Origin of the sequence: Paracoccus aminovorans, assembly GCF_001546115.1 — a bacterium.
Taxonomy (GTDB): Bacteria; Pseudomonadota; Alphaproteobacteria; order Rhodobacterales; family Rhodobacteraceae; genus Paracoccus; species Paracoccus aminovorans_B.
Map to the genome: position 1 here is coordinate 118976 of NZ_KQ955210.1, position 55655 is coordinate 174630.

The 55655-nt window shown below is 66.8% G+C and carries 57 protein-coding genes, 1 tRNA gene and 1 pseudogene (2 of these 59 running past the window's edge); 45 read left to right on the plus strand and 14 right to left on the minus strand.

Annotated features, from left to right (window positions below; translation table 11 throughout):
* From ASV56_RS18370 to thrS, 3 genes are all read right to left on the minus strand, one after another.
* Positions 1-1408, minus strand: the 5' portion of a protein-coding gene (locus tag ASV56_RS18370) for a class I adenylate-forming enzyme family protein (RefSeq protein WP_062563459.1). 53 nt of this gene lie to the left of the window's left edge; only the first 1408 of its 1461 coding nucleotides appear in the window; it begins with the start codon at positions 1406-1408; its stop codon lies beyond the left edge, outside the window.
* A 208-nt stretch (positions 1409-1616) separates the two neighbouring features.
* Positions 1617-1823 (minus strand): cold-shock protein, encoded by a 207-nt coding sequence (locus ASV56_RS18375; RefSeq protein WP_017998352.1) that lies wholly within the window; start codon positions 1821-1823, stop codon positions 1617-1619.
* 234 nt (positions 1824-2057) lie between these two features.
* Entirely contained in the window at positions 2058-4004 is a 1947-nt protein-coding gene (gene thrS / locus ASV56_RS18380; protein WP_062563776.1) for a threonine--tRNA ligase, read from the minus strand.
* A 167-nt stretch (positions 4005-4171) separates the two neighbouring features.
* Here thrS and ASV56_RS18385 point away from each other — a divergent pair, with 167 nt between their 5' ends.
* Complete coding sequence (locus tag ASV56_RS18385) at positions 4172-4912, plus strand: alpha/beta hydrolase (RefSeq protein WP_062563460.1); 741 nt, start codon at positions 4172-4174, stop codon at positions 4910-4912.
* 45 nt (positions 4913-4957) lie between these two features.
* Here ASV56_RS18385 and phaZ read toward each other — a convergent pair whose 3' ends face one another.
* The gene (gene phaZ / locus ASV56_RS18390) at positions 4958-6301 is read right to left on the minus strand and encodes a polyhydroxyalkanoate depolymerase (protein WP_062563777.1); all 1344 of its coding nucleotides are present in this window, start codon (positions 6299-6301) and stop codon (positions 4958-4960) included.
* A 115-nt stretch (positions 6302-6416) separates the two neighbouring features.
* Between phaZ and phaC the strand changes: the two genes are divergently transcribed.
* From phaC to ASV56_RS18410, 4 genes are all read left to right on the plus strand, one after another.
* Positions 6417-8777 (plus strand): class I poly(R)-hydroxyalkanoic acid synthase, encoded by a 2361-nt coding sequence (phaC, locus tag ASV56_RS18395; RefSeq protein ID WP_082724927.1) that lies wholly within the window; start codon positions 6417-6419, stop codon positions 8775-8777.
* A gap of 115 nt (positions 8778-8892) precedes the next feature.
* A complete protein-coding gene (locus tag ASV56_RS18400) occupies positions 8893-9369 on the plus strand; it encodes a phasin family protein (protein WP_017998347.1) in 477 nt (158 codons plus the stop codon).
* A 147-nt stretch (positions 9370-9516) separates the two neighbouring features.
* Positions 9517-10101: a polyhydroxyalkanoate synthesis repressor PhaR gene (gene phaR / locus ASV56_RS18405; protein WP_062563461.1), complete on the plus strand. Its 585-nt coding sequence runs from the start codon at positions 9517-9519 to the stop codon at positions 10099-10101.
* 42 nt (positions 10102-10143) lie between these two features.
* Positions 10144-10233, plus strand: a tRNA-Ser gene (locus ASV56_RS18410).
* A 293-nt stretch (positions 10234-10526) separates the two neighbouring features.
* Here ASV56_RS18410 and ASV56_RS18415 read toward each other — a convergent pair.
* The 7 genes from ASV56_RS18415 to ASV56_RS18445 form a co-directional block, all read right to left on the minus strand.
* Positions 10527-11240, minus strand: a complete 714-nt coding sequence (locus tag ASV56_RS18415; protein WP_062563462.1) for a M48 family metallopeptidase — start codon at positions 11238-11240, stop codon at positions 10527-10529.
* Positions 11240-14335 (minus strand): type I restriction endonuclease subunit R, encoded by a 3096-nt coding sequence (locus ASV56_RS18420; RefSeq protein WP_062563463.1) that lies wholly within the window; start codon positions 14333-14335, stop codon positions 11240-11242. The genes ASV56_RS18415 and ASV56_RS18420 overlap by 1 nt, the downstream gene beginning before the upstream one ends.
* Positions 14328-15638 (minus strand): restriction endonuclease subunit S, encoded by a 1311-nt coding sequence (locus ASV56_RS18425; RefSeq protein WP_062563464.1) that lies wholly within the window; start codon positions 15636-15638, stop codon positions 14328-14330. The genes ASV56_RS18420 and ASV56_RS18425 overlap by 8 nt, the downstream gene beginning before the upstream one ends.
* Positions 15629-18121 (minus strand): type I restriction-modification system subunit M, encoded by a 2493-nt coding sequence (locus ASV56_RS18430; protein WP_062563465.1) that lies wholly within the window; start codon positions 18119-18121, stop codon positions 15629-15631. The genes ASV56_RS18425 and ASV56_RS18430 overlap by 10 nt, the downstream gene beginning before the upstream one ends.
* Positions 18122-18275: 154 nt before the next feature.
* On the minus strand, positions 18276-18590 hold the full coding sequence (locus ASV56_RS18435; protein ID WP_437435928.1) for a hypothetical protein: 315 nt from the start codon (positions 18588-18590) through the stop codon (positions 18276-18278).
* An 83-nt stretch (positions 18591-18673) separates the two neighbouring features.
* Entirely contained in the window at positions 18674-19999 is a 1326-nt protein-coding gene (locus ASV56_RS18440; protein ID WP_062563467.1) for a recombinase family protein, read from the minus strand.
* Positions 19996-20451 carry a DUF2924 domain-containing protein gene (locus ASV56_RS18445; RefSeq protein ID WP_062563468.1) on the minus strand — a complete coding sequence of 152 codons (456 nt, stop codon included), beginning with the start codon at positions 20449-20451 and terminating at the stop codon, positions 19996-19998. The genes ASV56_RS18440 and ASV56_RS18445 overlap by 4 nt, the downstream gene beginning before the upstream one ends.
* 391 nt (positions 20452-20842) lie before the next feature.
* On the opposite strand from ASV56_RS18445, the gene ASV56_RS18450 reads away from it, so the two are divergent.
* The 20 genes and pseudogenes from ASV56_RS18450 to ASV56_RS18540 all read left to right on the plus strand — a co-directional run bounded on the left by ASV56_RS18450 (position 20843) and on the right by ASV56_RS18540 (position 36807).
* On the plus strand, positions 20843-23038 hold the full coding sequence (locus ASV56_RS18450) for a hypothetical protein (protein WP_062563469.1): 2196 nt from the start codon (positions 20843-20845) through the stop codon (positions 23036-23038).
* Positions 23039-23122: 84 nt separating this feature from the next.
* Positions 23123-23368: a hypothetical protein gene (locus tag ASV56_RS18455; RefSeq protein ID WP_062563470.1), complete on the plus strand. Its 246-nt coding sequence runs from the start codon at positions 23123-23125 to the stop codon at positions 23366-23368.
* 99 nt (positions 23369-23467) lie between these two features.
* Positions 23468-24190: an RNA polymerase sigma factor gene (locus ASV56_RS18460; protein WP_062563471.1), complete on the plus strand. Its 723-nt coding sequence runs from the start codon at positions 23468-23470 to the stop codon at positions 24188-24190.
* A gap of 84 nt (positions 24191-24274) precedes the next feature.
* On the plus strand, positions 24275-24469 hold the full coding sequence (locus ASV56_RS18465) for a hypothetical protein (protein ID WP_018303655.1): 195 nt from the start codon (positions 24275-24277) through the stop codon (positions 24467-24469).
* A gap of 38 nt (positions 24470-24507) precedes the next feature.
* Positions 24508-24804: a hypothetical protein gene (locus tag ASV56_RS18470; RefSeq protein ID WP_156429244.1), complete on the plus strand. Its 297-nt coding sequence runs from the start codon at positions 24508-24510 to the stop codon at positions 24802-24804.
* On the plus strand, positions 24804-25685 hold the full coding sequence (locus ASV56_RS18475) for an ATP-binding protein (protein WP_062563473.1): 882 nt from the start codon (positions 24804-24806) through the stop codon (positions 25683-25685). Before ASV56_RS18470 ends, ASV56_RS18475 begins: the two co-directional genes overlap by 1 nt.
* A gap of 101 nt (positions 25686-25786) precedes the next feature.
* Positions 25787-26410 carry a hypothetical protein gene (locus ASV56_RS18480; RefSeq protein ID WP_062563474.1) on the plus strand — a complete coding sequence of 208 codons (624 nt, stop codon included), beginning with the start codon at positions 25787-25789 and terminating at the stop codon, positions 26408-26410.
* Between the two features lie 14 nt (positions 26411-26424).
* Positions 26425-28113, plus strand: a complete 1689-nt coding sequence (locus ASV56_RS18485; protein ID WP_062563475.1) for a DEAD/DEAH box helicase — start codon at positions 26425-26427, stop codon at positions 28111-28113.
* A gap of 207 nt (positions 28114-28320) precedes the next feature.
* Positions 28321-28527 (plus strand): DUF6511 domain-containing protein, encoded by a 207-nt coding sequence (locus ASV56_RS18490; protein WP_062563779.1) that lies wholly within the window; start codon positions 28321-28323, stop codon positions 28525-28527.
* Positions 28524-28925 (plus strand): hypothetical protein, encoded by a 402-nt coding sequence (locus ASV56_RS23770; protein ID WP_156429245.1) that lies wholly within the window; start codon positions 28524-28526, stop codon positions 28923-28925. The genes ASV56_RS18490 and ASV56_RS23770 overlap by 4 nt, the downstream gene beginning before the upstream one ends.
* Positions 28912-29679 carry a hypothetical protein gene (locus ASV56_RS18495; protein ID WP_062563476.1) on the plus strand — a complete coding sequence of 256 codons (768 nt, stop codon included), beginning with the start codon at positions 28912-28914 and terminating at the stop codon, positions 29677-29679. Before ASV56_RS23770 ends, ASV56_RS18495 begins: the two co-directional genes overlap by 14 nt.
* Positions 29631-31997: an AAA family ATPase gene (locus tag ASV56_RS18500; RefSeq protein WP_062563477.1), complete on the plus strand. Its 2367-nt coding sequence runs from the start codon at positions 29631-29633 to the stop codon at positions 31995-31997. Before ASV56_RS18495 ends, ASV56_RS18500 begins: the two co-directional genes overlap by 49 nt.
* 340 nt (positions 31998-32337) lie before the next feature.
* Complete coding sequence (locus tag ASV56_RS18505; RefSeq protein ID WP_062563478.1) at positions 32338-32877, plus strand: hypothetical protein; 540 nt, start codon at positions 32338-32340, stop codon at positions 32875-32877.
* On the plus strand, positions 32874-33074 hold the full coding sequence (locus ASV56_RS18510) for a hypothetical protein (protein WP_062563479.1): 201 nt from the start codon (positions 32874-32876) through the stop codon (positions 33072-33074). Before ASV56_RS18505 ends, ASV56_RS18510 begins: the two co-directional genes overlap by 4 nt.
* Positions 33067-33447, plus strand: a complete 381-nt coding sequence (locus ASV56_RS18515; RefSeq protein WP_062563480.1) for a DUF6362 family protein — start codon at positions 33067-33069, stop codon at positions 33445-33447. The genes ASV56_RS18510 and ASV56_RS18515 overlap by 8 nt, the downstream gene beginning before the upstream one ends.
* Before the next feature lie 417 nt (positions 33448-33864).
* On the plus strand, positions 33865-35241 hold the full coding sequence (locus ASV56_RS18520) for a site-specific DNA-methyltransferase (RefSeq protein ID WP_062563481.1): 1377 nt from the start codon (positions 33865-33867) through the stop codon (positions 35239-35241).
* Position 35242: 1 nt separating this feature from the next.
* Positions 35243-35749: pseudogene (locus ASV56_RS24625) on the plus strand (DNA cytosine methyltransferase); the annotation flags it as partial.
* Positions 35750-35954: 205 nt separating this feature from the next.
* A complete protein-coding gene (locus ASV56_RS24630) occupies positions 35955-36353 on the plus strand; it encodes a hypothetical protein (RefSeq protein ID WP_062563483.1) in 399 nt (132 codons plus the stop codon).
* Entirely contained in the window at positions 36350-36565 is a 216-nt protein-coding gene (locus ASV56_RS18535; protein WP_062563484.1) for a DUF7220 family protein, read from the plus strand. The genes ASV56_RS24630 and ASV56_RS18535 overlap by 4 nt, the downstream gene beginning before the upstream one ends.
* A 44-nt stretch (positions 36566-36609) precedes the next feature.
* On the plus strand, positions 36610-36807 hold the full coding sequence (locus tag ASV56_RS18540; protein WP_062563485.1) for a hypothetical protein: 198 nt from the start codon (positions 36610-36612) through the stop codon (positions 36805-36807).
* A 49-nt stretch (positions 36808-36856) separates the two neighbouring features.
* On the opposite strand, the gene ASV56_RS18545 is transcribed toward ASV56_RS18540, so the two are convergent.
* A complete protein-coding gene (locus tag ASV56_RS18545; protein ID WP_062563486.1) occupies positions 36857-37429 on the minus strand; it encodes a DUF3489 domain-containing protein in 573 nt (190 codons plus the stop codon).
* 90 nt (positions 37430-37519) lie between these two features.
* Positions 37520-37744 carry a hypothetical protein gene (locus ASV56_RS18550; protein WP_062563487.1) on the minus strand — a complete coding sequence of 75 codons (225 nt, stop codon included), beginning with the start codon at positions 37742-37744 and terminating at the stop codon, positions 37520-37522.
* A 113-nt stretch (positions 37745-37857) separates the two neighbouring features.
* Between ASV56_RS18550 and ASV56_RS18555 the strand changes: the two genes are divergently transcribed.
* The 8 genes from ASV56_RS18555 (at position 37858) to ASV56_RS18590 (ending at position 45531) form a co-directional block, all read left to right on the plus strand.
* Positions 37858-38418 carry a hypothetical protein gene (locus tag ASV56_RS18555; RefSeq protein ID WP_062563488.1) on the plus strand — a complete coding sequence of 187 codons (561 nt, stop codon included), beginning with the start codon at positions 37858-37860 and terminating at the stop codon, positions 38416-38418.
* Positions 38366-40372: a phage terminase large subunit family protein gene (locus ASV56_RS18560; protein ID WP_062563489.1), complete on the plus strand. Its 2007-nt coding sequence runs from the start codon at positions 38366-38368 to the stop codon at positions 40370-40372. The genes ASV56_RS18555 and ASV56_RS18560 overlap by 53 nt, the downstream gene beginning before the upstream one ends.
* 2 nt (positions 40373-40374) lie before the next feature.
* Positions 40375-40584: a phage head-tail joining protein gene (locus ASV56_RS18565; protein WP_062563490.1), complete on the plus strand. Its 210-nt coding sequence runs from the start codon at positions 40375-40377 to the stop codon at positions 40582-40584.
* On the plus strand, positions 40584-42095 hold the full coding sequence (locus ASV56_RS18570; RefSeq protein WP_062563491.1) for a phage portal protein: 1512 nt from the start codon (positions 40584-40586) through the stop codon (positions 42093-42095). Before ASV56_RS18565 ends, ASV56_RS18570 begins: the two co-directional genes overlap by 1 nt.
* A gap of 4 nt (positions 42096-42099) precedes the next feature.
* Positions 42100-44133 carry a prohead protease/major capsid protein fusion protein gene (locus tag ASV56_RS18575; protein ID WP_229825683.1) on the plus strand — a complete coding sequence of 678 codons (2034 nt, stop codon included), beginning with the start codon at positions 42100-42102 and terminating at the stop codon, positions 44131-44133.
* A 77-nt stretch (positions 44134-44210) separates the two neighbouring features.
* Positions 44211-44546, plus strand: a complete 336-nt coding sequence (locus ASV56_RS18580; RefSeq protein WP_062563492.1) for a DUF2190 family protein — start codon at positions 44211-44213, stop codon at positions 44544-44546.
* On the plus strand, positions 44546-44857 hold the full coding sequence (locus tag ASV56_RS18585) for a head-tail joining protein (RefSeq protein WP_062563493.1): 312 nt from the start codon (positions 44546-44548) through the stop codon (positions 44855-44857). The genes ASV56_RS18580 and ASV56_RS18585 overlap by 1 nt, the downstream gene beginning before the upstream one ends.
* A 5-nt stretch (positions 44858-44862) precedes the next feature.
* Positions 44863-45531: a DUF6441 family protein gene (locus tag ASV56_RS18590; protein ID WP_062563494.1), complete on the plus strand. Its 669-nt coding sequence runs from the start codon at positions 44863-44865 to the stop codon at positions 45529-45531.
* Here ASV56_RS18590 and ASV56_RS18595 read toward each other — a convergent pair.
* Positions 45523-46377 carry a sulfite exporter TauE/SafE family protein gene (locus tag ASV56_RS18595; protein WP_253880163.1) on the minus strand — a complete coding sequence of 285 codons (855 nt, stop codon included), beginning with the start codon at positions 46375-46377 and terminating at the stop codon, positions 45523-45525. The genes ASV56_RS18590 and ASV56_RS18595 overlap by 9 nt on opposite strands.
* Here ASV56_RS18595 and ASV56_RS18600 point away from each other — a divergent pair.
* The 12 genes from ASV56_RS18600 to ASV56_RS18650 form a co-directional block, all read left to right on the plus strand.
* The gene (locus ASV56_RS18600; protein ID WP_062563495.1) at positions 46377-46796 is read left to right on the plus strand and encodes a hypothetical protein; all 420 of its coding nucleotides are present in this window, start codon (positions 46377-46379) and stop codon (positions 46794-46796) included. The two genes, ASV56_RS18595 and ASV56_RS18600, sit on opposite strands and share 1 nt — an antisense overlap.
* Positions 46797-46821: 25 nt before the next feature.
* A complete protein-coding gene (locus ASV56_RS18605) occupies positions 46822-47760 on the plus strand; it encodes a phage tail tube protein (RefSeq protein WP_062563496.1) in 939 nt (312 codons plus the stop codon).
* A gap of 11 nt (positions 47761-47771) precedes the next feature.
* Entirely contained in the window at positions 47772-48209 is a 438-nt protein-coding gene (locus ASV56_RS18610; protein WP_062563497.1) for a hypothetical protein, read from the plus strand.
* Positions 48210-48271: 62 nt separating this feature from the next.
* Positions 48272-48436, plus strand: a complete 165-nt coding sequence (locus ASV56_RS24045; protein WP_170848957.1) for a DUF7697 family protein — start codon at positions 48272-48274, stop codon at positions 48434-48436.
* 27 nt (positions 48437-48463) lie between these two features.
* Complete coding sequence (locus tag ASV56_RS18615) at positions 48464-50926, plus strand: phage tail tape measure C-terminal domain-containing protein (protein WP_062563498.1); 2463 nt, start codon at positions 48464-48466, stop codon at positions 50924-50926.
* A complete protein-coding gene (locus ASV56_RS18620; protein ID WP_062563499.1) occupies positions 50926-51552 on the plus strand; it encodes a DUF2460 domain-containing protein in 627 nt (208 codons plus the stop codon). Before ASV56_RS18615 ends, ASV56_RS18620 begins: the two co-directional genes overlap by 1 nt.
* Before the next feature lie 12 nt (positions 51553-51564).
* Positions 51565-51855, plus strand: a complete 291-nt coding sequence (locus ASV56_RS18625) for a hypothetical protein (protein ID WP_062563500.1) — start codon at positions 51565-51567, stop codon at positions 51853-51855.
* 21 nt (positions 51856-51876) lie between these two features.
* Positions 51877-52527, plus strand: a complete 651-nt coding sequence (locus ASV56_RS18630; RefSeq protein ID WP_062563501.1) for a lysozyme — start codon at positions 51877-51879, stop codon at positions 52525-52527.
* On the plus strand, positions 52524-52733 hold the full coding sequence (locus ASV56_RS18635; protein WP_062563502.1) for a hypothetical protein: 210 nt from the start codon (positions 52524-52526) through the stop codon (positions 52731-52733). Before ASV56_RS18630 ends, ASV56_RS18635 begins: the two co-directional genes overlap by 4 nt.
* Complete coding sequence (locus ASV56_RS18640) at positions 52730-53614, plus strand: DUF2163 domain-containing protein (protein WP_062563503.1); 885 nt, start codon at positions 52730-52732, stop codon at positions 53612-53614. The genes ASV56_RS18635 and ASV56_RS18640 overlap by 4 nt, the downstream gene beginning before the upstream one ends.
* Positions 53611-54045, plus strand: a complete 435-nt coding sequence (locus ASV56_RS18645; RefSeq protein WP_062563504.1) for an NlpC/P60 family protein — start codon at positions 53611-53613, stop codon at positions 54043-54045. The genes ASV56_RS18640 and ASV56_RS18645 overlap by 4 nt, the downstream gene beginning before the upstream one ends.
* 9 nt (positions 54046-54054) lie before the next feature.
* Positions 54055-55655, plus strand: the start of a protein-coding gene (locus tag ASV56_RS18650) for a baseplate multidomain protein megatron (protein ID WP_062563505.1). It continues 2398 nt past the right edge of the window; only the first 1601 of its 3999 coding nucleotides appear in the window; it begins with the start codon at positions 54055-54057; its stop codon lies beyond the right edge, outside the window.

Consider the following 55655-nt stretch of genomic DNA (forward strand, 5'->3'; position numbering starts at 1 on the left):
CGGTCGGCGTGCGGGGCAGGGCGGAAAGCTGAATATATTCGCGGGGTTGCTTGTAGCGCGCCAGCCGGGCCTCGGCATGCTCGCGCAGGGTTTCGGCCGGGGCCGGGCCGGTCCAGAAGGCGGCGATGACGCTGCTGCCAGGGCCAACGGGCAGGTCGGTTGCCGCCACCTCTCCGGCCTCGGGATGGGCGGCCAGCGCATCCTCGACCTCGCCCGGCGCCACGCGGAAGCCGCCGGCGTTCATCATGTCGTCGGCGCGGCCCAGGGTGCGGATGGCGCCCTCGGCCGTGGTCTCGGCCAGGTCGCCGGTCAGGAACCAGTCGCCGAGGAATTTCCCTGCCGTTTCCTCGGCTTGGTCGAGATAGCCCAAGAACAGGCCGGGGTCGCTGCGATGCACGGCCAAGGTGCCGGGTCCGGCGGTTTCAGCCCCCGCTTCGTCGAGGATGGCCAGGCGGCGGCCGGGCTGCGCAAAGCCCGCCGTGCCCTCGGGCGCCGGCCGCGCCGGGCTGCCGGACAGGAAGGTCGAGCATTCCGACATGCCCATGGCCTCGTGCAGGTCGGTGCCGGTGCGGGCCTGCCAGGCGCGGCGCAGGCCGGGGTCCAGCCGCTCGCCCGCCGTCAGCCCGTGGCGCAGCCCCGGCCAGGGCTGCCAGTCGGCCCGCAGCATGCGCCGGAACACGCCCGGCGCGGCGGCGACCAGCGTGGCGCCGTGGCGGCTGGCCAGCAGCGGGATCTGCTCGGGCGCGACGCCCTCGGCCGGGATCAGCGCCGTCGCGCCCACGGTCCAGGGGTCCATCAGCCCGGTGCCCAGCGTGAAGGTCCAGTTGAAGGCGCCGGCATGCAGCAGCCGGTCCTGCGGCATGAGCCCATACCAGCCCTGGAACATCATCTGCCGGGCCAGGATGGCGCGATGTGCATGGCAGACCGCGCGCGGCTGGCCCGAACTGCCCGAGGTGAAGACGATATAGGCCAGCCGGTCCGGGTCGCCCATGGCGAAACCCGCAGCAGGCAGCGATTCGAATTCGGCCAGCCGGGCGGCGGGCAGCACCGGGGCCAGGTGGACGGGCAGGGCGATGCCCGCATCCGCGACGATCGCCTTCGGCTGCAGGGCGACGGCGAGGCGGGTGATCTCGGGCGCCGTCAGCATGGCCGAGGTCGGGACCGGCACGATGCCTGCCGCGATGGCGCCAAGATAGGTGATCGGGAAGGCCGGGGTATTGCCCAGCCGCATCAGCAGCCGGTCGCCCGGGGCAAGGCCCTGCTGCAACAGGCCGGTCGCCGTGCCCAGCACCGCCCGGCGCAGCCGGGCATGCGACCAGCGGTCGGCGCGGCCGAGGCCCAGGACCGACATGGCCAGCCGGTCCGGATGGGCAAGTCCCGCACGCAGCACATGTTCGGCCAGGTTCATCCCGCAGTCTTTCGCTTGTTTCCGCCTGTCCAGATAGGCGCTTGGCGCGCGGCGGGAAAGGGGGCTCTGCCCCCACGCGGGCGTGCCCCCTCGATGGGGGCGCTCCCGCGTTCCCCCGGGATATTTCGCCAAGAAAGAAGCCGGCCGGCGCAAAGGAAAACGGCCCGCGACGGGGCGGGCCGTTTCGGGAATTCCGGCCTCTGGCGGATCAGAGCAGCTTGAGGTCGCTGGCCGAGCTGCGGCCGTCGCGGCCGGCTTGCAGTTCGTAGGCGATCTTCTGGTTGTCGTTCAGGCCGGTCAGGCCAGCACGCTCAACGGCGGAAATGTGGACGAACACGTCCTTGCCGCCGTCATCGGGCGCGATGAAGCCATAGCCTTTGGTGGCGTTGAACCATTTCACGGTGCCGGTAGCCATTATACCGTCTCTCCTTCAAGTCCTCCCGGGGCGAGATTGCGCCCGGGCCGTGCAGCCCTTTCCCGTCAAGTCCGGCTGCCCCGTGAAGGGAGGCGGTAGAAAGTCGTGCTCACGCGGACGCGAGGATGAACGATTCCTTAAAAAACGCAAGCAGGAAAGCGCCGCACCCCCCGGGATCGCTGGGGTTTGTGCGGCGTTCTGGGCGAATTGTCGCTGGTCTTCCGGTCGAATCATTCAGCGCAGGTCGGGCGGGGCCGCTTCGTCGCGAAGCGTTTTGACCGCCTGGTCAAGATCCAGCACCTCGCTGCCCAGCTTGTCAAGACGGCGGATCGAGACGCTGCGGTTCTCGACCTCCTTCATGCCGATGGCCATGATGACCGGGACCTTGCCGACCGAATGCTCGCGGACCTTGTAGTTGATCTTTTCGTTGCGGGTGTCGGCTTCGGCGCGGATGCCGGCCTGGCGCAGCTGGGCCACGACTTCATGCACATAGTCGTCGGCGCCCGAGACGATCGAGGCGACCACGACCTGGCGCGGCGCCAGCCACAGCGGCAGCTTGCCCGAGTAGTTCTCGATCAGGATGCCGATGAAGCGCTCGAAACTGCCCAGCACGGCGCGGTGCAGCATATAGGGCCGGTGCTTGGCGCCATCCTCGCCGACATATTCCGCGCTGAGCCGCTCGGGCAGGTTGGGATCGACCTGGAAGGTGCCGCATTGCCATTCGCGGCCGATGGCGTCGGTCAGCTTGAAGTCCAGCTTGGGCCCGTAGAAGGCCCCGTCGCCGGGGTTGATCTCATAGGGCAGGCCCAGCTTTTCGATGGCGCCTTTCAGCGCGCCCTCGACCTTGTCCCATTGCGCGTCGGTGCCGATCCGCACCTCGGGCCGGGTCGAGAGCTTGATGTCGAAGCCGTCGAAGCCGAGGTCCTGATAGACCGAGGACAGGAGCGCGATGAAGCCGGCGCATTCGTCCTCGATCTGGTCTTCGGTGCAGAAGATATGCGCGTCGTCCTGGACGAAGCCGCGCACCCGCATCAGCCCGTGCATCGAGCCCGAGGATTCGTAGCGGTGGCACGAGCCGAATTCCGCCAGCCGCAGCGGCAGGTCGCGATAGGATTTCAGGCCCTGGTTGTAGACCTGGACGTGGCAGGGGCAGTTCATCGGCTTCAGCGCATTGACGCGCTTTTCCTTGGCGCCTTCCTCGTCCACCTCGACGATGAACATGTTTTCGCGATAGGCTTCCCAGTGGCCCGACTTTTCCCACAGGATGCGGTCGACGACCTGGGGCGTCTTGATTTCCTTGTAGCCGGCGCGGATCAGGCGGCGGCGCATATAGGCCTCGAGCTCGCGGTAGATCGTCCAGCCGTTCGGGTGCCAGAACACCATGCCGGGGGCTTCCTCCTGGAAGTGGAAGAGCTCCATTTCGCGGCCGAGCTTGCGGTGGTCGCGCTTGGCGGCCTCTTCCAGCATCGTCAGATGGGCCTTGAGGTCGTCGCGGTTCCTGAAGGCCACGCCATAGATGCGCTGCAGCATCGGGCGCGAGGCATCGCCCAGCCAATAGGCGCCGGCGACATGGGTCAGCTTGAAGGCGTCCGCCGGGACCTGGCCGGTCGATTGCAGGTGCGGGCCGCGGCACAGGTCCTGCCAGTCGCCGTGCCAGTACATGCGGATCGGCTCGTCGCCCGGGATGCGGTCGAGGAGTTCCACCTTGAACGGCTCGCCCCGCTCTTCGTAATAGGCGCGGGCACGGGCGCGGTCCCAGACTTCGGTGCGGACCGGGTCGCGGGCGGCGATGATCTGCTTCATGCGCGCCTCGATGGCGCCGAGGTCCTCGGGCGTGAAGGGCTCGGCGCGGTCGAAGTCGTAGAACCAGCCCTGGTCGCGGACCGGGCCGATGGTGACCTTGACGTCGGGCCAGAGCTCCTGCACCGCGCGCGCCATGATATGGGCGAGGTCGTGGCGGATCAGCTCCAGCGCCGGCTCGCTGTCCTTCATCGTGTTGATGGCGATCCTGCCCGATTTCTCGATCGGCCAGGCCAAGTCGATGTGCTGGCCGTCCAGGCTGGCCGAGATGGCGTTCTTTGCCAGGCTGGGGGCGATGGAGGTTGCGACCTCGGCCGCGGTCGTGCCGGCGGGATAGTCGCGCGCATTGCCATCAGGGAAGGTGAGGGAGATCTGGGACATCATGTCCTCCTCGTCGGTTTGGCGCCCACGGAACGCCCGGTTGCGGGTTATGTCGCGCGGGGTGTCGCGCGATTGTCGGGGCTTGTCAATGCGGCTAGGTTCGCCGGGGGGCTTTGCGCCCCCGTCGCGTGCCGCGACTCCCCCGCAGGATATTTGGACAAGAAAGAATGACGGAATTTCTGGACGGGCCGCAGGGGCGGCGGATCGCTTGCAACCGGCTGGAGGGGCAGGGGCCCTGCGTGGTGTTCCTGGGCGGGTTCCGCTCGGACATGCAGGGCACCAAGGCGGTCTGGCTGGAGGATTGGGCGCGGGCGCGCGGCCGCGCGTTCCTGCGGCTGGATTATTCCGGTCATGGCGAATCCTCGGGCGCCTTCGAGGACGGCTGCATCGGCGACTGGCTGGCCGATGCGCAGGCGGTGCTGGACCGGGTCGAGGGGCCGCTGGTGCTGGTCGGGTCGAGCATGGGCGGCTGGATCAGCCTGCTTCTGGCGCGGGCCATGCCCGGGCGGCTGGCGGGACTGGTCACCGTCGCGGCGGCGCCGGATTTCACCGAACGCGGTTTCTGGGCGGGCATGGACGCGCGGCAGCGCGCGGCGCTGCTGCGCGAGGGCCGGGTGCTGCGGCCCAGCGATTACGACGCGCCCTATGTCATCACCCGCCGGCTGATCGAGGACGGGCGGCGGCATCTGGTGCTGGACCGGCCGCTGGAACTGCCGTTTCCGGTGCGCTTCCTGCAGGGGACGGCGGATGCGGATGTGCCGGTGTCCTGGGCGCTGGACCTGCTGGGCCATGCCGAGGGCCCCGACATGCGGCTGGTGCTGGTCAAGGGCGCCGATCACCGCTTTTCGACGCCGGACTGCCTGGCGCTGATCGGCGCGGCGCTTCAGGAGGTGCTGGAGCGGGCGTGAGAAGGGCGCGGCCGGGGCCGCGCCTTTCGTCGTGGGATCGGCGGGTCAGACCGCCAGCTTGCCGTCGAGGTCGTTGCCCGAGGTCAGGCCGCAGTCGATCGGCGCCGTGCTGCGGCGGCGACGGATCGGGGTGGCCGGGGCGCTGAGCTGTTCGTCGATGAAGTCCAGCACCAGCGGGCGGATGTTCAGCCGCCAGCTCTTGCCGGCGAAGATGCCGTAATGGCCGGCGCCGGGTTCCAGATGCTGCTGCTTCTTCGCGTCCGGCACGCCCGAGCACAGTGCCAGCGCCGCGACGCATTGGCCGGGGGCCGAGATGTCGTCATTGGCGCCCTCGATGGTCATGACCGCGACATCGGTGATCCGGGACAGGTCGACCGCCTGGCCGTTCACGGTAAAGCGGTTCTGCGCGATTTCCAGCCCCTTGAAGATGCGCTCGACGGTCGAGAGGTAGAATTCCGCCGTCATGTCCATCACGGCCAGGTATTCGTCGTAGAACTTGTAGTGCTTGTCGCCCTCGGAGCCCTCGCCGCGCGCCTCGGCGAAGATCTTGTCGATGAAGGCCTTGGCATGGGTTTCGGCGTTCATCGCGATGAAGGAGCTGAGCTGTGCCAGGCCCGGATAGACCATGCGCCCGGCGCCGCGATACTTGAAGCCGACCTGCTGGATCATCAGGTAGTCGAGCTCGCCCATGGTCATGCGGTTGCCGAAGTCGGTGACCTCGGTCGCGGCGGCGTCGGGGTCGATGGGACCGCCGATCAGGATCAGTGAACGCGGCTGGGCCTTGGGCTCTTGTTCCGCCAGCAGCGCGGTCGCGGCCAGGGCCAGCGGCGCCGGCTGGCAGACCGCGATCACGTTCACGTCCGGCCCGAGGTGGCGGATGAAGTCGACCAGGTATTGGGTGTAATCCTCGATGTCGAACTTGCCGCAGCTGACCGGAATGTCACGGGCATTGTGCCAATCCGTCACATAGACTTCGCAGTCTGGAAGCAGTGATGTGACGGTGGTGCGAAGGAGGGTGGCGTAGTGCCCGGACATTGGAGCGACCAGCAGGACCTTGCGGGCCATCGGCTCGCGCCGGGCGACGCGGAAATGCACCAGGTCGCCGAAGGGCCGCTCGACCACCGGCTCGACATAGACGACGTGGTCCTGGCCGTCCTCGGAGACGATGGGCGGGATTTCCCAGTCCGGCTTGATGACCATGCGGGCGAAGCTGCGCTCCGCGACCCGGCCCCAGGCGGACATCAGCTTGAACATCGGGTTCGGGATCATCGCGAAGGCCGGATAGGACGACAGCGCCCGCGCGCTGGCCCCCATCCATTCATTGGTGTTGCGGATCGTCTCCATCGCGTCGTAGGAGATGATGCCCCTCAGTCCCTTGTAAGTCGCCATCGCTACCAGTTCTCCGTTGAATGCGCCGGATTCGGCCTGGCCGGGAAAGGTCACGGCTTTACCTGCGGTATGTGCTAGGCATAATGCTTTTACGTTTAGGGGAGGATTGTCAATTATGGCGGGCAAGGACGAAAAACCGGACGCGGGCACGGATGCCAAGGCTGCCGGGGCCGAGGGAAAACCCCGTTCCGGCGCCGCGAAGACCCGCGCATCGACCAAGACGGTGAGCCTGGCCACGGAAGCCGCCCCGGTCCCGGGCGATTCGGCCCCCGCCAAGCCGAAGCCGGCGCGCAGCGGGGCGGCCAAGACGGCCGCGAAAACCGAAGCCGCCAAGACCGAAGCCGCCAAGACCGAAGCCGCCGCCGCGCCCGCCGGCAAGCCGACCGTGAAACCGGCCGCGGCCAAGGCTGCGGCCGCGAAGTCCACCCCGCGCAACGCCGCCGCCCGCGCCCGTGCCGCCGTGCGCAGCGACACCCGCACCGGAACCCGCCGCAAGCCCACCGCCAAGGTCGCCAAGGCCGATGCCGCGACGCTGAGCGCCGCCGACGAGGCGCTGCGGCCGCTCGGCGCGACCGGCCCGGCCCCGGCCGCCGAGGCGGCCCCCGCCCGGGCGCCGGCCGCCGGGGCCGCTGTCCGGCCCGCCGCCGGCGCCTCGGACTCCGCCGCCGCCCGCCCGGGCAATCCCGCCACCGTGGCCTTTGCCGAGGCCGCCTTCGGCAGCGCCAGCCGGCTGCCGGGGCAACTGACCGCCAATATCGAGCGCATCGAATCGCTGACCCAGCGCCTGATCGGCGCCCTGTCGCAGCGCAAGGCGCATAGCCCCGGCGTCGAGATGCCCGGCCCCGACCTGTTCGCGACCGCCACCTCGGCCTGGATGAAGCTGCTGGCCGAACAGCCCGAGCGGGTGATGGGCCAGCAGGTCAGCTATTGGGGCGAGACCCTGCGCCATTTCGCCGAGGCCCAGGCCGCGCTGGCCCGCGGCACGCTGGTGCCGCCGGCCGACGAAGGGCCGCGCGACCGCCGCTTTGCCAATCCGCTGTGGGAGGCGCATCCCTTCTTCAACTTCATCAAGCGCCAGTACCAGATTAACGCCCAGGCCCTGACCGAGGCGGCAAGCGCGCTCGACCTGCCACAGATGACCGACCGCCGCCGGGTCGAATGGTTCACTCGGCAGATGATCGACATGATGGCGCCGACGAACTTCCTGGCGACCAACCCCGACGCGCTGGAAAAGGCCGTGGCGACCGAGGGCGAAAGCCTGGTGCGCGGGCTCGAGAACCTGGTGCGCGACGTCGAGAACCACAGCGGCGAGCTGATCGTCTCGCTGGCCGACCGCGACGCCTTCCGGGTGGGCGAGAACATCGGCACCTCTGCCGGCACCGTGGTCGCGCGCACCAAGCTCTATGAACTGATCCAGTACAAGCCGACCACCGAAAGCGTGCACGAGATCCCGCTGGTGATCTTTCCGCCTTGGATCAACAAGTTCTACATCATGGACCTGAAGCCGCAGAACAGCCTGATCAAATGGGTGGTCGATCAGGGCTATACGCTGTTCGTGGTGGCCTGGAAGAACCCCGATCCCAGCTATGGCGACACCGGGATGGACGATTATGTCTCGTCCTATCTGGAAATCATGGACCGGGTGCTGGACCTGACCGACCAGAAAAAGCTGAACGTGGTCGGCTATTGCATCGCCGGCACCACCCTGGCGCTGACGCTGTCGCTGCTGAAGCAGCGCGGCGACAACCGGGTGAACTCGGCCACCTTCTTCACCACGCTGACCGATTTCGCCGAGCAAGGCGAATTCACCGCCTATCTGCAGGACGATTTCGTCACCGGCATCGAGGAAGAGGCCGGGCGGACCGGCGTGCTCAGCGCGCAGCTGATGACGCGCACCTTCAGCTTCCTGCGCGCCAACGACCTGGTCTGGGGCCCGGCGATCCGCAGCTACATGCTGGGCGAGACGCCGCCGGCCTTCGACCTGCTGTTCTGGAACGGCGACGGCACCAACCTGCCGGGCCGCATGGCGGTGGAATACCTGCGCGGCCTGTGCCAGCAAAACCGCTTCGTCGGCGATGGGTTCGAGCTGATGGGCCACAAGCTGCACATCAGCCAGGTCGAGGTGCCGCTCTGCGCCATCGCCTGCGAGACCGACCATATCGCTCCCTGGCGCGACAGCTGGCGCGGCATCGCGCAGATGGGGTCCAGGGACAAGCGCTTCATCCTGTCGGAATCGGGCCATATCGCCGGCATCATCAACCCGCCCAGCAAGAAGAAATACGGCCATTACACCTCGGACGCCGGCTTCGAGGGCGGCGAGCAGGCCTGGCGCGACCAGGCCCAGTATCACGAGGGCAGCTGGTGGGGCCGCTGGGGCGAATGGCTGGCCCAGCACGCCGGCCGCATGGTCGAGGCGCGCGAGCCCGGCGAGGGTTTCGGCCCGGCGCCCGGCATCTATGTCCACGAGCGGGCCTGAGGAAATTTCTGCACCGCAGCGAAAATAATCTTGCAATGCTGCGGTGCAGAAAGTATATGAGGGGACAGAACAATCAACCGGTGCCCAAGCTTCGCGCCGATCTAGGAGAGAGCAAATGGCCAAGACCCCCGATTTCACCAAGACCATGCAAGAAATGATGTCGAAACTGCCGATCGACACCTCGTCCTTCCAGGACGCCTTCAAGTCGCAGACCGCGCTGGGCGAGAAGATGGCGAAAGTCGCCCTGGCCGCTGCCGAGCGTTCGACCGAGATCTCGTCGCAGTGGGCGAAAGACACCATCGCCCGCCTGGGCGAACTGACCGCCTCGAAGGAAGAGCCGGCCGAATACGCGAAAGCCGTCAGCGACTTCGCTTCGGCCGCCGCCGAGATGGCTGCCGAGCACATGGCCGCCTTTGCCGAAGTGGCGAAGAAAGTGCAGATGGACACCGTCGATCTGATGCTGACCGCCGGCAAGGACCTGGCTTCCGACGCCCAGAAAGCCGCCGAGAAGGCCACCCGCGAGACGCAAGCCGCGGTGAAGAAAGCCACCGCCGCCGCGACCTCGACCAACCCGACCGTCGCCAAGGTCTGATCCCGGTCTGGCCGCGTTCGAAAAGGGGGCAGGTTCTGCCCCCTTTTTCATGTCCGCGCGGGGCCTCTCGCGGCGCGGCATGGCGATTTTCTTTGCATTTCCGCGGGCCATTTCCCATCATGCTGCAAATGCATTGCCGGAGGAGCCATGGCTGAGGCCGAGAACACGACCCCGCTGCTGATCAAGCGCTATGCGAGCCGCCGCCTCTACAACACCGAGACCAGCGACTACGTCACGCTGGACGACATCGCGGGCTTCATCCGCGCCGGCCGCCAGGTGCGCATCGTCGACCTGAAGACCGGCGACGACCTGACCCGGCAATACCTGTTGCAGATCATCGCCGAGCATGAGGGAAGGGGCGAAAGCGTGCTGCCGATCGACGTGCTGGTCGACCTGGTGCGCAGCTACACGACCCAGGCGCAATCCGTCGTGCCGCAATTCCTGGCCGCCAGCTTCGAGATGCTGCGCGAGGGCCAGTCGAAGATGATGGAAAACCTGTCCACCTTCCCGAACCCGATGTCCTCGATGCCGGGTTTCGAGGCCTTGCAGCGCCAGCAGCAGCTGTTCCTGAAGGCGATGGCCTCGGGCTGGAGTACCGCCGGCAGCAGCGGCCCGTCGCTGGATGACGACGCGGCGCCGGGCAAGGCCGGCAAGAAGGTCGGCGAGGGCGAGGACATGGCCGAGATCCGCCGGCAACTGGCGGAATTGCAGAAGAAGATTTCCCGGCTGTGAAGCCTTGCGGAAGCCGGCCCGTCGCGCTAGACGAGCCGCCACGGACGGTTGGCCGAGTGGTCGAAGGCGCACGCCTGGAAAGTGTGTAGGCGGGGAACCGTCTCGAGGGTTCGAATCCCTCACCGTCCGCCACTTGCCCCCGCGAAAGCGTTCTCCCGATCCGGCTGCGGCCGGATTTTCTCGTTGTTTTCGAGGGTTATGCGGGCGGGGCTGACCACCGGTGCCGACGCCAGGTGGCCCGGAAGCCGTCTCTCAGGGTCAATATTCTCCGGACCTCTCGACCGCGCAATTTCGGTGCAAAGCCTGTAAGTGCATGGATAGAAAGGGTTACTTTCCGGCCGCAGTTCTGCACTTCGATCTTGGGACCTTTCGCGAGAAGGGTCATAAATCGAACTGGTGCCAGCTCCAGGGGGACCGTCGTCGCCTCAGCTCCCGGTAAGCTGAGGAACGGGTAATTCGTTCAGCTCCCGCCGGGCTTCAGGCCAACTCGGATAATGCTCAGAAAGCAGAGCAAAGAACCGGGGGCTGTGCGTCGGCTCGGAAATATGGACCATCTCGTGAACGATTACATACTCCAGTAAGTCGCGCGGTTTCTTCACGAGTTCAGTGTTCAACCGAATAGTGCCTGCCTTCGAGTTGCAGCTTCCCCACTTGGTTGTCATCCGCTGCAAGAAGTAGCGGTGGACCTTAACGCCGATGCGGCTTTCCCATTTGTCGATGATGGGCGGGACTGCGCCATGAAGTAGCTTCAGATGCCAAGCGTGAATCACCTTGGCGCGTCCGTCGCGGGAAGTTCCGGGGCGGACCTGGAGATGGATCGTGCGGTGGTCTAGTTTTACCTCAGGCTTGGCGTCGAGCTCCGTCACACGGAGAAGATGGCGTCGTCCCCAAAGGTAGTGGGTCTCGCGACCGACGAATGAACGTGGGGCTTCCCTCGCCTGCGAGCGAAGCTGCTCTTGCTGCTGCCGGATCCATCCAATTCTTGTGATCGCGTATGCGCGCGCAACATCGATCCTGGTCGAAGTAGGTGTTACAAGCGTGACGCGTCCGTCCGGCGGGTGGACCGACAGGTGGACGTTCTTGACGTCCTTCCGGGTCACGCTGATTGTGATGTCTCCAATTTCGATGGACTCTCCCATCAATACCCCTGTTGGTTCTTGATGATCTCGAACATCGCGAGGGTTGCATCTCGATCTCGGTTGAAGAGCGGGAAGAGCACGTTCTTGACCTCCCGCTCGCGAACTGGGTCACCCTTCCAGCCGGCAGGGGCGTGTTCGCGGATGGCCCGGTCGATTTCGAGGGCGAGCTCCGCCCTTTGTTCCTCATCGGCAGGACAGGTGAACTTGTCAGCAGTCAGACTTTGGAGGTTGTTGAACACTACCGTAGCCTCACGATTTCCGTGGAGCCCGGCTGGCAAGTCTGGACCTGCTTCGCGCGCCGCCAGCTTTCGAACCAGCTCTTCCGCTTTTTTCAGAAACGCCTCGTAGGCTTCCGCACTATCGCGGCTCTGTTTGATTAAATCCTCAAGGAGTTTGGACATCTCATCGTAGAAGCGCGGGTCCGTGAGCTGATCACGAATAATAGTCTTTCGGATATTGTTTATGATGCCCTCTGCGACAGCCTTCTTTGACAGCTTGCCCTTCTCGTTGAGTTGTTTGGCAATGGCGTCGTGGATGCCAGTTTCGATGATGGCTTGCGTTAGCGAAACGTTCGACAGTGCACCAAGCGTCTGCGCTGGGTCCGCTTGAATATAGGTGTTCAGCAGGTGCCGCATGTCCGCTTCATACGGCTTGATGTCGAGTTCTTCTCCCGAGTGCCTTTTTATTGCGGCGCGGAGGTCGGTGTAGAAGTCAATTTCCTGCTGGATGTCCGTCTGCTCAGACGGGGTATACCCGGCTTCATCTAGATTCTGCGCAATCGCTGCATAAGCGCGGACAAAGGAGGCGACGGTCTTGTAGAATGAGACCCTGAGTGCCTCAGTCTCGCTCAAGGCGTTCGGGTCTCCGGCATCGCCACAGAAGTATCGCAAGAACTGCTCGATCTCCCTCGGAGGTGCCACTGGCGCACACAGGTAGTGAAGCGCTTCCCGCGCCGCGTCCAGGCGCGCCTTACCTTCCTCGAGCCAATTCTTGATCTCGACGTTGTTTTCTCCGCCGCTCCCTTCATCAACATCCAGCTCATCCGAGCTGTAGACCGCGATCGCGTGCTGTACGTCGCCGAACAGCTCCTTGAAGTCGACGATGTGGCCGTAATCCTTGTCGTCGCCATCGAGCCGGTTGGTCCGACAGATCGCCTGGAACAACGTGTGGTCCCGCAGCTTGTCGTCGAGGTAGATGTAACTGCAACTCGGCGCGTCGAAGCCGGTGAGCAGCTTGGATACCACGATCAGCAGCTTCATGTTCGCGGGTTCTTCGATGAAGCGCCGCTTGACCTCGGTCTCATAGGCTGTCGTGCTCTGGCCGCCCTTCAGCACGAATTTCGTGTAGGTGTCGTACTTGTACCGCTCGTCGCTGTTGGCGGGCTCCCTCGAGATCGCATTGTGGTTCGGCTCGAACGACGTGACGATTCCCACATGCGGCCCGAGCCGGGTGCTCTGGAATTCGCGATAGAATTCGCAGGCGTCGCGGATCGAGGAGGCTACCAGGATTGCGGTGCCTCGGTCGTCGCTCAGCCGCGGCTTCAGATCGAAGTCCTGCACGATCTCCGCGACGATCCGGCGTTTCCGTTCTGTCGCGCTGAGCAGCTCCTCCATGTTGGCCCAGCGTTTCCGCAGTACTGCCTTCTGGAAGTTGTTGAGGTTCCTGGTCTTCTTCTCGAACCAAGCGTCGATTGCTGCCGGGCTCGTCATGCGCTGCGGCACGTCGCGCGCCTCGTATTTCAGGTCGAGCACGACCTTATCCCGGACCGCTTCCTGAAACTTGTAGGTGTGGATGTAGGTGCCGAAGACCTCGCGCGTGGTCTCGCGGTCCTTGCGCAGCAACGGGGTGCCCGTAAAGCCGATGAAGATCGCGCCCTCGAGCCAGCGCTTCATCTGCTTGTTCATGTCGCCGCCCTGGGTGCGGTGGCACTCGTCCACGAACACGTAGAAGCGGCCGGTGACGCGCGGGGGCGGCCCCTTAAGCTCCGTCGTGTCGAACTTGTGGATCAGCGCGCAGATCAGTCGGGGCGAAGGCGCGCCCAGCCAGCTCACGAACTCGTCGCGGCGCGTCACCCGAGGCGATGGCGCATCGGCGCCAACGACGCCCGCGTTGCGCATCACGCCCTCGATCTGCTTGTCGAGCTCGTCGCGGTCGGTGATGACCAGCACACGGGCATCCGGCTCGCGTTCGAGAATCCATTTGGCCAGCAGCACCATCAGGATGCTCTTGCCAGACCCCTGGGTGTGCCAGATGACGCCGCCCTCGCGCTTGGCCAGCCGCTCCTGCGCCAGCTTCACGCCCACGAATTGGTGTTGCCGGGGTACTTTCTTGATGCCCGCGTCGAAGATCACGAAGTTCCGGATCTGATCGAGCAGCCGGTCCTTGCGCAGCATTTGCGCAACGGGGCGGTCGAGAAGCGCACCGGCCACCAAATCGCCAGTCGGCGGCACCTCGTCGCGCCATTCGACGAACAGCGTTTCAGGCGTTCCGACCGTGCCGTAGCGCAGGCCCTGTGCATCGCTTCCTGCCAGCAGAAGCTGCGCGGTGGCGAAGAACGGGGCGTTGAAAATCTCGTCCTGGTTGGAAATCAGTTGCCGGATGCCGTCGCCGATTTCGACCGACGAACGTTTCAGCTCGATCACCGCGACGGCGAGGCCGTTGAGGTAGACGACCAGATCGGGGCGCCGTTCGTGGCCGCCCTTCAGCGTCACCTCTTCGGCGAGGGCGAAGTCGTTGGCGGCGGGGTTGTCCCAGTTGATCAGGTGCACGGTCTTGTGCGGGGCGGCGACCGAGGTCTGCACGTCAACGCCATAGCGCAGCAGCGTGTAGGTGCGCAGGTTGGCCTGATAGAGCGTGGTGCCGGTCACCTCGATCGCCTGCATCAGGCGCGTCAGGGCGGCGTTGATCTCGTCGTCGGAATAGCCGCGGGCGGAGAGGTTGGCGCGCAGCAGGTCAGGCTCGACACAGCGGTTGCCCGGACGGCCCGACCAGTCGCCGAGGTGCCGGTAGCCGAGACCGCCCTTGTCCTCTGGCGTGGTGATGTGGGCCGCAAGTCGGTCCTGCGTGACGCGCTCGCTACGGGGGCGTTCAGGCATGCGCCACCTCCAACGCGTCCAACGCCTCTCCTTGAACCGGCAGGCGCACGCGGCCGGTCAGCAAGGCCTGCATCATCCCCTGCTTGAGCGCTCGGGTCTTCTCGAGACGAGTCTTCAACGTGGCAATCTCTAGATCAAAATCTTCGATTGTCTTCACAATCGCTACTTGCTCCGCCTTCTCTGGCATAGGGATTGCGACCTTCATCAAAGCCTTTTTTGATATGTTGTATCTGGTAGAGCCTTGTGCCAATTCCTTGACTAGACGGCGGCCAGCATCACAACGCAAGTAGTGCACCAAGAAACGGCCATCTTGCTCACGTGGGTCAATTAGACGGAAGCCAAAGCAGAAGCTATTCAAGTACAGTTCGGCATGATCTTCATCCATGAAAGCGCACAGCGCCACCTCTTCCGGCGTTTCTGAGGATCCATTAAACAGGATATCCCCTTTCAATACGCGATTCTGTTTTTCTGTTGGGCGAATGTGGACTAAGTCGAACGATGAAGGTTCGATAATTGAAGCCCCAACCACGCCCATGAATGTCACATAGCGCGCTTGACCAAGCCCGAAATCGGTCTTGGTCTTGCCAGTGAGGCCGCCATAGGTGCGACCAATCTCGCCAATCATCTTCTCCTCCCATGGAGAACTGAAGCCTGGCAGTCGGGTCTTGCCTGTCACCAAGCGCTGCATTGCGCCTGTACGAAGGTCACGCTTCTTAGCGATCAGCTCAGCTAAGCGCGCAATCGAGATATCAATATCTAAGAGCGCTTGCGCTATGGCTCGCTGCTCGGCCACTGGCGGAACCGCCAGGATGGCAGCGGACAGCGAACGGCCGTTGGTCAAGGCCCGCGTCGTGTAGGTCGCCCGCGCAACGACTTGTCGGCGAAAGTACCGTGGCGAGAAGCAGTAGGCTTTGAACAGATCGTCAAGCCTGTCGCCCGTAGGTCGCGCGCGCAGGACGAACCCGCTGAATACGGTGTCCTCCGCCGGATCGAGCATCGCCGCAGCAACGCCAATCTCCTCAACGGTTTCAGACGTGCGGGTAAAGAACACGTCGCCCTTCCGCACCTCGAAGGCTTCCAGCTCGGACTTGGAAACGTCGACCCGCCCCTCGACCCGGTCAAGACGCAAGCCTGGATGCCGAAACACATCCATGTAGTTCACGATGGGCGTGCCATAACCGAAATACTTCTTCGCCTTGTTCAGCCCGTTCTTGAACGTGAACAGGTCACCCAAGGGCACCGCGTCCCAGTCCTCGGGGATCGGGCCAATCTCGGTTTGCTTGTAACCGGGTCTCAGGTCCATGCGGCCCCCATCGCCTTCAGATGGGTTGCGACACGGGCGGCAAGCAGATCGACCTCTTCTTCCAGCTTGGGCAGCGGCATGGCATACCGCTCGGCCAGCCCCTTGACCCGGGTGGACAGGGCTTGCGCCACATGCGCGACCTCATCGGTAACGCGGCCCTCGATGGTGTCGAGCCACTTGTCCGCGACCACCAGCGTCTTGGCCTCGTCCTCGGTCAGCGTGCCATAGCGGTCGTGCACCATTTTCCACAGGGCATCGTCCGCCGCCTTGCGCTTCTTCTTCGTGGCGTCGAGCGCGGTCATCCCCTTCTGGTAGGCCTCAAGCGCTTCCCGTTCATCGGCCATGTCCGGGTCGCGGCCGATCTCCTTCAGCCGGGCCTTCAGCGCCTTGACGGTGATCTTCTGCTTGTCGCCTTCGCCCTCGATCACCTCGGCCAGTAGCCCGTCCTCGCCCGCGCCCTCTTCAAGCTTTTCGGCAAGGTCCTGTTCCAGTTCCGCGATCTGCACGTCGAACGCATCAATCTCGGCCTGCTCGGCCGCGAAGAACCGCGCCACCATCAGGCGGGCCGGAATGAGGTCCGAAGTGAACCGCCGCCGCCCGAGGACGTAATCGCCCGGCTCCGGCCAGGCGAGCTTGCCGTCCTTGTTCTTGCGCTTGACGATCTCGCGCGGCTTGGCGCCGGCGACCCATCCGGTGGCCGCGATGACATAGGAATCGTCCTGCAGCGCCTCGGCCCAGTAGTCCATCAGATGCTGGTATACGTCATAGGGGTCGACCAGCGGCACCTTGCGGAAGGCTTCGAGCAGGTCCTCGGAAATGGTTTCGATCAGCTCCTTCGGCTGATCGCCGGGAGCGAAGGCCCGGCAGGCAGCATCCGTCCTGCCCCGCCAAGCGGCGAAGGTTCCCGCGGCTGCGGCGGTGAATGTACGGAATTCCTCATGCTCCTCGATACCAGCCTTCACCTCGGCGATCGGGCGGGTCAGCGACAGGTAACCGGGCCTCAGGTCTTCGAAGAGTTCACCGCGCAGCGACGGCATGACCTTCCACCAGCCTTCCAGCGCGTCGATGTCCCGTTTCGGGATGCCGCCCTGCAGATGCGCGTCGATGTCGTGGATATCCTCGGGCTCCGAGGTGTCGATGTAGCGCGCCAGGTTGAGGTTGAACGCGTTGCGCGGGTCGGCGATTTCGTCAAAGGGCACCATGCGGGCATAGCCCGGCGCGTCCGCGCCCTTGCGGTAGGTGTCGACGATGCGGTGGATGTCCTGCTCGCGCAGGCGGTTCTTGGCGCCGTCCTTGCGGAACCCCTTGGACGCGTCGATCATGAAGATCCCGCGCCGGGCGGTGGCATTTTCCTTGTCGAGAACGACGATGCAAGCCGGGATGCCCGTGCCAAAGAACAGGTTTGGCGGCAGACCGATGATCGCCTTGAGATAACCGGACTTGATCAGCGCCTCGCGGAGGTCGGCCTCGGCATTGCCACGGAACAGCACGCCATGGGGAAGAATGCAGGCGGCCTTACCGCTGCTTTTCATGGTGCGGATGATGTGCAGCAGATAGGCGTAGTCGCCCTGTTTTTTGGGCGGAGCGCCCCATTCGAACCGCTTATGCTTGTCCGTAATGGCGCCCTTTTCGTCATAGCTGAAGCCAGTGCTCCATGCCTTGTCCGAGAACGGCGGATTGGCGACGACGTAGTCGTATGTCCGCAGGCGCTCCCCCTCGAGGAACTTGGGGGTCGTCAGGGTGTTGCCCGCCACGATCTTTGCCGTCGGGAAGTCGTGCAGGATCATGTTCATGCGGGCGAGACCGGCGGTGGTCACGTCCTTTTCCTGGCCTTCGAGCGTGATCCGCTTGCCCGCCTCGGCCGCAACCTTGAGGAGCAGAGAGCCCGATCCGCATGTGGGGTCATATGCGGTGGTTCCAGCAACGGTGTTCTTCGGCGAGATACCGATCACCTTGGCGATGATCCGGCTGACCTCCGACGGGGTGTAGAACTGCCCCTTGCTCTTGCCGCTTTCGGTCGCGAAATGGCGCATGAGGTATTCATAGGCGTCGCCCAGAATATCGTCATGGTCCGCTCGGTTCTTCGCGAAATTCAGATCCGGGCTCGAGAAAATGGAAATCAGACGACCAAGCCGGTCAACACGGTCATTGCCTTCACCAAGTTTGTTCGGATCGTTGAAGTCGGGAAAATCTGTTCGCGCCAGCATCTCGTTGGCATCAACGAGCGGCTGAATCACCTGCGTATTGATCAGATCCCCAATATTCGGATTTCCCGTAAGGGCCGCCATGTCACTGAAGCTCGCGCCCTTCGGAATGATGATTGGTGGCTCGAGATCATCGCTGTCCCCATATTTGTCAGAGACATATTTGATAAACAGCATGAACAGGACATAGTCTTTGTATTGACTCGCATCCATTCCGCCGCGGAGCTCGTCGCATGATGCCCAGAGCGAGGAATAAAGATCTGATTTCTTGACTGCCATTTCGTCTTTTCGGCCCCATGTCGTCGAAGAAGGCCATGAGGGCTCTTCGGGTTGATTGTGATTTTCCGGGCCAGAGTAGCGATCGAGGGGGCCGCCTTCCAGCGCCAACTGCCATGGAGTGCCAGTGGCTTACGTTGCGAGAACGCTGTGGCGGCTACGAATGATTGCGGTCGAGCTCGATTGCCGCGCCTTGGCTCATCCACTCCACCGGGAACGGCTCCAGCACCCGCGCCAGTGTCACCTCCGGCCGCTGCCTTCCGTCCAGAATCGCCTCAACGATGTCTGGCGCCAGCAGGGTCAGGCGCAGGACCCGGGCCATGTAAGTGAAGGCGATCCCTTCCTTCTCAGCCAGCTCGGAAATCGACGCGAACTCGCCCGACTCCAGCATCCGCTTCCAGCGGAACGCGCGGGCCAACGCCTTAACCACCGTGTTGTCCGTCCGCCGCGGTTGCGTGGCGCCCTCGGGCATCTGCATCTCCTTCCGCCCGCCACGCTTCACGATCCTGAATGGGACGTGGAGAGTAACCGTCTCCGGGATCGGAGCACCGCGGGTCATGCTGCCGCCTCGATGCCACCGGCCAGCATCACGCGGGCGAGGCCGCCGAGCCCGTCGACGCGCAGGCGGACGTTGAGCCCGTCAGAGCCGATGTCCACGCGCTCAACCATCAGCGCCACGATGCGCGCCTGCTCGGCGGGGAAGAGTTCCTCCCACAGCGGGTCGATCTGCTGCAAGGCCACGCGAGCCTCGGCCTCAGTAATGGCGGTGGCATGGGCGCAGGCGGCCTTCCACGTGCCCGCCACGATCTCGGGCTGGCGGAAGACGGCGCGCAGCTGGTCGATGACGGCGGCCTCGATCTCGCCCGCGGGCACGCGGCCGACGGGACACGATCCGGCACCATGCTTCAGTACCGTCTGGCTGACATAGTAGCGGTAGAGCTTGCCGCCCTTTCGGGTGTGGGTCGGCGAGAACGCCGCGCCATCTGGGCCGAACAGCAGCCCCTTCAGCAGCGCGGGCGTGTCGGAGCGGGTGCGGGCGGCGCGCTTGCGTGGGCTCTCCTGCAGGATGGCGTGGACGCGGTCCCACATCTCGCGGTCGACGATGGCGTCGTGCTCGCCGGGATAGCTCTCGCCCTTGTGGACCGCCTCGCCGATGTAGGCGCGGTTGCTCAGCATCCGGTAGATGTATTTCTTGTCGATCCGATTGCCGCGCGGCGTCCGGATGCCGCGCGCGCCGACCTCTCGCGCCAGCTCCGTGCAGGACCCGATCTCGAGGAAGCGCGCGAAGATCCAGCGCACATGCGCGACGGCTTCTTCGTCGATGACCAGCTTTCGGTTCTCGACGCGGTATCCATAGGGCGGCACCCCACCCATCCACATGCCCTTTTTCCGGCTGGCGGCGACCTTGTCGCGGATGCGCTCGGCCGTCACCTCGCGCTCGAACTGGGCGAAGGACAGCAGGATGTTCAGCGTCAGCCGACCCATGGACGTGGTCGTGTTGAACGACTGGGTGACGGAGACGAAAGTCACGCCGTTCCGGTCGAACACCTCGACCAGCTTGGCGAAGTCGGCCAGCGAGCGGCTCAGGCGGTCGATCTTGTAGACCACGACGACATCGACCAGCCCGTCCTCGATGTCTTCCAGAAGTCGCTTGAGGCCGGGCCGTTCCAGCGTCCCGCCCGAGATGCCGCCGTCGTCATACTGATCGCGGACCAGCACCCAGCCTTCCGACCGCTGGCTGGCGATGTAGGCTTCGCATGCCTCGCGCTGGGCGTGGAGCGAGTTGAACTCCTGCTCCAGCCCTTCCTCGGAGGATTTCCGAGTGTAGACAGCACACCGCAGCTTGCGGACGACCTTCGATTTTTCAGGCGGCTTCGTCATGTCCGCCCCCTGTGGTTCTTGAGGCCGAAGAACACCCAGCCGTTCCAGCGCGTGCCGGTGATGGCACGCGCGATGGCGGACAGCGACTTGAAGGGCCGCCCTTGCCATTCGAAGCCGTCGGCGGTGACGGTGACGATCTGTTCGACGCCCTGCCACTCGCGCAGCAGCCGTGTGCCGGTGATCGGGCGGTCGCGATCGGCGCGGATGCCGCGCTTCCTCTTGTCCCCGCCGTCCAGTTCCTCGCCTAGCCGTTCCAGCCGCCGGATTGTCTCGGGCTTCAGCCCGCCATAGGCCAGTTCCTGGATGCGATAGGCGATGCGGCTTTCGAGATAGCGGCGGTTGAACGGCGGCGGCTCGCTGTCGAACAACTCGCGCCACTGCTTCTTCAGCTCCTGCGTCGTGGCGGTCTTCAGCGCGGCCAGGCGCGCGGGGATGGGATCGTGGGTCGTCATGCAGTTCTCCGGTGAGTTGGAGTTGCATGACGGCATTGGTCGGGCGGATAGTGTAGGTAACTTTCTCCAGTATCGTCAGATACTTCGCCCTTCTCCCGCATGCGCAACCGAACAAGCCCGAGCGCCAACAGGCCGCAGAGCTCGGCGCGGCGCTCGGCGGGCGTCATGTGGTCGGGAGGGAGCGGGTTCGGGCGTTTCATGTCTCGGTGGCTATGCTCGGTGGTGTCGTTACCGATCAAAAGCCACCCAGCCGCCCGGGACAGGACATCTCAGAAGAACGGAATGCAGAAATGCGAACAGGGAGAGAACATCAGGGCTTGCCGATCACGGATATGTCCATGATTATCGTGGGTTGAATTAATCGAGAGCAGTTGTTCATTGAGGTGAGTTCATGGCGCGGAGGAAGAGCGAATTCGGACCGAACCTCGGGAGTATCCTTCAGGGCGCCCCCGCTGCGCTGGTCCGGCAGTTTCTCGCCAGCTTCAAACGGCCCGACGACACTCTTCTCGCTCCGCCGGAAATCACTGAGGGCACGACCGATGATCAGGGCAAGGCAGCGCTGAGTGCGTACCTGCGTTCGGAGGACAAGGAAATCATCGGGCTACTTGAGGGCATCGCTGGCGCTCTGCTCGACATGGGCCAGGACAAGGGAGCGACCTCACTCGAAACGGTTGCGGGCCAACGGCTGCAGAATGTCGACTACGACCAGTATGAGTCCCAGCCTGACCTGCTGTGCAAGAGCATCTGGATGCGCACGGTCTTCCCGATGCACTTCCACGACGCCCAGAGCTTCTATGCCGCGCGGCGCTATCGAGAACGGCGGACGTACTACACATGCTGCGAAGTGGACTTCGACCACGCTTCTGTTGCCGACACAGACGGAATTCCTGACGAGAAGCTCTGTGACGCTGTTCAGGAAGCTCTGGGACTGAAGGGCAAGGTCACCGCGTCCGTCCTCGAATTGCCCGAGACCGCCAACTACCCGCCGTCCTTCATGGTCGCCCTGCGCCATCCCGGGCCCCTGTCGAGCATCGACAATCATCGCGAGGAAGGGGGCTGGACCGTCCATTACTACAGGCCCTCGCATGAGGCTGTCCTGATCTACACACCCCAGCTGAAGAAAATCGAGGTCGCGTCTGCCAGCAGCGACGTTCGCGAAAAGACCTCTAAGGTCTTCGCGGAGGTCGTTCTAGGGCGCCCGCCGTCGGCCAAGCCGTTGACCCGCCGGGAATTCAACCTCGAACGCTTCAGGTCTTCCTTCGATCTGGATTGTCCGGATCTCGAGGACGTCGAGATCACGATGGCGGCGGTAGTCGAGGCCGAGGTCCGCCTCGGCTCGTGGGGCCGAAGACTGAACATCAAGGTGACCATAAAGGACAAGATGGAGGACGTTGTCCGGAAATACGTCTCCAATTCAGCCAACCTGATCCGGAGTTTCGGCTTCACAAAAATCGCCATCGCAATTGGTTACACCCGTCGATCGGACGGAAAGGAGGGAACCTTCCGGGTCTCGATCTCGGATGGCAGCAGTTCGGACGTGCAGAGCATGCGCGATCCGTTCCTTCGGGACCTCGGGTTCCGACTGCTCGAACACTGGGGTCTTACGCAGAACCTGCGGACACTCACCGATCAGGAACGGGCGCAGTGGTTCGGCTTTCTTCTGTCGCTGTACGACCTGCCCGGCGACACTGTTGCAGGTGCGTTCTTCAACTCCGCGGGCGTCGATCCAGCGCGCCTGGTCAGTGCGAGATTGATTGCCCGCAAAGGGCGGCAGGTGATTGGGCTCGCCGAGGATGACGATGAGGTTGTCGAAGTTGAGCAGCAAACGGGTCCGGAGCCAGGGACGGTTCGACAAGCCGGTTCCTTTGGAGAGGCGGATGGATTGCGTCTCGACACCAATGCGATCGAGTACGGGATCGATCGAGCATGGCTCGCCGAAACCATCCTCAAGGCGATAGCTGGCTCTCTCGGCATCAGGAACATCGAAACCATCAACGAGTTCCTCGTCTCGCTTGGGCCGATGGCACTAGGTGAGCGAAAGGTCCCACTTTACCTGGCGCGCCGCCTTGCCGATCTGAAAGCCCGCGAGAGTGTGGAGACTGCGCTTCGGTCGCGGCATACAGCGGGCCCCGGTCTCGTACTCGCCGTTTCCGATGAGCCGCCGCAATTCCTCGGGCCGAACGTCGTTATCGCGCTGCGCGACCTGCTGCTGAACGACGGAAGCCTCGGCGATCTGGACCGAGAGGAAATGGCCCGGCGCTTCGAGGCAAACCGAACGCTGGCGACCTCTGCGCAAGTCGCTCAGGTTGTGCGACACACGCCTCGCTCTGCGACGCTCATCATCCCTGGTCTCGAGCCGCTCACGCTCGACGGCGTGGGCCAGATCCAACTCTTCGAAAGCCTTGTTGAAGCGGCGACCGATGGCACAGGCCAGCGGCTGACCAAGGTCCTGATGGACGGGATGGGGTCCGACAATCCCAGACAGCTGTTCTCTTCCGGCGCATGGGCGAAGGCGCATCCGACTTACATCCGGCACGGCTCGAGCAATCGCTATTGGCGTCTCGGCGAGGCGACCGACACCGCGTGATCTAGAGTTCATCTAGGGTTTCGGGCGGGACGGTCTAACAAACCGCTGATTATTGGAAGGGCTCCACATCAGAGGAGCACTTCCATGCCGACTCCCTTCCCCTCGCGCCAGGCAGCCCAGACGAGCTGGTCCGGCGCCGCGACAACCAAGCACTCCACTCACAACTCGGAATGGCGCTGCACGCGCTGCGACAAGCTGCTCGGCGTCTGCCGGGACGGCCGCATGCACCTGCGCTTCGCGCGGGGGCACGAGTATCTCGTGGGCTTCCCGGTGCAGGCCACCTGCCGCGGCTGCGGCTCGCTGAACAACGCGACCGCACCCGCGCGCTGACGCGCGCATTCACCCAACCCCCTGAAATCGCAGAGACGCGCGACGTCCTGACCTGGCCACGAGAAGGCGCCGGACGCCTGGCCGCAAGGCAGGCGTCCGATGTCCTTTGCGTGGCACGAGATCCGTGATCACCTCATGCATTCATCCTCCAACCTTCACTTCCAGCGCAGTTTCGACGCCGTCAGGCGCGCGCAGGCCGCCCTCGCTCCGTTCCGGGATCCGGCGGCGCTGCTGGACGGGCTGCATCGCAAGACCGGCGATCAGGGCCAGAAGAACCTGATCCTCGTCGCTCTCGTCAGGGCAGCGCAGAGCGACGGGCCCGCGTCCAACTGCGCCCTGACGCTGCTGTTGCTGGCACTCTGGCCCGGCCTCGACGCCATCCGGCGCCGGTCGCTCTGGCGCAGGATCGGCACCGCCGACGAGGTCGCGTCCGATGTTCTGGCGCGCACCACCGAGGCTGTCCGCAGCCTCGACCTCGGTCGCGTCAACTGGATCGCGGCCACGGTCCTCCGGAATGTCGAGCGCGACATGATCCGAGTGCGCCAGCGCGACCAGGCACGCGAACATCTCACCAGCGGAGCAGACCCCGACGAGGTGGCGCACAGCGGCGACAGCGGGATCGGCGCCGCCGGGTACGCGCGGCTGAGCGACGCCGTTCGGAAGCTGCTCGGCGACGACGCGCTGCTGGTGATCCGCGTGGCGATCGAGGGTTTCTCGCAAGCCGAGGTCGCCGTCGAACTGGGCCTGACCGAGGCTGCCGCCCGCAAGCGGTACCAGCGCGCCATGCGCCGGTTGCACGACGCCCTCGAAGAAATCCCCTGAGCCGATGTCCCGATCCGGTCCCGCCGGTGGCTTTTTCCATTCGAGCGCCCCGAGCGCCTTCCCTCCAACCGAAAGCAGACACGCATGAACCGCACTGCCGATCTGTCGCTCGAGGATTTCAGGCGTCTTCCGGGGCTCTATCGCCGCTGGGAGCTGACCGAGGTCTGCGAGCCAAACCGCAACTATCAGATCGAGGACGCTGGCGCCCATGCCGACGGGACGCCGCTGCTGGCGATCTACGTCGCCGAGCCCGCGCCCGACGTCCGCGAGGCCGCGTGATGCGCCTCCTCGATCACCTCATCCCACGGAGAACCGCCATGCCGGATCAGCCGGACGACATCACCCGTCTTCGCGCGGCGAACTACGCCCTTGAAGACCTCCCCGAAACCATCGCCTTCCCACAGCGCCCCGGTGACGAGCCGCGCGAGCCGCTGCCGGTCGTCGAGGCGACCGTCGACGAGATCGCCTTCGCGATCGTGGAAGCGGAGCGCGAGAGCACAGTCGCCTACCGCCGCGCAGACGCGCTGAAGCGGCTCTACAAGCTCGCCCGCGAGGCAGGGTGCATCGGCGCAGATCGCGCCGCCGCTGCAGTAATGAAAAAGGAGGGCCAGTGATGGCCCTTCCCATCATCGGCGCCGACGAACGGCTCGCGCAACGCAAGGGCATCAAGGGCGTCATCTTCGGCCGGTCCGGGATCGGCAAGACCAGCCTGCTTTGGACGCTTAACGCCTCGACCACGCTCTTCCTCGACCTCGAGGCCGGGGATCTGGCGGTCGAGGGGCTGGAGATCGACACGCTCCGGCCGCGCACCTGGAAGGAATGCCGCGACTTCGCGGTGTTTATCGGCGGGCCGAACCCGGCGCTGCGCGAGGACCAGCCCTACAGCCAGGCGCATTTCGACGAGGTCTGCGGCCGCTACGGCGATCCGGCGGTGATCGGGAAGTACGAGACCGTCTTCATCGACTCGATCACCGTGGCCGGGCGGCTCTGCTTCCAGTGGTGCCGCGGCCAGCCCGAGGCGTTCTCCGAGAAAACCGGGAAGCCCGACATCCGCGGCGCCTACGGGCTGCATGGCCGCGAGATGATCGGCTGGTTGACCCACCTGCAGCACACGCGCGGAAAGCATGTCTGGTTCGTCGGCATCCTCGACGAGCGGCTCGACGACTTCAATCGCAAGGTGTTCCAGCCGCAGATCGACGGCTCGAAGACCGGACTCGAGCTGCCCGGGATCGTCGATCAGGTCATCACCATGGCCGACATCCCGGACCCGGGTGGCCAGCCGCAGCGCGCCTTCGTTTGCCAGACGCTGAACCCCTGGGGCTTTCCGGCCAAGGACCGTTCGGGCCGCCTCGACAGGGTCGAGGCCCCGCATCTCGGCCGGCTGATGGAGAAGATCCAGCGCCCTGCGGTGCCAGCCTCCGAGCGTCTCACCTGGCCGCCGGTGACCCCGGCCGATCCCGCGCCCGCGCCCGCGCCGGAGCCCGGCCATGGTTGAGCGCCTCTCACCATGCCCGGTGTCCCGATCCGGTCGCCGGGGTGGCTTTTCCCCTCTGACGCCACTGCGCGTCCCATCCTCCAACTGAAAGGAGCCGCGCAATGTCCGGACCCTGGAACGACTTCAACTCCGCGCAATCCAACACCAACGTCATCCCGAAGGGCACGCTCGCCAAGGTGCGCCTGACGCTCCGCCCGGGCGGCTTCGACGACCCCTCGCAGGGCTGGACCGGCGGCTGGGCGCGCCGCGCCACCACCGGCGCCGTCTATCTCGACGCCGAATACACGGTGCTCGAGGGGCCCTATGCCCGGCGCAAGGTCTGGTCGCTGATCGGCCTCTACAGCCCGAAGGGCCCGGACTGGGCCAACATGGGGCGCGGCCTGATCCGCGGCATCCTCAACTCGGCGCGCGGCGTGTCGGACAAGGACAACTCGCCCGAGGCGCAGGCGCGCCGCCGCATCAACGGCTTCGGCGATCTCGACGGCGCCGAGTTCGTCGCCCGCATCGACATCGGCACCGACACCAACGGCGAGGACAAGAACGAGATCCGCGCCGCGGTCACCCCCGACCATCGCGACTACGCCGCGCTGATGGGCACGATCGCGCCGCAGTTCGCCGCCGCCCCGGCGCAGGGCCATGCCCCGCAGCAGCCCACCACGGCCACCCAGCCCAGCCAGCCCGCGTCCGCCCCCGGCGCCGCCGGTCGGCCGAGCTGGGCGCAGTAAGGGGGAGACCGGCCATGCGCCTGCGCCCCCGCCAGAAGACCTTCGTCGAGCGCAGCGTGGCTGCGCTCGCTTCCCGCGGCAACACGCTGGGCGTGGCGCCCACCGGTGCGGGCAAGACCATCATGCTCTCGGCGGTCACCGGCGAGATGATTGCCGACGGTGCCAAGGCCTGCGTGCTGGCCCATCGCGACGAGCTGACGGCGCAGAACCGCGCCAAGTTCCAGCGCGTGGTGCCGGGCGTCGCCACATCGGTCATTGACGCCACCGAGAAGTCCTGGAACGGTCAGGTCGCCTTCGCCATGGTGCCGACGTTGGCGCGGGCCTCGAATCTGGCCGACATGCCGCGCATCGACCTGCTGGTTGTCGACGAGGCGCACCATGCCGTCGCCGACAGCTACCGCCGCATCATCGACCGGGTGCGCGAGGCCAATCCCGACGCCCGCATCTTCGGGGTCACGGCGACGCCGAACCGGGGCGACAGGAAGGGCCTGCGCGAGGTCTTCGACAACGTGGCCGATCAGGTTCGGCTGGGCGAGTTGATCGCCTCGGGCCACCTGGTGCCGCCGCGCACCTTCGTCATCGACGTCGGCGTGCAGGACGAGCTGCGTTCTGTCCGCAAGACCATGTCGGATTTCGACATGGCGGAGGTGGCGGGCATCATGGACCGCGCCCCCGTCACCGACGAGGTGATCCGCCACTGGAAGGAGAAGGCGTGCGACCGGCAGACCGTGGTGTTCTGCTCCACAGTCGCCCATGCCGAACATGTCACCGAAGCGTTCAGGGCAGCGGGCGTTTCCGCAGCGCTGATCCACGGCGATCTCGCGGCCGAGACCCGCAAGGCGATCCTCGCCGACTACGCGGCGGGCATTATCCGCGTCGTCGTCAACGTCGCGGTGCTGACCGAGGGCTGGGATCACCCGCCCACGTCCTGCGTCGTGCTGCTGCGGCCCAGCTCCTACAAGTCCACGATGATCCAGATGGTCGGGCGCGGGCTGCGCACCGTCGACCCCGAGGAACACCCCGGCATGGTCAAGACCGACTGCATTGTCCTCGACTTCGGCACCTCGAGCCTCATCCACGGCACATTGGAGCAGGATGTCGATCTCGACGGCAAGACGGAGACCGGCGAGGCACCCACCAAGACCTGTCCGGCCTGCGAGGCGGAGATCCCGCTGGCCGCCACCGAATGCCCGCTCTGCGGCGAGGTTTTCCCGCGGGAGGACGAAGAGGCCGGTGAAGGCGGCGGTGCCGCGCCGCTGTCGGGCTTCATGATGACCGAGATCGACCTGCTGAAGCGGTCCAGCTTCGCGTGGGTCGACCTCTACGGCACGGACGACGCGCTGATGGCCACGGGCTTCGCGGCCTGGGGCGGCATCTTCTGGCTGGACGGGGTCTGGTACGCAATCGGCGGGGCCAAAGGCGAACGCCCGCATCTGCTCGGCGTCGGCGAGCGCACCGTCTGCCTCGCGCAGGCCGACGACTGGCTGAACACCCATGAGACCGACGAGAGCGCCTTCAAGACCCGCTCCTGGCTGCGACAGCCGCCGACCGAAAAGCAGCTGCAGTACCTGCCGCCCGAGTTCCGCCATGACTTCGGCCTGACGCGCTACCGCGCCTCCGCGCTGATGACCTTCGGCTTCAACAAGCGCGCCATCCGGCAGCTGATCGACACGGCCGCCGGGCCCGAACGGAGGGCGGCATGATCCATGACCGCCTTCACATCCATCAAGGCCGAGGACCGGCGGCGGCTCTGGCATCCGCGTGGAACACTCTGTGCTGTCTGCCGGCAACCCACCCGTGGCTTTGGCTGGTTCGATCCGCACCGAATGAGGCGGCCCCGGCCATCGGTCTGGTTCTGCTCGATGCCCTGCCAGTCCTTCTGGACGCGCTTGGCGCGGGAGCGTTTCGCCATGGTTGACCTGACCGAGGAAGAGCGCGCCGCGATCACCGCCACCATGAAGCGCGTGGCGCTGCTGATGGACGAGATCGGCTGGGCCACGCCGCTCGGCGAACTGACCGAGGCGCAGGTGCGCGCGCTGATCGAGGAAGCCGTCGAGGGCTTCCGCGAGGCCATGTCCGACATCGCCCGTGCGCAGACGCCGGAGGTGCCGTTTTGACCAAGCTCTGCACGAAGTGCGGCGTCGAAAAGGACGTCTGCGAGTTCGGCCGCCGACGGCTCAGCCCCGACGGGCGACAGTCCTGGTGCCGGGATTGTCGCCGCGAGTACCAGCGTGCCTATGCGCAGAACTTCCGCAATCCCGAGAGGCATCGGGAGGCGCAGCGCCGCTATCGGCTGCGCCACGCCGAGAAGAACCGAGCGCACAGCGTCGTCAGGAGCGCCGTCAAGGCGTGCCGGATCATCGTCCCGGTCTGGTGTCAGCGCTGTGGCTGCGTGACCGATCTCGAAGCGCATCATCACGATTATTCCGAGCCGCTCGCGGTCGAATGGCTCTGCTCGACCTGCCACGGGCTCGCCCACCGCAGCTATGACGGAGGCGAACATGCTGGACTATAACCGACGCCCCAGCTTCGCCGAGCGAGTCAACGCCGCCGTCGATCGGACGCTGACTGCCGATCAGTCCACACGGCCACTCCGCGACTATCTCGGCGGATCCCGCCTCGGCCATGCCTGCGAGCGCGCCCTGCAGTTCGAGTTCACGGCGACGCCGAAGGACGAGGGCCAGGACTTCAGCGGCCAGTCGCTGCGCATTTTCGCCATCGGCCATGCGCTCGAGGATCTGGCGGTCGCCTGGCTGCGCGGCGCGGGCTTTGACCTCTACACCCGGAAGGGCAACCGTCCCGATGGCGGCCAGTTCGGCTTCTCGGTCGCGGGCGGGCGCATCCGCGGTCATGTCGACGGCATCATCGCTGCGGGGCCCGAAGGCTTCGGTCTGGCCGTTCCCGCACTGTGGGAATGCAAGACGATGAACGCCAAGAACTGGCGCGCCTGCGTCAAGGACGGCGTGACCAAGTCGAAGCCGGTCTATGCCGCCCAGATCGCGGTCTATCAGGCCTACATGGAAACCAGCGTGCCAGGTATCAGCGCCGCGCCCGCCGTGTTCACCGCGATTAACAAGGACACCGCCGAGCTTCACCATGAGCTGGTGCCCTTCGACGCCGATCTCGCGCAGCGCATGTCCGACCGGGGCGTGCGGATCCTGCAGGCGACCGATGCGGGCGAGCTTCTGCCACGCGTAGCGACCACGCCCGACTTCTTCGAATGCCGCTTCTGCCCGTGGTCCGAGCGCTGCTGGGGGCTTCCGGCATGAGCGACGACGGTATCCTGCACTTCAACCCCTGGACGGACTTCAACGACGGGCCACCCTCCGAGAACCCGTTCGGCTGCGACCCCGACCCAGAGCAGATCGCCGTGTTCCTCGACACGGTCTTCAGCTGGTGCGAGGGGCTGATCCCGCTCCGCGGCTTCGTCGACAAGGGTCAGGGCCGGGACGGCAAGCCGCACAACATCTGGATCCCGGCCGACGACACTGCGCCCGAGAAACTCGCAACCTTCGCCGGATGGGCGAACCGCGAGGGGGCGGCGGTCTATGTCATCCCCGGCACGGTCGAGGAGCAGGGCCAAGCCCGCGCCGCCGATGTGCTGCAGATGCAGGCCATCGTCGTCGATCTGGACGCGGGCGACATCCCGGCCAAGCTGGACCATGTCACCCGCCACCTCGGCGCGCCCACGCTCATCATCGAAAGCGGCGGGCGCACGCCCGAGGGCGCCGCGAAGCTCCATGTCTGGTGGCAACTCACCGAGCCTGCCGAGGGCGATGACCTGGCCACCCTCTGCCGCCTGCGCGGCGAGATTGCCGTGAAGGTCGGCGGCGACACGCATTTCCGCTCTGCGCACCAGCCGATCCGGGTGCCGGGCACGGTCTATCACAAGCACGGCCACCAGCGCCTCGTGCAGATCCGCGAACATCGCGACGTCGAGGTGGATCTTGCGGATTTCGCCGAAAAGGTCGCCGAGATGCCGCCGCTGCCCGGTGTGGGCTTCGCCAGCGACGTTGCCACACCAGCATCGAAGCCCGGCATCGACGCGGTGCTCACCACGCCGGTGCGCGAGGGCGCGGTCGACGACTGGTCCCGGTTCCAGGGGGCCAGCGCCGCCATTGGCCATTATGTGCGCCTCGTCCACGAGGGCCGCCTCGATCCCTTCGCGGGCTGGGAGGCGATCTGCGGCTACAACGCCGCCATGCTGCGCCCATCCTGGCCGCTCGATCGGCTGCAGGCCGAGTCCGAACGCCTCTGGGCGCTGCATGTGAAGCGCAACGGTCCGCCGCTCCTGCGCGCGGCCCACGCCGACGCCCCGGCCAGCCCGCTGCCGACCTTCAGCCTCGGCGCTCTCCTCGACGACACCAGTCCGATGCCCGAGGACATCATCGGCCCGCGCGTGCTGACACCTGGCGGGCTCCTCGTGCTGGGCGGCGCGCCCAAGGTCGGCAAGAGCGACTTCCTGATCTGCTGGCTCGTGCACATGGCGGCGGGCGTGCCGTTCCTCGGCTTCACGCCACCCCGGCCCCTGCGCGTTTTCTACCTGCAGGCCGAGATCCAGTATCACTACCTGCGCGAACGCATGCAGCAGATCGCGCTGCCCGCCGCCGTGATCGCCGCCGCGCGCGACACCTTCATCGCCACCCCGAAACTGAAGCTGCTGCTCGACGCGGAGGGCATCGCCCGCGTGGCCGAGGCGATCAGGGCCGCATTCCCCGACGCGCCGCCCGACATCATCGTCATCGACCCGATCCGCAACCTCTTCGATGGCGGCCCCGAGGGCGGGGGCGAGAACGACAACACCGCCATGATGTTTTTCCTGAAGGATCGGGTCGAGCTTCTCCGCGAGGCGGTCAATCCGGATGCGGGCGTCATCCTCGCCCACCACACCCGCAAGGCCACCAAGCATCAGGTCAAGGACGATCCCTTCCTTGCGCTCTCCGGCGCCAGCGCGCTGCGCGGCTTCTACACCTCGGGGCTGCTCATGCACCGGCCCGACGAGGACAGCAGCGTCCGCAGGCTGGAGATCGAGCTGCGCAATGGCCCCGCGCTGCCGGGCAAGCTGATCGACAAGGTGAAGGGCGAATGGGTCGAATTGAACCCGATGAACGAGCGCCTGGTGCGCAGGGAGGTCGGCGCCAAGCTCGATGCCGAGCGGCTGCGCAAGCACGATGTCATCCTCGGGATGCTGCTGGATGAGGCGGCGAGCGAGCGCCTCTACACCGCCATGCAGTTCGCCGAGACCTTCGAGAACCGGGGCGGGCTGGGCAGCAAGCACACGATCCGTGAGCGCCTCAGCGTGCTGGCGACCAAGGGCTTCGTGAAGTTCCTGCGCGACCCCTCGGGGTTCGGCTTCCCCGTCACCCGGTCGCGGTTCGGCTACCTCTGCGTCGAGGGTATGCAGTTAGGCGCGCCCGTCGAGGAAATCGATCCGGACACCGGCGAGGTCACCACAACCGCCCGTCCGGTCCTTCCCAGCCACTTCAAATGCCCCCAATCCGGGCTCTGCCTGCAGGTCGAAAACCCCGCCGTCTGGGTCTACCCGGAGGGGGTCGAGGACGACCTAACTCATATGAGTGAGGCCTGACTCATATGACAGCGCCAACTGTGCACTCAACGAAATCAACGGGTTACGGGCAAATAAGAGTTAGCTCCCTAACTCATGCCCGAAGACTTCATGAAGTCTTATTCCGCAATGATTTTAGCCACTTGTCCTCCCCGGAACAGTTAGGTGTCAAACCCCCATACTACGTATGGGAGGGCCACCCCACAGGGTTGGCCACTCCTCCCATACGTCCGGGCCAGCCGCGCGCGCCGCCGTGACGGTCTGTTGTGCTTCCCGATCCGACGACGGCGGCCCCGTACCGCCAAGCACCAGACCGCCGTCGTCTTCCACCACCACAGGCCACCGGCAAAGGAGACCCATCATGGCTCAGCCGACTCTGATCCCGAATTGCGACGGCGCAAGGTTTGAATCGCTGCCGCTCGACGCCCCCCGCAACCGCTGCATTCTCGCGCTCGACCTCGGCACCTCGACCGGCTGGGCGATCCGCGGCCATGACGGCCTGATCACCAGCGGCACCGTCTCGCTGCGCCCCGGCCGCTTCGACGGCGGTGGCATGCGCTACCTTCGCTTCACCAACTGGCTGACCGAGATCGACCGGCTCTCTGGTCCTGTCTCGGCGATCTCGTTCGAGGAAGTCCGCCGCCACGCAGGCACTGATGCCAGCCACATCTACGGCGGGCTCATGGCCACGCTGACGGCATGGGCCGAGCTGCGCGGCGTGCCCTACGAGGGCGTTCCGGTCGGAACGATCAAGCTTCACGCCGCAGGCAAGGGCAACGCCGACAAGGCCGCCATGGTCGCGGCCGTCCGCGCCCGCGGCTTCAGCCCGGTCGACGACAACGAGGCCGACGCCATCGCCATCCTGCTCTGGGCGATCGAGACGAAGGGAGGTGTCGCATGAGATGGCATCCCCACGGCTACGGCGGCCGACGCCGGGATCCCGAGCAGGTCAAGCGTGAGGGCTGGCGAGAACAGGGCGTCCTCGCGGTCTCCGCCGATGACGAGCGCCTCACTTGGCCGGAGCGTGAACTGGTTCGCCAACTCGGTGAGAAGCTCTACGGCCCGCGTCCCTCCGACAGGGAGGCGCGCCATGGCTGATCGCGAATGGACCGCCGACTGCGTCGCCGATCATTTCGAGGAGGCGTTCCGCACCCTGCGCAAGCTTCCGCCGGTGAAGGCGCAGGGCTACTTCAACACCTGGCCCGACATCGTGCGGACCAGCCGCGAGATCGCGGCGATGGAACCGCAGCCGATGCGGGTCTGGCCCTCGGCCGCCGCGATCACTCGACTGGAGCAGACCTCGGACTGGGTACTCTGGATCGGCGTGGAGGAGCGCAAGCTGGTCTGGTCCCGCGCGGCCCGGGTGCCGTGGAAGCAGATCAGCGGCGAGCTCGGCTGCGACCGCACGACAGCGTGGCGGCGCTGGCAGCTGGCCCTGACCAAGATCGCCGCGCGCCTGAATGCGCAGTGACTCCAATGTGTTGCAACACTTTTCCCTTCGACATCTGCAACATGATCGTGCTATTCCGAAGGCAAGATGGGGAGAGTGCGCTGGAAAGCTCGCTCTCCCCTTTGCGTTGACGGGGGCCACTTGGACCCCGGTATCCAGCGAGGGTCCGGCCGGGGTCCAGCCCACGGCAGTTTCCGGTTCCTTCCTGGCGATATTCGTATGCTGGCGGGCGAAGCGCGGCACATCGCCAGCGACAGGGCCGGATTTTTGGGAAGCCACCCGGAAGCCGCTGCCTAGTAAACCCGCCTGAAACACCGCAAAATCAAACCCTTGAAGCTGGACACCCGTGGTGGCCGCTGGACCCCGCGTGGAGTCCAGTCTGGACGCCGGAGTCCGGAAGCCAGGGGTTTCCACCCTGATCCGAGGAATGACCCGACGATGACGCTGAGCTTCGCCCCTGAGCGGATCGAGACCTGGCCGCTTGCGCGCCTTCAGCCCTACGCCCGCAATGCGAAGGCGCATGGCGCGGACCAAGTCGCGAAGATCGCCGCCAGCATGGCCGAGTTCGGCTGGACCGTGCCCTGCCTCGTCGGCGAGGACGGCGAGTTGATCGCGGGCCATGGCCGGGTGCTCGCCGCCACTCAGCTCGGGTTGACCGAGGCGCCGGTGATCGTGCTCGGGCATCTGACCGAGGCGCAGCGGCGGGCTTATCGCATCGCGGACAACAAGCTGACCGAACTCGGGACCTGGGACGAGGCGCTGCTGTCGGCGGAACTGAACGATCTGCTGGCCGAGGATTTCGACCTGTCGCTGGTCGGCTTCTCCGACGGCGAACTCGACAAGCTGCTGGCCTACGTGCCGGAGGGGGACGGGGAAGAAGGTGGCGCCGGGGGCTCCGTGCCGCCGGTGACCATCCCAGAGCCGCCGCGCAATCCGGCGTCGCGCCCCGGCGATCTCTGGATCCTCGGGGACCACCGGCTGCTTTGCGGCGACAGCACCAGCGCTGCCGACGTGCGCCGCCTGATGAATGGCGAGCGCGCAATTCTGTTCGCGACGGACCCGCCGTATCTGGTGGACTACGACGGCTCGAACCATCCGACCCGGAACAAGGACTGGTCAGCGTCTTACGGCACCACGTGGGACGACAGTTCGCAGGGCGCGGAGCTCTACGACGGCTTCATCGCCGCGGCCGTGGCCGAGGCGATCACTGATGACGCGGCCTGGTACTGCTGGCACGCCTCGCGCCGCCAGGCGATGCTGGAGGCTTGCTGGGAAAAGGCCGGCGCTTTCGTCCACCAGCAGATCATCTGGGTGAAGGACCGCGGTGTCCTGACGCGGTCGCATTACCTCTGGAAGCACGAGCCTTGCTTCATGGGATGGCGCCGCCCGAACCGCCCGCCGAAGGTCGCCGAGGAAACGCTGCCCTCGACATGGGCGCTACCGTCCTTCGCCAAGGACGAACGCCCCGATCACCCGACGCCGAAACCCCTCGACGCCTTCGGCATCCCGATGCGCCAGCACGTCGCCCGCGGCGGGCTGTGCTATGAGCCGTTCTCGGGCTCGGGCTCGCAGATCATGGCGGGCGAGGCCAACGGCCGCCGCGTCTTCGCGATGGAAATCAGCCCGGCCTATGTCGATGTCGCCGTGGAGCGCTGGCAGGCCGAGACCGGCCGCGACGCGACCCTAGACGGCGACGGTCGGACCTTCGCGCAGGTGAGAATCGAGCGGCTGGGCGACGATGCCGACGCACGGGCCGATGCGACGGACACGGACGCCGCCCCCGAACCCGCGCGAAAGCGCAAGACCGCCGCGTGACATGCATGACCTGGCTTTACCTTCCTCCGGACGCGCTTCCGGAGCCGGAGACGCATGCCTCTTCGGCCTCTCCCTCTGCTCCGGCGCAGGCGGGCTCGATCTCGGGCTTGTCCTCGCCATCCCCGGATATCGTGCTGTGGGCTATGTCGAACGGGAAACCTTCGCCGCAGCCACTCTCGTGGCGCGGATGGAAGATGCGTCCCTGGATCGCGCGCCTGTCTGGGACGACATTGGCACCTTCGATGGCCGCCCGTGGCGCGGCGCGGTGGACATCGTCACTGCGGGCTATCCGTGCCAGCCGTTCTCCGTCGCGGGCAAGCGCCGGAGTACCGACGACCCGCGCCACCTCTGGCCCCATGTCGCCCGCATCATCGACGAGGTCCGGCCGCCCTTCGTCTTCCTCGAGAATGTCGCCCATCATCTCCGCCTCGGCTTCCCCGAAGTCGCCGCAGGACTGGTCGTCATGGGCTACCGCCTTGCGGCAGGCCTCTTCACGGCGGCGGAAGTCGGCGCGCCCCACAAGCGCGAGCGGCTGTTCATCCTCGCCGTCCGAGAGGGGGACAAGTTGGCCGACCCCGCGCGCCTGCTCTGGGACCCGGTCGAGTGGCGGGAACCGGACGGAGCTGCTGCGGCTCTGGCCGACGCCCCGGGCCAGCGCCAACGAGAACCGGCAGACGAAGCCGACGCCCTCGCAGGAAGCCGGTCAGCACGGGATGAACCTTGCGACGACGGCTGCGATGTGGCCGACGCCGATGGCCAACGACGGCTGCAAGCCGAGCGCGGGCAACCGCCGCTCGGCCGACCTGACCCATTCTGCGGGGATGTGGATGACGCCGACGGCCCGCGATCACAAGGACGGAGCGACGACACTCGCGAACACGCCGGTCAACGGCCTGCTTGGCCGCCAAGTCCTGGTGACGCCGATGGCTGGGAACGATACCTGCGATGTGCGCCGAACCTTGAACCCGCTGTTCGTCGAGGCACTGATGGGCTGGCCCACCGGGTGGACCGGCTTCGCCTCTGTGGAAATGGAGTGGTGCCGCTGGTTGCGGCGCATGCGCTGCGAACTCTGGCAGCTGAATTGCTGGCCGATGATTGAGGGGGCGACATGAAGCAGTCGCGCCTCATGTCGCTGGTCGAATCCGTCGCCAACGTGATCGTCGGCTATGGCGTCGCGGTGGCCACGCAGATCCTGATCTTCCCGGTCTTCGGGCTGCACACGACACTGGCCCAGAACCTGAAGATGGGCGCGGTCTTCACAGTGGTCAGCATCGCGCGGTCCTACGTCCTGCGGCGGCTGTTCGAACGGCTGCGGCGAGCCTGATCCGGCGGCTGGCGGTCCGGCTCCTGCGCTGGTAGCCTTCAGGCATGTCCGAAGGCTGGCAACATATCGAGATCAACGATCATGGGACCATCGTCGTCCTGCGTCCGATTTCGGACGAGGGACGGGACTGGCTTGCGGAGCATGTCGGCGAGCCGGAACCGGGTGGCATCTACACCTGCGAGCCGCGGATGGCGCAGGATATCCTGCAGGCCGCCGCCCGCGATCTGCTGTCGTGGCAATGAAAAACCGCCGCCCGGTCGGGGCGGCGGCGGTAGCAATCTTCTCGCGGCGTCAGGCGGCGGGAAGCCGATAGACCCGCCCGCGCCCCTCGACTTTCTCGGAGGTCACCTCGAGCCCGAGCTTCTTCTTCAGCGCCCCGGCCATCGCGCCGCGCACGGTGTGCGACTGCCAGCTGGTCGCGGCCATGATCTCCTCGATGGTCGCGCCCTTCGGCGCGCGCAGCATGGCGATCAGCGTGGCCTGCTTCGTCCCCTCGCGCGGCGTGCGCGCCTTGGGCGCGGCCTCCGGTTCGGTCGGGGTATTCGGCGAGGGCTCCTCGGAAGGCGCGTCCGTCGCGCCTGCAGGCGCGGTGTTCGCGTCCTCGGGCTCTATCCCGATGGCGGCGAGGCCTGCGTCGGTGGCGACGAGCGTGGTGCCGTGGCCATCGCCGGTTTCGCGCCACATGGGCTCGCCCTTGCGCAGGTCGGCATCGACTTCCTGCAGCAGGCCCTTGGCGAGCATCGCGCCGACCACCTTGGCGGCGGCGCCACCCCGCAGGCTCTCGGGCAGCGGCAGGGCGATGCGGTCCTCGCGCTGTGCGGCGGCACTGAGAATGATTGCTTGAGTGTCGGAAAGCTTGGTCATCGTCGTCTCCCGTATCGGGGCGCGCGGAATGCGGGCCCTTCTACGAGGTCGAGCCCGCCAGTCGGCGGGCGGGACCGGGAGCGGGTCGTCTCACTCGGCGTGTTCGCCTTCGTGGAAGGCCATGTCGGTGATCTCGCGCAGCTTGGCGCGGTAGTGGTTCAGGGTGCCGACGTGGCCCCAGTTGATCTCGTCGGGGTGGGTCTCGAAGTGGTCGGCGCTGAGGGCGGCGAGGCGTTCCAGCATCGCGTCGATCTCGGTCTTGGCGGCGATGAAGGCGTCGAGGGCTTTCGTGTTGTCGGTCGCGCGGCGGGTCATCGTGGTGGCTCCTTGGGTCGAGTTGCATCGCTTCGTTGGAGTGACGTTCGCTCTGTCCGCCGCGCTTATCAACGCGATAAGCGCATGAATCTGAATGATAATCGGAGCCGTCGATGCAGGGCATGAGCGAGCGCCAGTACGCCGCGCACGTCGGGCTGTCGCGGGGCGCGATCCAGAAGGCGAAGACCGCCGAACGGCTGGTCCTCTATCCCGACGGCAGCATCAACGCGGCCGAAAGTGATGTGCGGCGGGCGGAAACCACCGACCCATCGAAGACGCGCAAGCCGCCCGCGCCGAAGCTGAAGCCCGTCCCCGAGGCGGCGGTGGCCGCCGTCGGTGACACGCTCCGCGAACAGGGTCTGGCGGTGCCGGCGGTCGGCGGCGGCACGACCTTCCTGCAGGCGAAGACCGCGAACGAGGTGCTGAAGGCGCAGGAGCGGCGCATCCGGCTCCAGAAGCTGAAGGGGGAATTGATCGAGCGTGCCCGGGCGCTGTCTCTGGTGTTTCGCCTGGCGCGGGAGGTGCGGGATGCGTGGGTGAACTGGCCCTCTCGGTCGTCGGCACTCATGGCGGCGGAATTGGGCGTGGAACCGGCCGCGATGCAGAAGGCCTTGGAAAAACATGTACGCGCCCACCTCGACGAACTTGCCGAGGTCCGGCCCGACTTCCGGTGAAACTGGCGACGACCTGACCGACTTCGACGGCGAGGCAGAAATCCTGCGCACCTGGGGCGCGGGGCTGTCGCCCGATCCTGATCTCACAGTGTCACAATGGGCGGACCAGCACCGGATGCTCTCGGGCCGCGCCTCGGCCGAACCGGGGCGCTACCGTACGGCGCGCACGCCCTACATGCGCGAGATCATGGACCGGCTGTCGCCCGGCGATCCCACCCAACGGATCGTGTTCATGAAGGCGGCACAGGTCGGCGCGACCGAGGCGGGCAACAACTGGATCGGGTTCGCCATCCACCAGGCGCCGGGGCCGATGCTGGCGGTCCAGCCCACCGTAGAACTTGCCAAGCGCAACTCGCGCCAGCGGATCGACCCACTGATCGACGAGAGCCCGGAACTGCGCGAGCGGGTGAAGCCCGCGCGATCCCGCGACGCGGGCAACACCATGCTGTCGAAGGAATTCGCGGGCGGCATCCTGATCATGACCGGGGCAAACTCGGCCGTGGGTCTGCGCTCGACCCCGGCGCGTTATATCTTCCTCGACGAGGTCGATGCCTATCCCGCCTCGGCCGACGAGGAAGGCGATCCCGTCACGCTGGCCGAGGCGCGGTCGCTGACCTTCGCCCACCGGCGCAAGGTGCTGCTGGTCTCGACGCCGACGATCCGGGGTCTGAGCCGGATCGAGCGGGAGTATGAGGCGAGCGACCAGCGGCGGTTCTTTGTGCCGTGCCCGCATTGCGGCGCGATGCAATTTCTGAAGTTCGACCGGCTGCGCTGGCAGAAGGGCCGCCCGGAGACAGCGGAGTATCACTGCGAGGGCTGCGACGCGGCAATCGCGGAGCACCACAAGACGGCGATGCTGGAGGGCGGCGAATGGCGGGCAACCGCCACGGCCGCCGATCCGACCACGGTCGGGTATCACCTCTCGGCGCTCTATTCGCCGATCGGCTGGCTGAGCTGGGAGCGGATCGTGCGGGCATGGGACGCGGCCCAAGGGTCGGACGAGGCGATCAAGGCGTTCCGCAACACGATCCTCGGCGAAACATGGGTCGAGACCGGGGAAGCGCCCGACTGGCAGCGGCTCTACGACCGGCGCGAGCATTGGAAATCCGGCACGGTGCCTGCGGGCGGGCTGTTCCTGACCGCCGGGGCCGACGTCCAGAAGGACCGGATCGAGGTCGATGTCTGGGCCTGGGGGCGCGGGCTTGAGTCCTGGCTCGTCGATCACGTCGTGATCGAGGGCGGGCCGGATCGGCGCGACGCATGGTCCGAGCTGACGGCGCTGCTGGATCGAAGCTGGCCGCACGAGCGCGGCGCGCATCTGCGCATCGCTCGGATGGCCATCGACACCGGCTACGAGGCCCCGGCGGTCTATTCCTGGTCGCGGGCGCAGGGGTTTGGGCAGGTGTCGCCGGTCAAGGGCGTCGAGGGGTTCAACCGCTCCAGCCCGGTGTCGGGGCCGACCTTCGTCGACGCGACCGAGGGCGGTAAACGCCTGCGGCGCGGCGCGCGGCTCTGGACCGTGGCGGTGTCGACCTTCAAGGCCGAGACCTATCGCTTCCTGCGGCTGGCGCGCCCGACCGAGGAGGAGATGGCCGACGGGGCGGCGTTTCCGCCCGGATCGGTCCACCTGCCGCACTGGGTCGAGAACGAATGGCTGAAGCAGTTCGTGGCCGAGCAGCTGGTGACGGTGCGCACGAAACGTGGCTTCGCCCGGCTGGAATGGCAGAAGCTGCGCGAGCGGAACGAAGCGCTGGATTGCCGGGTCTATGCCCGCGCCGCTGCCTGGATCGCGGGCGCGGATCGCTGGCCCAACGAGAAATGGCGTGACCTCGAGGATCAGCTCGGGGCCGCCCCCACCGACACCGATCCCGCCGGACAGATCAACCGGCCGGGACAGGCCCCGCAGGGCAAGCGCCGCTCCGACTGGCTCGGGCGGCGTGGAGGATGGTTTTGAACATGACGGACTGGACGGAAACCGAGCTCTCGGCGCTGCGCCGGGCCTATGCCAGCGGTACGACGCGGGTCAGCTATGACGGCAAGTCGGTCGACTACGGCTCGGCCGAGGATCTGCTGGCGCGCATCCGCACCATCGAGCGCGCCATCGCGGGAAAGACACGGCCGCTGCCGGTGGCCGGGCTGGCTGGCTTCAGCCGCGGAGATCGCTGATGTCGGCGACCTGGTTCGATCACGCCATCGCCACGGTGGCGCCGCGCATGGCCGCCCGCCGCGTCATGGCGCGTCAGGCGTTCGAGACCCTGACGCGGGGCTATGACGGGGCCGCGCGTGGGCGGAGGACCGAGGGCTGGCGCGCGCCGGGATCCTCCGCCGACACCGAGATCGGCGTCGCCGGAGCCCTGTTGCGCGATCGGATGCGCGACCTGGTGCGCAACAACCCGCACGCGGCCAAGGCCGTCGCGGTGCTGGTCAACAACATCATCGGCTCGGGGCTAATGCCCCGCGCCGCCAGTGGCGACGACACGCTGGACCGGAAGGTCGACGCGCTCTTCGAGCGCTGGACGGCGGAGTGCGATGCCGACGGCCAGCTGGACTTCTACGGCCTGCAGACGCTGATCTGCCGCGAGATGGTCGAGGCGGGTGAGGTCCTGGTACGCCGCCGGTTGCGGCGGGCAAGCGATGGCCTGCCGGTGCCGCTGCAATTGCAGGTGCTGGAAGCGGACTTCCTCGACGCCTCGAAATCCGGCGCCTTGGGCGCGGGACGCTTAGTCCAGGGGATCGAGTTCGACCCGGTCGGCAAGCGCCGGGCCTATTGGCTGCACGCCGAGCATCCGGGCGACGCCTATGGCGCCTTGCAGAACGGCCTGCAGAGCCGCCCGGTCCCCGCGACCGAGATCGCGCACATCTACGAGAAGCAGCGCACGCAGGCGCGCGGCGTTCCCTGGGGCGCGCCGGTGATCCGGTCGTTGCGTGATCTCGACGATTACGAGGTGGCCGAACTGGTCCGCAAGAAGACCGAGGCCTGCGTCACCGCCATCGTCTTCGGCGACGACGAGGCGCAGCAGGGCATCGCGCCCTCTGTGGTCGACGCCGATGGCAACCGGGTCGAGCAGTTCGAGCCAGGGCTCATCGCCTATGCCCGCGGCGGCAAGGACATCCGGTTCAACCAGCCCTCTGCCACCGGCGGCTACGGCGAATACAAGCGCGCGAGCCTGCACACGATCTCGGCCGGGTTCCGCGTGCCCTACGAGCTGCTGACCGGTGACCTCAGCCAGGTCAACTACTCCTCGATCCGGGCGGGGCTCGTCGAGTTCCGCCGCATGATCGACGCCGTGCAGTGGCAGCTATTCATCCCGATGCTATGCGCGCCGGTGTGGCGCTGGTTCACGGAAGCCGCATGGGCAGCAGGGCAGATCCCGACACCGGACGTGCCGGTGGAATGGTCGCCGCCGAAGTTCGATGCCGTCGATCCCTACAAGGATGCGATGGCCGACCTGCTGGCAATCCGGACAGGCACGATGACGCTCGCGCAAGCCATTGCCCGGCAGGGCCACAACCCGGACGCGGTGCTGGCAGAAATCGCTGCCACCAACGCCAAGCTCGATGGCCTCGGCCTCGTGCTCGACAGCGATCCGCGCCGCGTCACCAAGACCGGCAGCGTGCAGGCGGGTGACCCGACCAGTGACCCGGCCGCCCCCGCATCCGAAACAGAGAAGGAATAGGGCCATGCCCGACACGATGATGGCGGCCCCGGTCGCCTTGCCGATGCAGCTGCGGCGCGCACCGATCCTGCCCGCAACCGTCAATTCCGAGGCGCGCTCCGTCGACGTCGTCTTCACCTCCGGCGCGGCTGTCCGGCGGCGGCGCTGGACCGGCTGGGACACCTCCGTGCCCTTCGACGAGATCCTCGAGGTCAGCGACCGCGCGGTGGATCTGACGCGCCTCAATGCCGGGGCCCCTGCGCTCGACAGCCATTCGGTCTGGTCCTCGCATTCGCAGGTGGGCGTGGTCGAACGCGCCTGGATCGAGGGCAAGGAGGGCAAGGCCACCATCCGTTTCCCGCGCGAGGGCCTGGACCAGGCCGCCGACCGCATGTTCGGCCTGATCAGCGACGGGATCATCCGGAACGTCTCGGTCGGCTATTCCATCGAGCGTGTGAAAGTGGTCGAGCCCGCCGCCAAGGGCGAGGTCGAGCAGCGCATTGTCGAACGCTGGACGCCGCTCGAGGTCAGCTTCGTGACCGTTCCCGCCGATCCCCGCGCGCAGGTCCGCGCCGCGGATCAGGCCAGCTATCCCGTCGAGATCGTCGACACCCGCATGCAAAAGGAGGCATCCATGCCTGAGAGCACGACCACCGTGGCCGGGGATGTCCCCGCCATGACCGAGACCCGCCAGCAGCCCGTCGCGGCCCCGGCACAGCCCGAACAGACGGCCGCGCGTATGCCGGAACCGGCTGCCGCACCCGACAGCGAGGCCATCGCCACCCGCGCCCGCGAGGCCGAGCGTGATCGCGTCTCCACCATCTACGATCTGACCGGTCGTCTGAACCTCGAGCGCAGCTTCGCCGAGGATCTGGTCAAGCGCGGCGTCAGTGTTGACGAGTCCCGCCGCCTGATCCTCGACCAGGTGGCGGCGAAGTCGGACGAGACCCGGACCTTCCCGCACGTTTCCATCCCCCTCGGCGGCCGGGACGAGCGCATCACCCGCCGCGACGCGGTGGCGAACGCGCTGCTGCACCGCTACAGCCCGACGCTGTTCCCGCTGGAAGACGCCGCGCGCCAGTACCGCGGCATGACGCTGCTGGAACTGGCCCGCGAAAGCCTCGGCAATGCCGGGGTCAACACGCGCGGCCTGTCGCGCGACGAGGTGGCGACCCGCGCGCTGCATTCGACCTCGGACTTCCCCGAGATCCTCTCGGCCGTCACCAACAAGACCCTGCGGCAGGCCTATGACGCCTATCCCCGGACCTTCGCGCTCTTCTGCCGCCAGGTGCTGGCGACCGACTTCAAATCGATGCACCGGGTCCAGCTGGGCGAGGCCCCGCAGCTTCTGGAGGTCGGCGAAAGCGGCGAGTTCAAGCGCGGGACGCTGGGCGAGAGCAAGGAAAGCTACAAGGTCAAGACCTATGGCCGGGTCGTGGCCATCACCCGGCAGGTGCTGATCAACGACGATCTGGATGCCTTCACCCGGATCCCCGCGATGTACGGCAACTCCATCGCCCAGCTGGAAAGCGACGTGGTCTGGGGCATCATCACCGCGAACCCGGCGATGGCCGACGGCAACGCGCTCTTCCACACGACGCACAAGAACCTCGCCGCAACGGGCGCGGCGCTGGACGTGGCGAGCGTCGGGGCGGCGCGGGCGGCGATGGCGCTGCAGACCGGGCTCGACAAGAAGACGGTGCTGAACATCCGGCCCGCCTTCCTGATCGTGCCCGCCGCGCTGGAACTGAAGGCCGAGCAACTGGTCGCCCAGAACCTCGTCCCGGCCGACAGTGCCAAGGTGGTGCCCCAGTCGATCCGGACGCTGTCCCCGATCAGCGAACCGCGCCTCGATGCCGCCAGCGCCACCTCCTGGTATCTGGCGGCCTCGCCCAACCAGATCGACACCATCGAATACGCCTATCTGGAAGGCCAGCAGGGCGCCTACATCGAGACCCGCAACGGCTTCGACGTCGACGGCGTCGAGATCAAGTGCCGCCTCGATTTCGGCGCCAAGGCCATCGACTGGCGCGGCCTCTACAAGAACCCCGGCGCATAACCGCCACCCCATGCTGAACCCTGACATGCGGGCGGTCCAATCGGGCCGCCCTTCGTCATTCCACAAGGATCCTCCCCATGAAAACCTACGTCCAGCCCGGCAACACCATCACCCTGACCGCGCCCTACGCCGTCGCCGCGGGCGATGGCCTGCTCGTCGGCTCCATCTTCGGCGTGGCCTCCGGCACCGCCGCCATTGGCGAAAGTGTCGAGGCCGCGCTTGTCGGCGTCTACGAGCTGAAGAAGCTCGGCTCGCAGGCGTGGGCCGTCGGCGAGCGCATCTATTGGGACAACACCGCCCGCCAGACCACCAAGGTCACCACCTCGAACACCCTGATCGGCGTGGCGACCGAAGTGGTGGCGGGCGGCGCGGGTGATGTAGTCGGCCGGGTGCGGCTGAACGGGGCGTTCTGATGAGCGCCTTCGCCGCTGCCGTCGGCGTACTCTTCGCCGATCCGAACGTCGGCCGGGATGCGGTCTACATCGCCGATGGCGGCGCGCCGGTCCTGGTGCGCGTCGTGGCGCGGCGCGCCGATGCGTCGACCTCCTTCGGCGACGCGCGGCTCTGGTCGGAGACTACGCGCGTCGATCTGCGCGTGGCCGAGGTGCCAGCGCCGCGGCCCGGCGACCGCATCGAGATCGACGGCGACGCCTTCCTCATCCAAGGCGAGCCCGTCCGTGATCGTGAACGGCTGGTCTGGACCATCGACCTGCGCCCGGCATGACCGCGATGAAGCTGAAGCTCGACATCGATCCCGACATCGTCGCGATGATGGCGGCTGAGGTTTCGGCGGGCGAGCGCGCCGTGTCGGCCGCGATCCGCGAGGCCGGGACCGGGCTGAAGGCCGCCTGGCGGCTGCAGATCACTGGTGCGGGGCTTGGGGCCCGGCTCGCCCGCACCATCCGGTCGGAGCAGTTCCCCAAGGTCACGCCCAGCCTCAACGCGGCAGCCGTGGTCTGGTCCAACGCCCCGGTCATCGTCGGCGCGCACGACACCGGCCCGCTGATCCGCTCGAAAAATGGCTTTTGGCTGGCGATCCCCACGCCCGCCGCAGGCAAGTCCTTGCGTGGCGGTCGGAACACGCCCGGCGAATGGGAACGGCGCACTGGCCTGCGCCTGCGCTTCATCTATCGCCGCAGGGGGCCGAGCCTGCTGGTGGCCGAGGGGCGGCTGAACACCAAGGGCCGCGCCGTCGCGTCACGGTCAAGGACCGGCCGGGGCCTCGTGACAGCACCGATCTTCCTGCTGGTGCCGCAGGTCAAGCTGCCGAAGCGGCTGGATCTGGCGCGGGACGCGGCGCGGGCGCATCATGCGGTGCCGGGGTTGATCGTCGCGAACTGGGTGGAGGGAACGTCTTGTGACGAAGTAAACCCGCTCAGGGACGCAGGACTACAATAGCAACTTGACCCCCGATGCCAGCAGCAGCGCGGCCAGGATGCCTCGCAGCCAGCGGTCCGAGAGGTATCGGCTTCCGACGAACGCGCCAACTGTGCCCCCAACCGCGACTGCCGCAAGCCACAAGGGCAGCGATGCGGGGATCTGATCCCAATAGGCGTAGGCACCGATCAGGGCGGCCGCAGAATTCATCAGATTGTAGAGCGCTGTCGTTGCGGCCGTCTGATGCGCCGTGCCCCATCTCATCGCAAAAATGACTGGCGCGAGAAAAACACCGCCACCGGTCCCTGTCGTTCCCGATACGAAGCCTATCAGCGCCCCTGTCGCCAGAGCAGCCAGGAATGGCGGCGTCCTGGGAGGTGCGACGTTTCCTGCGGATCTTTTCATCACTGATCGTGCCATCTGCAACGCGGAAAGCACCAGGATCGCACCGACGATAGGGTAGTACACCCCTTCCGCCAACTGGATCGACCCACCAAGCATCGAGAACGGGAAGCCCAGAACGGCAAATGGATAGATGTGGCGCCATGACAATCGGCCGGACTTCATGAACCACGCCGTGCCGATTGCGGCCACCATGAGATTCAGGGCGAGCGCGGTCGTTTTCATGGCCAACGGCGCGACTCCGAATAGTGCCATGATCGCGATATAGCCGGACGCTCCTGCCTGTCCTACGGCGGCGTAGATCACGGCAATTACGAGAAAGACGCCGGCAAGCCAGAATACTTCGGTGTCCAATACTCTCTGCGCCTCCACGGCAAAGCATGACTCGGCCACGGCCGCACGTGCCCGAAAATCGGACGAAGGTTCGTGCGCCTTCCGATCAACTATCGCAATTGGCTCGAGCAATGCCCACCCCCCGCGAAACCATCCTCGCCGCGCTGCACGCGCGGCTTTCGACGTTGCCCGCCGCCGCCCTGCGCGGTGACGTGCTGCCAGAGCGCGTGCCAACCGCAGGCCTCCTGATCCTGCGCGACGGCGAGCCGGGGGAACCCGAGGTGACGCTGTCGCCGCTGCGCTACCACTATCAGCACCGCGCCGAGATCGAGGCGGTCGTGCAAGGTGCCACCCGTGACGCTACCTTCGACATCCTCTGCGCCAGCATCGGCGCGGCGATTGCAGCCGACCGCACGCTGGGAGGCCTCTGCGATTGGGTCGAGGCAGAAGCGCCGCGTCCGGTCGATCTGCCGGTCGAGGGTGCCGCCAGCCTGAAGGCAGCGGTGATCCCGGTCATCCTGCACTATTCCACGGCCGATTCGCTGGCCTGACCCCGAATAACGAAAGGAGACTACGATGGCACGAGCCCATGGGGCGCGGGCGCAGATGGCGCTTGCGTTCGAATCTGTCTATGGCACCGCGCCCGCTTCGGGCTACCGCACGGTGCCCTTCGCCAGCACCACGCTTGGGTCCGAACAGCCGCTGATCGCCTCGGAACTGCTGGGCCAGGGGCGCGATCCGCTGGCCCCGATCAAGGATGCGGTCACCGCCGATGGGGATGTGGTGGTGCCGATCGACGTCGAGAACTTCGGCCTCTGGCTTAAGGCGGCCTTCGGACAGCCGACGACCACCGGCACGACGCCCAAGACCCACACCTTCCAGTCTGGCAACTGGACGCTGCCGTCGATGGCCATCGAGACAGCGATGCCCGAAGTGCCGCGTTACGCGATGTACACCGGCTGTGTCTGCGATCAGCTGTCCTGGCAGATGGCGCGGTCGGGGCTGTTGACCGCCACGGCCCGGCTGGTGGCGCAAGGTGAAAGCGTCGCGGCGGCCACGGCCGCAGGCACGCCCACCTCGCTGGCGCTGCAGCGGTTCGGGCATTTCAACGGGGCGATCACCCGCAATGGATCGCCGCTCGGCAATGTCATCTCGGCCGAGGTGACCTATTCCAATGGCCTCGACCGCATCGAGACCATCCGCTCGGACGGGCGCATCGAGGGGGCCGACCCCGGCATGGCCGCGCTGACGGGCCGGGTGGAAGTGCGCTTTGCCGACACCACGCTGATCACGCAGGCCATCGACGGCACGCCGTGCGAGTTGGTCTTCGCCTGGAGCCTCGGGGCCAACGCCAGCTTCACCTTCACGGCGCATGCCGTCTACCTGCCGCGGCCGCGCATCGAGATCCCGGGCCCGCAGGGCATCCAGGCAACCTTCGACTGGCAGGCGGCCCGCGCCACCAGTCCCGCCCGGATGTGCACCGCCGTCCTCGTCAACACCGTCGCAACCTATTGAGAAGGCACGCCATGCTGACCCTCGACCTCACGAACGCGCCGCAGTGGTGTGACCTCATTCCCGGCGTGCGTGTGAAGCTCCGCCCGCTGACCACGGCCCTGATGGTCTCGGCGCGGGGCGATCCCGCGATTGCCGACCTGCCTGAGGGCGCTGCGACCGAGGAAGCCGCGCTCGCCATGGCCAAGGCGCTGGCCCGGCGCGCGATCCTCGCATGGGAGGGGATCGGCGATGCCGATGGCAGTCCCATCGATCCGGGCCCCGAGGCCATCGACGCGCTCCTCGACCTCTGGCCTGCCTTCGAGGCGTTCCAGACAACTTACGTCGCCAAGGCCCTCCTGCTGGACGCGGAAAAAAACGCCTCTGCGCCCTTGCCGACTGGTCCTTCGGCGGGGGCGAAGGCTACTGCGCGGCCTGTGCTGGACCCTGTCCCGACTGCCCCGCACGGCTGAACCGGCCGCTAACGCTCGAAGGCGCGCAGGTCTGGGACCTGGCGCAGCGCCTTGGCGGCCAGATGCGCGTCATCCCCGGCGCTGTGATCGGTTGGGACATGGGTGCGGCGCTGGCCCTGGGCGCGGCCCTCGGCATTTCCCCGCCTGCCATCGCCGAACTGCTGCCCGCCTTCGAGGCGGTGATGGTCCGCCGCGTCAACGAACAGATCGCGGCCAGCCGCGACTGACCCTATCCCAACCGGAGCCCCGATCCCATGGCCGAGAAACGCGTCTCCGTCCGGCTCGCCGCCGTTGGCGGTCGCCAGGTGCGCGCCGAGCTGGAAGGTGTCGGTGAGGCCGGGGCCCGTGGCTTCGGCCGCCTGTCACGCGAGATGGAACTGGCGAACACCCGACTTGCGGCCTTCGCGCGTCGCGCGGGCCTCGCACTCGGGGCCGCCGCTGCCGCCGCCACGGCCTCGCTCGGGCTGATCGTCCGGTCGACGGCCGAGAGCGCCGCGCAAGTCCGACAGTTCGCGCAGGTCGCCAACACGACGCCCGAGGCCCTGCAGCGCTGGTCGGCCGGGGCGCGGACGGTGGGTATCGAGCAGGAGAAGCTGGCCGACATCCTGAAGGACGTGAACGACCGGGTCGGGGATTTCCTGCAGACCGGCGGCGGGCCGATGGCGGATTTCTTCGAGAATGTCGCGCCGCGCGTGGGCGTCACGGCTGACCAGTTCGCGAGGCTTTCCGGTCCCGAGGCGCTGCAACTCTACGTCGACACGCTGGAACGCGCGGGACTCAGCCAGCAGGAGATGACCTTCTATCTCGAGGCCATGGCCTCGGACGCCACGCGGCTGATCCCCCTCCTGCGCAATGGTGGGGCGGAGATGACGCGGCTTGGCGACCAAGCCTCCGACCTTGGGGCGGTTCTGGACAGCGATGCGCTGGAAGCCCTGCGCCGCACGCAGCTGGCGCTGGGCACCGTATCGCTGGTCTTCGACGGGTTGCGCAACCGCATCGCCGTCGCCGTGGCCCCGACCATCGAGGCGCTCGCCAATGCCTTCGTTGCGCTGGCCTCGGACGGCGGCATCCTGCGCTCGGCCATCGACGGGCTGATCGGCAATCTCGGGCGTCTCGCCTCTTATGCCGCGACTTTCGCCGCCGTCATGGCCGGGCGCTGGGTGGCGGGCTTGGCCGCCGCCGCCCTCTCCGTACGCGGGCTCGCAACGGCGCTCGTGTTCCTGCGCGGTGCCCTCATCCGCACCGGCATCGGGGCGTTGATCGTCGGCGCGGGCGAGCTGGTCTACCAGTTCTCGCAGCTTGTCACCCGTGTCGGCGGCGTGGGCGAGGCCTTCCGCCTGCTCGGCGATCTGGCCCGCGAGGTCTGGTCCCGTATCGGGCTGTCGCTGGACGCTGCCCTCGCGCGGATGGCGGCCGGGTGGGAGGGGCTGAAGGCGGCCGGTCTCTCGGCCCTCGAGGGCACCATCGCAGGCGTCGTCAGCTTCGGCGACCGGACGGCCGCGATCTTCCAAGGGGCCTATGATGCGGCCGTGGCGATCTGGGGCAGCCTGCCCGGTGCCATCGGCGATTTCGCCTTCCAGGCCGCAAACGGGCTGATCTCGGGCGTCGAGGCGATGCTGAACGGCGTCGTCACGCGCATCAACAGCTTCATCGAGACCCTGAATGCCGCGCTGGCCCTCCTGCCGGAATGGGCCACTGGCGAAGGTGGGGTGCGGATTGGAACGCTCGATCCGGTGGAACTCGGCCGCATCGGCAATCCGTTCGAGGGCGCCGCGACCGCAGCCGGTGCCGCGGCCGCGGATGCCTTCTCGGCTGCGCTGGCACGCACCTATCTGGAACCGCCCGATCTTGGCCTCGGCGCGATGGCCGAGGATGCCCTCGCTCGGGCCGATGGGTTCCGCGAAGCGGCAGGCATGCTCGCCGATGCTGCCGGTCGGCCGCTGGCCAGCTGGCAGGCGTTGAAGGATGCCGTGACCGGCACAGGGAAGGAAGCCGAGGCCGCACTCGCCGATGCGGCCGCGTCGGCCGATGCTCTCACGGCCGGGCTGAATGACACGGCCACCGCCGCCGATAGCGCGGGCGGTGCCGCGCACGACGCTGGGGCCGCTGCAGCCGAAGGCGCGGACACCGCCCTGATCGGCTGGCAGGCCGTCACCGCGGCGCTCGCCGACTACGCCGCGAAGGCTCGCAACATTGGCGGCGATATCGGCAGCGCGCTGGTCGGGGCGTTTCAGAGCGCCGAGAACGCCATCGGCGACTTCGTGAAGACCGGCAAACTCGACTTCCGAGATCTGGTCACATCGATGATCGCCGATCTCGCCAAGCTCGCCGCCCGGCGTTTCATCCTTGGCCCCATCGCCAACGCCCTTTCCGGCGCGCTGGGCGGGGCAGGCGGGATTTTCGCAAACATCCTGCATGCAGGCGGGATGGTCGGCGGCCCGAGCCCCGGCCGGATGGTCCCGGCCCTGGCATTCGCGGGCGCGTCTCGGATGCACACCGGCGGTTGGGCCGGACTGCGCCCCGATGAAGTGCCCGCGATCCTGCAACGCGGGGAGCGGGTTCTCTCCCGGCGCGAAGCAGCAAGCTACGGCCAGGCGGGCGCGCCCACCGTCAACGTCACGATCAACGCCCGCGACGCCGAGAGTTTCCGCCAGTCCCGGACGCAGGTCGCCAGCGACATCGCCCGAGCCGTGTCCCTCGGGCAGAGGGGGATGTGATGGCCTTCCACGAGGTCCGGTTTCCGGACAACATCAGCCGCGGCGCACGCGGTGGCCCCGAGCGGCGCACCCAGATCGTCGAGCTCGCCTCGGGCGCCGAGGAACGCAACGCCAGCTGGGCCAACAGCCGCCGCCGCTATGACGTCGCCTATGGCATTCGCCGCGCTGATGATCTGGCGGCGGTCGTCGCCTTCTTCGAGGCCCGCAACGGCCGCCTGCACGGCTTCCGCTTCAAGGACTGGGCCGATTTCAAGTCCTGCCTGCCGTCGCAGACGCCGGGGCCGACCAACCAGCCGATTGGCACCGGCAACGGATCGGCCACCCTGTTTCAACTGACCAAGCGCTACACTTCCGGCGCGCAGTCCTGGACGCGCTCGATCACCAAGCCGGTGGCCGGGACCGTCACCCTAGCCCTGAACGGCACGCCGCAGGCCTCCGGCTGGTCGGTTTCCACTGCGACGGGCCTCGTCACCTTCACCACCGCCCCGGCCGCAGGCGTCGCGATCACCGCAGGTTTCGAATTCGACGTCCCCGTCCGCTTCGACACTGACGCCCTCGACGTCACGCTCGATCTCGAACGTCTCGGATCGATCACCACGATCCCCCTCATCGAACTCCGCCTCTGAAGGACCGATCCCATGTCCGAACCCACGACCGTGCGCATGGGCGCACTGGCCGCCTACCTGAGCCTTGCCCTCGCGCTGTCGGCGCAGGGCGGGGCCGCGATCTGGTGGGCGGGCACGCAGAACACCCGCATGACGTCGCTCGAGGCGCGGGTGGCCGAACTGCTCTCCACCTCGCCGCTCTACCACCGGCAGATCGTCGAAGCCGACCGCCGCATCGCCGTCATCGACGAGCGGATCGCAAACATCCTCGCCCGGATCGAGGCGCTGACCGCCGCGCTCGAACGCCGCCACGACGTCCCCTGATTTCCCAAAAGGACCACCGCCATGCAGACCACCGACCGGGGGCTTCTGGCCCTGATCCGGCACGAAGGCGTCGTGCCCGGACCCTATCTCGACGTGAGGGACGTCTGGACCTTTGGCATCGGCCACACCGCTGCTGCCGGGCCGCCCGATCCGGCGCGCATGCCACGCGGGATGCCCGCCGACACGCAAGCCGGGATCAGCGAGGCGTTTCGGCTCTTTCGCACCGACCTCGCGACCTACGAGGCCGAAGTGCTGCGCGCGGTGAAGGTGCCGCTGGAACCGCACGAGTTCGATGCGCTGGTCTCCTTCCACTACAACACGGGTGGCATCGCCAAGGCTGCGCTGACACGTCACCTGAACGCAGGCAACCGCGCGGCGGCCGCAGCGGCCTTCATGGGCTGGCTCAAGCCCGCCGCCATTCGGTCCCGGCGCGAGGCGGAACGCGATCTCTTCGCGAAAGGTATCTACCCGACCGGCACCGTCCCGGTCTGGGCCGTCGACCGCAACGGCAGGGTGGATTTCTCGCGGCCGATCAGGCGGCTGACCGAGGCCGAGGCGCTGGCCTTGCTGCGCCCGAGCGGCACGCCAATGCCGCCTCCCACCCATCCCGCCACCGCGCCCAGCTGGTGGCAGCGCCTCGCCAGCCTCTTCACCGGAAAGGAAACGACATGAACTGGACCTTTGCCCGCGGCCTCGTCTATCTCGCCTGCCTTATCGCCTCCGGCCTCGCGATGGCGGGGCTGGCGGATTTCGACCTGGCGACCGGAACCTTCGACCTCAGGCCCTTCAACCTCTATGCCCTGACCGGCGCGGCAGGCGGGGTCGTCTCCTCGGCGCTGGCCTCGATCGCGCTCTGGCGCGGCTGGGGGCGGAAGTGAAGTCGCTCCCGCCAGCACTGCAGGCCCATCTCGACGAAGGCACCACGACGCTCGCCTGGTGCTGGCGGATCACCCGGGCGGACGGCGTGACCTTCGGCTTCACCGATCACGACCGGACGCTGTCGTTCGACGGGACCGAGTTCGAACCGGAAAGCGGGCTGACGGCGTCCGAAGTCCGGTCGGGGTCGGATCTGTCCGTGGATGCGCAGGATGCCCAAGGGGTGCTGTCGTCGGACCGGATCACCGAGACCGACATCCTCGACGGCCGGTGGGACAATGCGGCAGTCGAGGTCTGGCGCGTGAACTGGTCGGCCCCGGCGCAGCGCGTGCTCCTGCGCCGCGGCGCCATCGGTCAGATCCGGCGCGGGCGGCTCGCCTTCGTCGCCGAGGTCAGGTCGCTGGCGCACATCCTTGGCCAGACCGTCGGACGAACGTTCCAGGCCAGCTGCGACGCCGCGCTGGGTGATGCACGCTGCGGCGTGAACCTTGAGGCCCCGGCCTTCAAGGGCATCGGCGCGGTGATCGATGCGCTGCGCGACCGAGCCTTTACAGCCTCCGGCCTCGGCAGTTTCGCGGCGGGGTGGTTCGCCTTCGGTCTCGTCGAATGGTCGACTGGGGCGAATGCCGGGCGACGGGTCGAGGTGCTGTCGCATGATCTCGTCGACGGTCTGGCGATCCTCACCCTGCTGGAAGCCCCGGTGCGGCCGATCATGGCGACGGATGCTTTTGTGGTCCGGGCGGGCTGCGACAAGCGGATCGCGACCTGCGGGACGAAGTTCGCCAATGTCGCCAACTTTCGCGGCTTCCCCCACATCCCAGGTCAAGACGCGGTCCTGCGCTACGCTAGCAAGGACGGCGGCCACGAGGGAGCTGTGCTGTGAAGGCCGCCGATCCGACCCGCGTCATCGCCGCTGCCCGATCCTGGCTTGGCACGCCCTATCACGACCAGGCGAGCTTGCGCGGGGTCGGCTGCGACTGCCTCGGCCTCGCGCGCGGTGTCTGGCGCGACGTGGTCGGGCCGGAGCCCTTCCCGATCCCGCCCTACAGCCGGGATTGGGGCGAGACCGGTCCGCGCGAGGTTCTGGCGGATGGAGCGCGGGCGATGATGCCGGAGATCGCACCGGCAGATGCCCCACCCGGCGCGCTGGTCCTGTTCCGCATGATGCCCCGCGCTATCGCCAAGCATGTCGGCATCCTGACCGGACCGGGCACCTTCCTTCACGCCTATGAGCGACTAGGCGTGATCGAGGAACCGCTGACGCCCACATGGCGACGCCGCATCGCCTTCGCCTTCCTCTTCCCCGCTCGCTGAGATTTTCCCATGGCCACGCTTGTCCTCGGCGCTGTCGGTTCCGCCATCGGCGGGGCGTTCGGTGGCGCGATCCTCGGTTTTTCCGGAGCCGCCATCGGCGGTTTCATCGGCTCGACCATCGGTTCGGTCGTCGATAGCTGGATCGTGTCCTCGCTGGCGCCCGCGCAGAAGATCGAGGGCCAGCGCCTCGACAGCTTGCGGATCACCTCGGCCACGGAAGGCGCGATCATCCCGCGCCTTTACGGCCGCATGCGCATTGGCGGCAACATCATCTGGGCCACGGATTTCCGCGAGGAGACCAAGACCACGACACAGGGCGGCGGCAAGGGCGGCGGCGGTGGCCGGGTCCAGACGACGGAATACCTCTACTACGCCTCCTTCGCGGTCGCCTTGTGCGAAGGCCCGATCACCGGCATCGGCCGCATCTGGGCGGACGGCAAGCCGCTCGACATGACCGGGATCACCTGGCGCTGGTATCCCGGCGACGAAGCGCAAGCTGCGGACCCCTTCATCGCGGCCAAAATGGGGGTGACCAATACCCCAGCCTATCGCGGGACAGCCTATGTGGTCTTCGAGGAACTGGCGCTCTCGAACTACGGCAATCGACTGCCGCAGCTTTCGTTCGAGGTCTTCCGGCCGCTCGCGGATCCCGACACGGCCGAGGGGCTGGTCAAAGCCGTGACCATGATCCCGGCCTCGGGCGAGTTCACCTATGCTACCGAAGCGGTCCGCAAGACAGTCGGGGCCACGACCACCATCTTTGGCCAGACGACAGGCGGCACCACCTCGGCCGAGAACCTGAACGCGCTGCCCGATGAGGCCGATATCGTCGTGGCCCTCGACCGTTTGCAGGCCATGGCCCCGGCCGTCGAGAGTGTCAGCCTCGTCGTCGCCTGGTTCGGCAATGACCTGCGCGCGGGCAATTGCTCGATCAAACCGGGCGTCGAGGTGGCGACGAAGGTCACCAGCCCAAAGGTGTGGACGGTCAACGGCGTGGCACGGGCCGCCGCCCATCTCGTCAGCCGCGATGCCGAGGATCGGCCCGTCTATGGCGGCACACCTGCGGATTTCGCGGTGGTGCAGGCGATCCGCGAGATGAAGGCGCGCGGCCTGCGCGTCACCTTCTATCCCTTCCTGCTGATGGACGTGCCACCCGGCAACACGCTGCCGAACCCCTACAGCGCGAATGCCGCGACGCCGGGCCAGCCGAGTTTCCCGTGGCGGGGCCGGATCACCTGTTCCCCGGCGTCGGGCTATGCCGGAACTGCGGACAAGACAGCAGCCGCCGCAACACAGGTCTCCAGCTTCTTCGGTACAGCCACCCTGGCGCAGTTCGCAGTATCGGGCGACAACGTGAACTGGACCGGCCCCGCGGGTGACTGGGGCCTGAGGCGCATGATCCTGCATTACGCCCATCTCTGCACGGTGGCGGGAGGTGTCGATGCCTTCCTGATCGGGACCGAGATGCGGGGACTGTCGACGATCCGGTCCAGCGGCAGCGCCTATCCGGCCGTGACGGCGTTCAAGGCGCTGGCGGCGGATGTAAAGTCAGTCCTCGGCGCGGGCACCAAGGTCGGCTATGCTTCCGACTGGTCCGAGTATTTCGGCCA

What these genes read in the sequence shown, in the direction of transcription:
- ASV56_RS18500 (WP_062563477.1), top strand. Translation starts at nt 29,631, where the DNA reads ATGCCGCTTCTGCCCGTGGTCCGAGCGCTGCTGGGGGCTTCCGGCATG.
- thrS (WP_062563776.1), bottom strand. Translation starts at nt 4,004, where the DNA reads ATGTCCCAGATCTCCCTCACCTTCCCTGATGGCAATGCGCGCGACTAT.
- ASV56_RS24630 (WP_062563483.1), top strand. Translation starts at nt 35,955, where the DNA reads ATGAACCTTGCGACGACGGCTGCGATGTGGCCGACGCCGATGGCCAAC.
- ASV56_RS18445 (WP_062563468.1), bottom strand. Translation starts at nt 20,451, where the DNA reads ATGACGACCCACGATCCCATCCCCGCGCGCCTGGCCGCGCTGAAGACC.
- ASV56_RS18415 (WP_062563462.1), bottom strand. Translation starts at nt 11,240, where the DNA reads ATGGGAGAGTCCATCGAAATTGGAGACATCACAATCAGCGTGACCCGG.
- ASV56_RS18430 (WP_062563465.1), bottom strand. Translation starts at nt 18,121, where the DNA reads ATGGCAGTCAAGAAATCAGATCTTTATTCCTCGCTCTGGGCATCATGC.
- ASV56_RS18435 (WP_437435928.1), bottom strand. Translation starts at nt 18,590, where the DNA reads ATGCCCGAGGGCGCCACGCAACCGCGGCGGACGGACAACACGGTGGTT.
- ASV56_RS18425 (WP_062563464.1), bottom strand. Translation starts at nt 15,638, where the DNA reads ATGGACCTGAGACCCGGTTACAAGCAAACCGAGATTGGCCCGATCCCC.
- ASV56_RS18505 (WP_062563478.1), top strand. Translation starts at nt 32,338, where the DNA reads ATGGCTCAGCCGACTCTGATCCCGAATTGCGACGGCGCAAGGTTTGAA.
- ASV56_RS18465 (WP_018303655.1), top strand. Translation starts at nt 24,275, where the DNA reads ATGAACCGCACTGCCGATCTGTCGCTCGAGGATTTCAGGCGTCTTCCG.
- ASV56_RS18485 (WP_062563475.1), top strand. Translation starts at nt 26,425, where the DNA reads ATGCGCCTGCGCCCCCGCCAGAAGACCTTCGTCGAGCGCAGCGTGGCT.
- ASV56_RS18495 (WP_062563476.1), top strand. Translation starts at nt 28,912, where the DNA reads ATGCTGGACTATAACCGACGCCCCAGCTTCGCCGAGCGAGTCAACGCC.
- ASV56_RS18590 (WP_062563494.1), top strand. Translation starts at nt 44,863, where the DNA reads ATGAAGCTGAAGCTCGACATCGATCCCGACATCGTCGCGATGATGGCG.
- ASV56_RS18605 (WP_062563496.1), top strand. Translation starts at nt 46,822, where the DNA reads ATGGCACGAGCCCATGGGGCGCGGGCGCAGATGGCGCTTGCGTTCGAA.
- ASV56_RS18490 (WP_062563779.1), top strand. Translation starts at nt 28,321, where the DNA reads ATGGTTGACCTGACCGAGGAAGAGCGCGCCGCGATCACCGCCACCATG.
- ASV56_RS18385 (WP_062563460.1), top strand. Translation starts at nt 4,172, where the DNA reads ATGACGGAATTTCTGGACGGGCCGCAGGGGCGGCGGATCGCTTGCAAC.
- ASV56_RS18580 (WP_062563492.1), top strand. Translation starts at nt 44,211, where the DNA reads ATGAAAACCTACGTCCAGCCCGGCAACACCATCACCCTGACCGCGCCC.
- ASV56_RS18575 (WP_229825683.1), top strand. Translation starts at nt 42,100, where the DNA reads ATGCCCGACACGATGATGGCGGCCCCGGTCGCCTTGCCGATGCAGCTG.
- ASV56_RS18455 (WP_062563470.1), top strand. Translation starts at nt 23,123, where the DNA reads ATGCCGACTCCCTTCCCCTCGCGCCAGGCAGCCCAGACGAGCTGGTCC.
- ASV56_RS18540 (WP_062563485.1), top strand. Translation starts at nt 36,610, where the DNA reads ATGTCCGAAGGCTGGCAACATATCGAGATCAACGATCATGGGACCATC.
- ASV56_RS18450 (WP_062563469.1), top strand. Translation starts at nt 20,843, where the DNA reads ATGGCGCGGAGGAAGAGCGAATTCGGACCGAACCTCGGGAGTATCCTT.
- ASV56_RS18560 (WP_062563489.1), top strand. Translation starts at nt 38,366, where the DNA reads ATGTACGCGCCCACCTCGACGAACTTGCCGAGGTCCGGCCCGACTTCC.
- ASV56_RS18545 (WP_062563486.1), bottom strand. Translation starts at nt 37,429, where the DNA reads ATGACCAAGCTTTCCGACACTCAAGCAATCATTCTCAGTGCCGCCGCA.
- ASV56_RS18440 (WP_062563467.1), bottom strand. Translation starts at nt 19,999, where the DNA reads ATGACGAAGCCGCCTGAAAAATCGAAGGTCGTCCGCAAGCTGCGGTGT.
- ASV56_RS18570 (WP_062563491.1), top strand. Translation starts at nt 40,584, where the DNA reads ATGTCGGCGACCTGGTTCGATCACGCCATCGCCACGGTGGCGCCGCGC.
- ASV56_RS18400 (WP_017998347.1), top strand. Translation starts at nt 8,893, where the DNA reads ATGGCCAAGACCCCCGATTTCACCAAGACCATGCAAGAAATGATGTCG.
- ASV56_RS18420 (WP_062563463.1), bottom strand. Translation starts at nt 14,335, where the DNA reads ATGCCTGAACGCCCCCGTAGCGAGCGCGTCACGCAGGACCGACTTGCG.
- ASV56_RS18535 (WP_062563484.1), top strand. Translation starts at nt 36,350, where the DNA reads ATGAAGCAGTCGCGCCTCATGTCGCTGGTCGAATCCGTCGCCAACGTG.
- ASV56_RS18475 (WP_062563473.1), top strand. Translation starts at nt 24,804, where the DNA reads ATGGCCCTTCCCATCATCGGCGCCGACGAACGGCTCGCGCAACGCAAG.
- ASV56_RS18625 (WP_062563500.1), top strand. Translation starts at nt 51,565, where the DNA reads ATGTCCGAACCCACGACCGTGCGCATGGGCGCACTGGCCGCCTACCTG.
- ASV56_RS18630 (WP_062563501.1), top strand. Translation starts at nt 51,877, where the DNA reads ATGCAGACCACCGACCGGGGGCTTCTGGCCCTGATCCGGCACGAAGGC.
- phaC (WP_082724927.1), top strand. Translation starts at nt 6,417, where the DNA reads ATGGCGGGCAAGGACGAAAAACCGGACGCGGGCACGGATGCCAAGGCT.
- ASV56_RS18565 (WP_062563490.1), top strand. Translation starts at nt 40,375, where the DNA reads ATGACGGACTGGACGGAAACCGAGCTCTCGGCGCTGCGCCGGGCCTAT.
- ASV56_RS18600 (WP_062563495.1), top strand. Translation starts at nt 46,377, where the DNA reads ATGCCCACCCCCCGCGAAACCATCCTCGCCGCGCTGCACGCGCGGCTT.
- ASV56_RS18635 (WP_062563502.1), top strand. Translation starts at nt 52,524, where the DNA reads ATGAACTGGACCTTTGCCCGCGGCCTCGTCTATCTCGCCTGCCTTATC.
- ASV56_RS18620 (WP_062563499.1), top strand. Translation starts at nt 50,926, where the DNA reads ATGGCCTTCCACGAGGTCCGGTTTCCGGACAACATCAGCCGCGGCGCA.
- ASV56_RS18615 (WP_062563498.1), top strand. Translation starts at nt 48,464, where the DNA reads ATGGCCGAGAAACGCGTCTCCGTCCGGCTCGCCGCCGTTGGCGGTCGC.
- ASV56_RS18610 (WP_062563497.1), top strand. Translation starts at nt 47,772, where the DNA reads ATGCTGACCCTCGACCTCACGAACGCGCCGCAGTGGTGTGACCTCATT.
- ASV56_RS18460 (WP_062563471.1), top strand. Translation starts at nt 23,468, where the DNA reads ATGTCCTTTGCGTGGCACGAGATCCGTGATCACCTCATGCATTCATCC.
- ASV56_RS18550 (WP_062563487.1), bottom strand. Translation starts at nt 37,744, where the DNA reads ATGACCCGCCGCGCGACCGACAACACGAAAGCCCTCGACGCCTTCATC.
- ASV56_RS18585 (WP_062563493.1), top strand. Translation starts at nt 44,546, where the DNA reads ATGAGCGCCTTCGCCGCTGCCGTCGGCGTACTCTTCGCCGATCCGAAC.
- ASV56_RS18480 (WP_062563474.1), top strand. Translation starts at nt 25,787, where the DNA reads ATGTCCGGACCCTGGAACGACTTCAACTCCGCGCAATCCAACACCAAC.
- ASV56_RS24045 (WP_170848957.1), top strand. Translation starts at nt 48,272, where the DNA reads ATGCGCGTCATCCCCGGCGCTGTGATCGGTTGGGACATGGGTGCGGCG.
- ASV56_RS18555 (WP_062563488.1), top strand. Translation starts at nt 37,858, where the DNA reads ATGCAGGGCATGAGCGAGCGCCAGTACGCCGCGCACGTCGGGCTGTCG.
- ASV56_RS18520 (WP_062563481.1), top strand. Translation starts at nt 33,865, where the DNA reads ATGACGCTGAGCTTCGCCCCTGAGCGGATCGAGACCTGGCCGCTTGCG.
- ASV56_RS18510 (WP_062563479.1), top strand. Translation starts at nt 32,874, where the DNA reads ATGAGATGGCATCCCCACGGCTACGGCGGCCGACGCCGGGATCCCGAG.
- phaZ (WP_062563777.1), bottom strand. Translation starts at nt 6,301, where the DNA reads ATGGCGACTTACAAGGGACTGAGGGGCATCATCTCCTACGACGCGATG.
- ASV56_RS18515 (WP_062563480.1), top strand. Translation starts at nt 33,067, where the DNA reads ATGGCTGATCGCGAATGGACCGCCGACTGCGTCGCCGATCATTTCGAG.
- ASV56_RS18470 (WP_156429244.1), top strand. Translation starts at nt 24,508, where the DNA reads ATGCCGGATCAGCCGGACGACATCACCCGTCTTCGCGCGGCGAACTAC.
- phaR (WP_062563461.1), top strand. Translation starts at nt 9,517, where the DNA reads ATGGCTGAGGCCGAGAACACGACCCCGCTGCTGATCAAGCGCTATGCG.
- ASV56_RS18375 (WP_017998352.1), bottom strand. Translation starts at nt 1,823, where the DNA reads ATGGCTACCGGCACCGTGAAATGGTTCAACGCCACCAAAGGCTATGGC.